Here is a 42,939-nt window from a genome sequence, read left to right on the forward strand (position 1 = left end):
AAATGCAACCGGAACGGCACCTTCGCGCCGGGCGCGACGGGCTGGCGCGGTTCCTCCAGCATCACGTGATAGCCCTTCGGCCTGAACGTCACCGAGCCGTGCGCGGGCACGTCGACCGCTTCGACGTGAACCATCTTCGCGGTGCTGCCGGCCGTCTGCGTTTCGTGCATCATCGCCATCCCGAACGCGGGCGTATCGACGCCCGTGAGCGTGACGGGCTTGTCGCCGTCGTTCTTCAGCGTGAAATAACCGGACGACGGCACCGTCGCCGGCATCGTGCGGATCCAGCATGCATCGGCCTGGACGGCCGATGCGGCGAACGTGGCGGGCACCTGCAGCGCCAGCAGTGCAAACAGCAGGCTGGTCGGAATCGAGCGTTTCATCGAGTGTGTTCCTGATCGGGTAGGGAAAGTCGCCGCGCGGGCATCGTGCGCGTTATTTCACCGTGAACGTGTAGCGGCCCTGCGTGCGGTGCCCGTCGCTCGCCACCGCAACCCATGCGACCGTGTACGTACCAGGCGTCAGGTTCGCCAGCGCCACATGCATCCGCTTCCGGTTGCCGGCGTCGATGAGGGATTTCCCGTCGGCGACCGATTGTCCGTGGCTGTCGGTGACGGCGATCGAACTGAATGCGGGTTCGAGCGTTTCGCTGAAGTCGATCGTGACCGCGTGCGGCGCGCTCGACAGCGCGGCGTCGGCGGCCGGTTCCAGGTTTTTCGGGTGTGCGTGCGCGTGAGCGGCCTGGGCGACGACGAAGCCGAGTGCGACGAGTGCGCCGCGGACGAAAGCAGTGGTTTTCATGACGGGATGATCCGGTTGGAAATGACAAGGAGAACGATGCATTCGACGAACGGCCGCGCGTTCGTGCACGCGCAACCGCCGGAGGCGGGTGAGCGCACGCACGGCGCGACGCCGCGAGCGATACGGTCGAACATGAGATCGTCCTGCGAAACGTGACACGGCATGCACGCGCAGCGCGCGTGCGGACGGCGTGATGCGCGATGGCATCACACGCGGTGACGACGAATCAGGACGCGAACGGCGGCGCGCGCGGTTGCGCGGCCGTAAGCGGCTGCGTGCGGCGCAGGCTTTCGAAGCGGGTTGCTTCGCGATGCCGGAGCGGTTGGAAGTTGGCCGCGAACGTCAGTTCGGGCGCGGGCAGGGCGGGTGTATGGGCGAGCAGGCTGCAATAGCCGCAAGCCTGCAGATGGGCCTGCAGGCTTTTCGACGACGCATCGCCGGCATGGTTGCCGCCCGCCGGCTCGGCCGTGCAGTAGCCGGCAAGCAGCGAATCGACGCGGTCTTGCGTCGTCAGCGCTTGCGAGATCGTCGGCGCGAGCGCCGTCATCAGGATGGCGAGCATCCCGATCAGACTGACGATCTTCCGGAAACGACGACTCAGCATGCGATGCGCGGGGCGGCGTATGAACGACGATGGAGCGGATTATGCCACGCACCCGCCGCGAGGGCATGCGGGCACGCGGATTCCGGGAATGATGCGCGGCACGCTTACGCGTGCTTCGCGAGATATTTCGTGATCAGCATCATCTGTGCGGCCCAGCCCTGATCGTTCATCTCGCGTGCCTTCGCGCGACGCGTTGCGATCAACTGGTCGAAACCCGTTTCGGTGATCGTCAGCAGCGTGCCGCCGTTCGCTTCGGCGAGTGCGAACGTGACGAGTGTCATCGGCTCGGACGCGTAATCGATGTTCGGATCGATCGCGAACGGGTGCCAGCGAAAGGAAAACAGTTGCTTCGGCTCGACGCGATCGACGACGATTTCGAACACGGTGCCGGCATACGGCTCCTGTGCCTTGGCGACGTCGTCGTCGACGCGCGTCGGCGTGATGCGGCCGAACAGCGGCCGGTCGGCGACGAACGGTCCGTCGAACGTCACGCCGAACCAGGTGCCGAATTCCCCGGCATTGCTGACGGCTTCCCAGACGCGCGCCAGAGGCGCGGCGAGCAAGGCTTGTTTCTCGATGCGATCGGTGGACTGGGTCATCGCGTTCTCCTGGCGGGCATGCTTGATGCGGGACGGCGCACGGCCGCGCGCCGCGTTCAGTCGATCATCACCGCGTCGGGCACGTCGAGCACGACATCCGAGGTTGCGACGGCCACGCACGGCAGCGTATAGCCGTCGGCCTTTTCCTCGCGGCTCAGACCCGGCCATTCGATCGTATAGCGTACGCTGCCGCTGACGATCCTGCACAGGCAGCTTCGGCACGTGCCGTTGCGGCACGAGCGCGGCAGCCGGACGTGCGCGAACGCGGCGGCCTCGAGGAGCGTCAGCGAATCGGGGGCGTCGAACGTCGCGCCGAGCGGCTCGATGCGTACGAGAGGCGGGTGGTCGGGATCGGTCATGGGGCGAAGCGGGCGGCGGCGCGGCGGTAACACAAGGCAAGCGCCAAGCATACCCGAAGGCGGTGCGGCCGGCGCCCGTCGGGCAGCCGGCCCGGGACGTCAGTGTCGGCGCAGGTAGCGGTACACGGTATTGCGCGCGAGTCCGAGCTCCCGTGCGGCGGCCGATACGTTGCCGCCGTGGCGCGCGAGCACAGCGTCGATCACCGCGGCCTGGTGGCTCTGCAGTGTCGTTGCTTCGCGCGTGTCGGACGGCGCGGCCTCCGCCGCGGGCGCGTCGTCGCAGTCGAGCCAGAAATCGTCGGGCAGGTGCGCGAGCGTGATTTCGGCTTCATCTTCGGCGAGCATGCCGGCCGTGCGCAGCACATTGGTCATTTGCCGCAGGTTGCCGGGCCAGCGGTGCCGCATGAACGCGTCGAGCACGTCGGTCGCGAGGCGGTTCGGCATCGGCTCGCTGCGACCGAGCCGCGCGAGGATCCGCTCGACCAGTGCCGGCAGGTCGGTACGCGCGGCGAGCGGCGGCAGCGTGACGGCAAGGCCGTTGATCCGGTAGAACAGGTCTTCGCGGAACGTGCCTTCGGCGATCATCGCACGCAGGTCGCGGTGGGTCGCGCAGACCACGCGCACGTCAACCGGCACCGCGCGTGCGCCGCCGAGCGGCATCACCGCGCGCTCCTGCAGCACGCGCATCAGCCTGACCTGCTGCGCGAGCGGCATGTCGCCGATTTCGTCGAGAAACAGCGTGCCGCCGTCGGCCTGCGCGATCTTGCCGGGGCTGCCGCGCTTGCGCGCACCGGTGAAGGCGCCGTCCTCGTAGCCGAACAGTTCGGCCTCGATCAGCGAATCCGGCAGCGCCGCGCAGTTGACCGCGACGAACGGGCCGTCCGCGCGCGGCGAGGCCTGGTGCAGCGCACGCGCGAGCCATTCCTTGCCGGTGCCGGTCTGGCCGAGGATCAGCAACGGCAGGTCGCGCCCACGAATCTTCGCGACGCGTTCGAGCACGGCGGCCATCCGCGCATCGCCGGTGTCGAGCGTCGCGAACGTGATCGCGTCGGGGTCCGGCGCCCGTGTGCGCGCGGCGGGCGCGGGTGGCGTGACGGCGACGGCCGTCTTGTGCGCTTCCGCGAATTCGCAGCGCGCGAGCACGCGCACGCCGGTCGACAGCGTGAGGCGGAACGGTGCGCCGGGTGCGCGGGCCGCCTGCTGCGCGAGCTGTCCGAAATGCATGCCGAACAGCGCATCGCAGCCTTGATGCTGCAACGCATCGAAGGTCGCGCCGAGCTGGAATTGCGCGCTGCGGTTCGCGGCGATCAGCCCGCCGTCGGGGCCGAACGCGACGAGCCCGGCGAACAGCGAGTCGACGCAATCCTCGTGGGCGTGGAAGCGCAGCCGCAATGCTTCCGCGCACTGGTTCGCGAACAGATGGTTCTCGATCAACTGCGCGGACATCCGCACGAGCGCGAGCGTATGGGGGCTGAAGCCGCGCGGGTCGCCGCTCACGTCGAGCGTGCCGAGCGTGCGGCCGAACGGGTCGATGATCGGCGCGCACGAGCAGGTGAGGATATGGTTCGCGCGCAGGAAGTGTTCGGACCCGTGCACGGCGACCGCCTGGCCCGATGCGAGCGCGGTGCCGATCGCGTTGGTGCCGCGTGCGCCTTCGGCCCACGACACGCCGGTGCACAGCGCGACGCGGTTTGCTTTTTCGATGAAGTCCGCGTCGCCGATGCTGTGCAGGATCACGCCGTCGGCGTCGGTGAGCAGCACGAGGCTTTGCGTGTCGGCGATCTGCGCGTGGAGGTTCTCCATCACCGGGCGCGCGTGCGCGAACAAGGCGTGGTTCGTGTCGAGCAGTTCGCGCAGCGCGAGCCTCGACAGCGGCGAGAAATCGGGGCGCTCGTTTGCGCGCAGGCCGACCGCGGTCGAACGGGCATGCGCCTGCGCAAGCAGGTCGTTGCGGCCCGCGGTGGCGGGCAGCACGAAAGGTTGAGGCATGTCTTGTCTCCTGTCGGCCCCAGTTAGCGCTTTAGCGCTTACTGGGGCCCCATGCTTCGCGGTCGGCCGGAGTTAGCGCTTTAGCGCTTACTGAAGCCGCATGCTTCGCGGTCGACCCCAGCTCACGCTTTGCACCGCACCATCCGCCACTCGGGCCGCCGCCATCGATATCGCCTCATCATACAAGCGCCGCGCGCGTTGTGCGACTGCGTACAAAACCCCCTTGCTTTTAAGCGTCCGCCTGCAATGATGAAAGTGGAGCACGCACGCGCCGTGTTCCGCATCGCAACATGCATGCGACGTGACATGCATCCGTTCGGGAGACCCATCATGGTTCGGACGGAACTGAGAGTCGTGTTGGCGGCCATCGCCACTTTCATCATGCTGGGCGGCATCGCCGTCGCGATCCACGGTCTGCTGTTCGACCTGAGCGATGCGGTGCAATACGGGGCCGCCGCGATCGCGGTAGGTGCCACGACCGCCGCGATCGCACTGAACATCTGGCCCACCGATCCCCACTGACGCCGCTCGGAAAAACGGTGCCGGATGTCGCGCTGGTCTGATGAAAAAGCGCGTCGGAACGACGCACATCGTAAATTTTGCCTCCTGCGCGAAACCGTCTACAGTGGAATGCAACCGGCACGCGTTGTCCGCGCCATACCCCCGTGGATCTGCCTCTGCCGGCGAGCCCGCGTAAATTTTCGTCCGGCCGGTAGCGGACGACGGACGCGGTCATTTGCTTTCTACCGGACAAGGCGGCTCCCATGCAGATCCATTTCACGAATGAGAAGCCCGAATATTCGGGGCGCGACCTGATGCTTGGTTTCACGGCGCTGGTCAATGGCGAGCGCGTCCAATGTCAGATCACCGCCGAGGCGCTGGAGGATCATTTCGGTGCGGCATCGCCGCGCTTCGAGGACATGGTCGGTGCGTACGATCAGCACCGCGAGCGTATCGAGGCGGCCGCACGGCGGTTGCTGTCCGAGACGCGCGCGCAATGCGTGACGCTGCGCAGCGGCTACGTGCGCTTCTACGAGGCGAACTGGCGCTGAACCGGACGACCGGGCAGCGACGGAGCGGGCGTCGGATACCGGCGCCCGTGTCATATCGGCGCATGCTCGTCCTGTAGTGCACCCGCGCGGGACGATGCCCGGCACGATTCGAGCGTCTTGCCGCGCGCTGGCGTGCGCGCGTTCCCACGTTCCGTTTCGCTCAATCCGCGCCGCTCAGCACGTACGCGTCGCCGGTTGCGCCGTTCGCGCGCGCGATGCGTGCGAAGCCCGTGTCGGCGAGGTGCATTCCCGCAATCAGCAAGTTATCCGAAGCGACTTCGGCGAGCGTGGCCGCGCGCGTCGACGATGCCTGCGACGGATCGTGATCGAACGCGATCGACACGTCGGGGCGAGCAACTTGAATCGGCGCGAAATGCACGAGATCGCCCCAGATCAGCAGGCGCTCGCCGAGCGATTCGACGCGATAGCCGGTGTGGCCGGGCGTGTGCCCCGGCAGCGGCACTGCGACGATGCCGGGCAGCACGTCGCCTGCCGCTTCGATGGTGCGTAGCTGCGCGCGATACACGTCGAACGTGCGCCGCGCGATCCGGAAATTGCCGCGTGCGCGCTCGCTTGCCCGCTCGTACATGCCGTCGTCCAGCCAGAACGCGCGTTCCCGTTCGTGAATGAACACCTCCGCTTGCGGAAAGGCCGGCTGTCCGTCCGTGTCGAGCAGGCCGCCGATGTGGTCCGGATGTGCGTGCGTCAGCAGGACCGTGTCGATATCGCGTGCATCGATGCCGGCTCGCGACAGCGACGGACGCAGCAAGCCGCCCCAGTTCCGGATGCCGCCGGCGCCGGTGTCGACGAGCACGGTGCGCCCGTTCCCGCGTATGACATAGCAGTTGATGTTGACGTCGGACGGCGCGTGTATGCCGGCCCTGTGCATGATGCCGATCGCGTCGTCGACGTCGATGTTCGACAGCAGGTCGAGGACGGCCGTCAGCGTGCCGTCGCTGATCGCGGTCACCGTGAAATCGCCGACCTGGCGACGCGGGAAAGAAGGGCGGGGAACGGGGGCGCTCATGGATCAATGTCGGGCGTGAAGGTGGGTGGTGTCGTAGCCGAAGCAGCGGATCCGTGCGACGAATCCGGTGTGGCGAAGAATCTCGTGATCCAGTTCCGTCATGAACCGGTCCATCAGTTCAGTGGTGCGAAATGATGTGATACGAAAGCGGATCTCCGCGCTGACCGGAAGTCCGCAGCCGTGCCGGACCGGCACGTATAAGACATGGACCGTGCCGGGTGCGGCGCTCAACACATCGGTGCAAAGCCTGTCGCAGGCCGACGACAACGCGTCGAGCGCCGCGCTGGTCGGCATGCTCGCTTCGGGGATCAAAATCGTGACGCTGGGCATGGTCGGGTTCCGGTCAGCATGCGGTTGCCGACGTCGTCGTGCTCACGAGTCGGTCACCCATCGGCGCATAGAGCCGGATCGCGGCATCGGACGCGAGCCGAGCCTGATCGTGCGCGAGGACGGCCAGCCAGCGTGCCGCCGGCCGGCGATCCAGCGCGACTGCATGCATGGCCGTGGCTGCAATACCTGCTCGCGCGAACGGGGCGAGGTCGTCGCAAACGGCCAGCCATTGATGGCCGGAGACGGCCGGCGCGGGTGCCGCGCAGTCGTATACGTTGCGGCGCCACTCGACGATGTGCGGCTGCCAGCGCGCGAAATTGCCGCCGCCCTTGTCGCGATACTCGGCCGACGTCAGCACGTCCGGGCCGTCGATCGTATGCAGCGCGAGGTAGACGGGGCCGTCGTCGCCGAGCGCGTGAAAGCGTTGCGACGTGCGAAAGCCGGATACGGAAATCAGCGCCGGCAGTTTGATCCGGCTGTAGAAGTCGTTCCATTCGGCTTCGACGGCGGGCTCGGCGATGCTGCATTCAACGGCATAGATCATGACTTCTCCACGTGGGGCGAGCGGCCTTCGGAATCGAACGGCTGGCTCGACGGGTTGAGTTTTTGTCATGATAATGAGCGGCACGACGGGAGAAAAACGATGATTCGTCACCGTTCAATGACATTTGATCAAGCCATGACCGACGGCGGTCGGACCGGGAGCAATCGTGACGCGACGCAGGATTCCGAGCAATTCGGCATTGATGGCATTCGAGGCCGCGGCGCGGCATGGAAGCTTCGCGCGCGCCGCCGACGAACTGGCGTTGACGGAAGGCGCGATCAGCCGGCAGATCGGCCGGCTGGAGACGTTCCTGGGCGTCGCGCTGTTCGAGCGGGTCGGCAACCGCGTGCGGTTGGCGCCGAACGGCGTGCGCTACGCGGCGCAGGTTCGCGAAGTGCTGGACCGGCTCGAGCGCGACAGCCAGTACATGATGGGGCAGCCCGGCGACGGCGGCAGCGTCGATATCGCCGTGACGCCGACATTCGCGACGCGCTGGCTGATTCCGCGGCTCAAGGAATTCCAGACGCAGCATCCGAACATCACGGTGCACTTCGCCGATCGCGCGGAGCCGTTCGTGCTGGCCGGCAGCGGTTTCGATGCGGCGATTCACTTCGAACATCCGGCCTGGGCCGGCATGCACACGTACCGGTTGTGCGAGGAGGTGCTGGTGCCGGTCTGCCATCCGTCGCTGCTCGCGGGCGGGCAGCCGGACATGTTGCTGGGCACGCTGCCGCGCCTGCACAAGCGCCAGACGCCCGATGCGTGGTCGGCGTACGTGCAGGAAACGGGGTTGCCGGTGAGCAATCCGGCCGCCGGCGCACGCTACGACCTTTACTCGATGCTGATCGCGGCGGCGCTGGCCGGGCTCGGCGTCGCGCTGGTGCCGCGTCTCTATGTCGACGCCGAGATCGCGCAAGGGTTGCTCGCGGCGCCGTGGCCCGACGGGCGGGGCGTGGTCAAGCGCTTCTGTCTCGTGTTGCCCGATGCGCTGGAACTGGGCGAAGGGCCGCTGCAGACCTTCGCGCGCTGGGTGCTCCGGCAGGCGGAAGCTTGACCGGCGCTCACTCGCTCCACGCGCGTAGCCAAATCGAGAACACAACAAAAACGCCACCCGAAGGTGGCGTTTTCATTTCATCTTGCAGCTCACGGGGGCGCGCGTGCGTCACTCGCTGCCGAGATAGAAGAAGCGGAACAGGAACACGGCCGCGATGATCCACACGATCGGCTTGACCGTGCGGGCCTGGCCCGTCAGCAGTTTCAGGCCGCCGTACGCGATGAAGCCGAACGCGACGCCGTTCGCGATCGAGTAAGTGAACGGCATCAGCAGCGCGGTCAGTGCGGCCGGCACGGCTTCGGTCGCGTCGTCCCACGGCACGTCGACCATCTCGCGCAGCATCAGGCACGACACGTACAGCAGTGCCGGTGCCGTGGCGTAGGCCGGCACGACGCCGGCGAGCGGCGCGATGAACAGGCACGCGAGGAACAGCACGGCGACGGTGATCGCCGTCACGCCCGTGCGGCCGCCGGCCTGCACACCCGACGCGCTTTCGATATACGCGGTGGTCGACGACGTGCCGAGCACCGAGCCCGCGACGATCGCGGTGCTGTCGGCGAGCAGCGCCTTGTTCAGGCGGTTCATCTTGCCTTCGACGAGCAGGCCCGCGCGGTTCGCGACGCCCATCAGCGTGCCGGTCGCGTCGAACAGTTCGACGAGGAAGAACACGAGGATCACGTTGATGATGCCGGTCGACAGCGCGGCACCGATGTCGAGCTTGAACAGCGTCGCGTCGATCGACGGCGGCGCGGAGAACACGCCGTGGAACTGGTTGTCGCCGAAGAAGAACGACAGGATCGTGACGCCGATGATGCCGATCAGGATTGCGCCGCGCACGCGCAGGTGGTCGAGCGTGACGATCGTGAAGAAGCCGATGATCGCGAGGATCGTGTCGTGCTTGTGCAGGTCGCCGAGCGTGACGAGCGTGGCCGGGCTGCCGACGATCACGCCCGAGGTTTTCAGCGAGATGATGCCGAGGAACAGGCCGATGCCGGCGGTGATCGAGATGCGCAGCGATTTCGGAATGCCGTTGACGATCGCCTCGCGCACGCGGAACAGCGTGACGAGCAGGAACAGGCAGCCGGAGATGAACACGGCGCCGAGCGCGGCCTGCCACGTGAAGCCCATCCCCTTGACGACCGTATACGCGAAATACGCGTTCAGGCCCATGCCGGGCGCGCAGGCGATCGGGTAGTTCGCGTACAGCCCCATGATGATCGACGCCAGCGCCGCGACGAGGCAGGTCGCGACGAACACGGATTCCTTGGGCATGCCGGCATCACCGAGGATCGCAGGGTTGACGAAGATGATGTAGGCCATCGTCAGGAACGTGGTGACGCCCGCGAGTATTTCGGTGCGGAAGTCGGTGCCGGCTTCGTCGAAGCCGAAATACCGCTTGATGGATTCCATGAAGGCGTTTCTCCGGTCGGGTTGTCGTGTTGCTTGTTGTTTATGCCGAATTGTTGTAAGGCAGCGCGAGGCCGGCCTACTGTAACCAGCCACTATTGCGACGCTATCGGCGGATTGTAATAGCGCGGATAGCTCGGACGATATAGTTGCGGGGCACGATCGGCAGCGTTCGCGCGAACGGTCGGACAGGCCGGCCGCGCGACGAAGGCGCGCATTTTACCGGTTCGGACGAGGCGGGCAGGTAGAAACGATGGAAACGATTCGATGGCGGGCGGGGACGTGTGGGCCGATGCGGGCGCAACGGCATGATCGACACGCAGCGTGCGGCCGCCACGCGACGGCATGCGATGGTACGCGACTGCAACGGCACGCCCGCAAGAGGGGCCAACACAGGACGGACGCAACGCGCGCGCGCATGACCGGCGCGGGTGCGCGGCGGCGCGCAGCGGCCATTCGTCAGTCCAGGCGGTTGCAGATATCGGGCTATCCTGCGCCGAAGCCGTCGCGTCCGCAACTGTCATTTCGCGGTGCGGGCCGGACTGTGGTTTCTGTGTAAAAGATTGCAAGACGTCATCGCGTTAACCGGCAAGTCTTTCTAGGATAGATACACCGCGCACACACGTCGGCCAGTCGTTGCCGACGCGGGGGAGTCGCAGTCCGTGCAGGCCAGGCGGTGAAGCGCGGTGACGGTCGTTGCGCATTCGGGCAGGCGCGACCGGTTGCGATTGCCCGATGCGGGTTCGTCCGTCATCACGGAGGTCAGCATGTTGAACTGGATCAGCCGTTGGGCGATGCGGCACGCCCCCACGCCGGAAAAAACCGCTGCGTCGATGCTCGTGACGGCGCGCATGGAACTGTTCGCAGCCGAACAGCGCGTCATCGATGCGAAATTACAGGCGGATTACTGGCGTACGCGGGTGTCATTTCTCGAGGAGGTGCAAAAGCAAGGCATCGACCCGTGGGTGACCTCGCAGGCGGCGCAACGCCCCGACCTCGATTCCACGCCTCGCAGCACGGGCCCGCGTCTCGCCGCCAGCACCTGATGCACGTGATGCATGTCAGGGTTGCGCACGGCGCGCGATCGCTCGCGGCACGCACGTGCGTGCCGCGTCATTCGATGCGCACCTGCGACGCCTTGCGTCGCGGGTGCGTCCGTTTCCGGATGCGCTGATTCAGTGCGTCCCGGCATTCCGTCGCGCGCGAGCGCGCATCGTCAATCCCGTCTTCGCCATCGTCCGACGAGCAAACGTTGCATTCGCGTGAGCGTGCGTCTCAGCCGTTCGCCACGCTTCACGTACGCCGTCGTGATCGATGCCTCGGCCGGCCGGTCGTCATCGGTGCCGAGCCAGATGCGATCGCCGCGCGCGATGCGCAGCACGTCGCCGGGTTGTACCCAGTAGTCGTCGACGCTCGGCGGCCGCGTGATCCACAGCGGCGCGCCGTGCGCGCGGATTTCCGCATCGCTCGGCGCGCGCCAGGTCAGCGTCGTGCGCGGCGCGACCGCGAAACGGATCACGACGGTCGGTAACGCGATCGCGCCGGCGCGGCGCGAATCGGGACGGTCGAACAACGGGCTTGCCTGGTCCATCGTCTTCTCCATTCGTTGAGCCGGACGGATGACGCGCACCAGAACAAAAAGGCCTCATCCGTTTCCGGTGAGGCCTTGTGTGACATGCGGTACTGCTCGGATGCTAACGCACAAGCGCCTCCCGTGATCCATTCTTTCGAATGTTCACCGGGCAATGATTCGCGATGGCGATGAGCTTGAACGTAGGCATGCGAACGAGTTTGTCGATGTCGTACGGCGTTGTCAACGACAATTTTCGAGATATGTGGCGATCACGCGTCGCGCTGGGCGAGGCCGTTGACGAGCAGTTCGGACAGCAGGCCCGTCATCCCGTTCGGATGCGTGGCGGCGCGTGCCTTCAGCTGTTCGACGAGGTCGGCGTTGAGCTTGCACGCGAACGGCACGAGGCCCTGCTCCTGGTCGAGCTTGCGCTGCGCGCGGCGGTCGAGCTTCGCCGCGTCCTCGGCGCCCTTGCCGAAGCGGGCGGAGCCGGACTGCTTCATCGCGTGCGTCAGCTTGAGCGCCTTGTTCTTTTCTAGATCGGTTTTCTTCATGGCCATCGCGGCACCTCCGGGAAATGAAGCCGCGATTGTACGCATTTCGGCCGGCGCCCCCATCGAAACCGCCGCGAACACCGCTTGCGGACCCGGTCACGCGCCCTTCGTCGTGCCCCAGTTGCCGCCGTGCGCGGCCGCCTGCGCGGCCGGCGAGCGCGCCAGATACGCGAGCGCTTGCTCGGTCGAGCCTTCGTGGTGCGGCGTATAGCCCGGCCGGAAATAGCGCAGCGCCGCGCCGATCACCTTCCAGAACGACGGCAGGTGCCCGCGCCGCGAACCCTTCCACCACGACAGCACGAATCCCGGATAACGGCCGGCGGCGGGATCTCGCCGGTACATGAATTTCGCGCCGCTCGTGATGAAGTAGAGCAGCAGCACGATCACGAACGCCATGTGCACGCAGCGTTCCGGATAGTTGCCGCCCATGTGGTTGTAGATGTCGAACGCGACGGTCCGGTGTTCGACTTCCTCCGCGCCGTGCCAGCGCAGCAGGTCGACCATCGTTGGGTCGGCGCGGCCTTCGTCGAGCCCGTGCGCGTTGAGCACCCAGTTGCCGAGATAGCCGAAGAAATGTTCGAGCGACGCGATCACCGCGAGCTGCTGACGCAGCCAGAAGCGCGTGTGGCCGATCTTCAGCCCGAACGGCGCTTCGCCCAGCACGCGCGTGAACAGCCAGTTCAGTTTCTGCGTGAACGGCTTCGTGTCGATCCCGTGCCGCTCGTAGTAATGCTTGAGCACGCCGCCGTGCGAGCGCGAATGCACGGCTTCCTGGCGCAGGAAGCCTTCGGCTTCGTCGCGCAGGCGCGCATCGGTGATGTTCGGCAGCGCCTTGTTGTACACGCGGCAGAACCACAGTTCGCCTTCCGGGAACAGCAGGTTCAGCGTGTTGATGATGTGCGTGCTGCCCGGGTCGTTCGGCACCCAGGTGATCGGCGTGTCGCTGAAGTCGAACTTCACGTGCCGGGCCTTGATCTTGTGATAGTCGGCGGTAGCGGTCATCTGTGTCTCCGTTCCTGTGCGGCGCGCCGCGCCGTCAATGCGATGCCATGCTGACGCGGGCGAGCATCCGGCCGAGCCACGGCATGAAGCGGCCGACGAAGCGCAGCGCGTGCGCCTCGGTGCCCACGGCCACGACCGGCCGGTTACGCAGCACGCCGTCGACCATCGCCTGCGCGACGGTTTCCGGCTTCAGGCCGCGCATCTGGTACAGCTTCGTCGCGCGTTTGCGCAGCCGCGCCTCGTCCTGTGCGTTGGCGCCCGCGTATTGCGTCGACGCCATGATTCCGGTTTCCGCGAAGCCGGGGCAGACGGCCGTCACGCCGATGCCTTTTTCCGCGAGTTCCGCGCGCATGCATTCGCTGAGCATCAGCACGGCGGCCTTCGTCGTCGCGTACGCAGGCAGGTCGCGCGACGGCCCGAACGCGGCGGCCGACGCGGTGTTGACGATGTGGCCGCCCGTGCCGCGTGCGGCCATCTGCTGCGCGAACAGCCGCGAGCCGTGGATCACGCCCCACAGGTTCACGTGCAGGATGCGCTCCCAGTGCCGTTCGCTCGTGTCGAGAATGCCGCCGGCCATGCCGATGCCCGCGTTGTTGATCACGACGTCGGCGCCGCCGAGTTCGCTGCCGACCCATGCCGCGAGCGCTTCCATCTCGTCGGCGGAGCCGACGTCCACGCGTTTCGCATGCGCCTGCGCGCCGGTCAGCCCGAGCAGCAGCGCGGTGCGCTCGGCGCTCGCGAGATCGATGTCGCACGCGACGACGGTCGCACCTTCGCGGGCGAATGCGAGCGCCGCGCAGCGGCCGATGCCGCTGCCCGCGCCGGTGACGACCGCGACCTTGCCGCTGAAGCGGCCGCTGGTCGCGCGGCGGCGTGCGTTTGCGAGCGCGGGCGGCTCGTCGCCCGATTCGACTGCGTCGATCAACTGTTCGGCGAGGCCCGCGAAGCGCGCGGGATCGGCGAGCGGCAGCCAGTGGCCGGCCGCGACTTCGCGGCGGTAATACTGCGGCACCCAGCGCGACAGGTTCTCGGACAGCGCCGGGCTCACGTACTTGTCGCCGAGCGGCACGATCGTCTGCACCGGCGCGTGCGCGTAGCGCTCGCGCGGCGCGAACAGGCAGCGGATGAAGTTCGCGCGATAGAGGCGCACGCCGCGCGCGCCGTCGTCGGCCTGCGTCGGGCGCGGCGTGGCGGGGGTCTTCTCGACCCGTCGCAACAGGCCCGGCCATGCGCGGCCGAGCCACAGCCGCCAGCCGAGCTCGGGGATAAACGGCAGATGGAACAGATACACGTACCACGAGCGCACGAGCTGCCCGCCGAGCCTGGCCAACGACGCGGGCGTCGGATGCAGCACGCGTTCGCGCAGCCAGAAGCCGACGTGGTCGAGGCACGGCCCCGAGCACGACGTATACGATGCGATGCGGCCGGCGAGCCGCGGATCCGTGACGAACTCCCAGCCCTGGATCGAGCCCCAGTCGTGCGCGATCAGGTGCACCGCGCGGCCGGGGCAGAGCGCGTCGATCACCGCGATGAAGTCGTCGGTCAGCTTCGCGAGGTGGTAATCGGCCGTGCGCTTCGGCGCGCCTGACAGGCCCGCGCCGCGCACGTCGTAGGCGATCACGTAGTGCTTGCGCGCGAGCAGCGGCGCGACGTGCTGCCAGACGCTGCTGTCGTCGGGGTAGCCGTGCACGAGCACGACCGGCGAGCGGGCCGGGTCGCCCCAGGTCCTGACCGCGAGCGTCAGGTCGCCGGAGGCGACGGCCGTCTCGCTGTGAACCGATTCGAACAGGGCCAGCGGCGCTTCATCGGAAAGAGGCTGCATCGTGAGTCCGTCGTTCAGGGATTCGGTGGAAGGCGGCGTTCGTGTCAGGCGGCCGCCGGCACGCTCGCGACGGCCTGCGCGCGTTCGGCCTGGCGGCGCTGCCAGCGGCGCACGTGCGGCAGGTCGTCGTCAAGCCAGTACGCGTCGTCGTCGGTGATCACCAGCAGTTCCTCGAATTTCGCGCCGACGCCGGCGAAGCCGAGATGCGGCTCCACGGCCCACAGGCCCGGCACCGGCGCGTGTTCGGAGCGGCGGTCGATCGACCACAGCGGCGACCAGCCCTGCTGCGTCGCCGCGCGGCCCTGGTCGAGCAGCAGGTTGCGCGTCGCGTTCAGCCCGAAGCGCGCGACGAAGCGCGGTGTCGACAGTTTGTGGATCTTCGCGACGCGATGCGCGAGCACCTTGAACGGATAGGCCTTGTGGCGCGGCTCGACGCCCTGGCGGCGGCACAGCGCGTCGACCGCCTGTGCGACCTCGGCCATCGGGCGACGCTCCTTCACCAGCCGCACGATCATGTCGCGATGGTCCATCAGGTCGTCCTGCAGCTGTTCGAGGATCGGGTTCTGGCCGAGACAGTGCGCGTAGCCGACGTCCGCGACGATCCCGTCGAGCACGGGCGCGACGTCGAGGATCACGGGCATGTCGGTCTCGAGCTGGCGGTTGCTCGGGAAGAACGCGAGGTTGAAGCCGCCCATGTGCTTCAGGCCCGAGAAGCCTTCGAACGCGGTGCGGTCGCCGAACCACGCGAACGGCTTGTGCAGCCAGTCGTGCACGCCGTTGTCCTGCAGCCATTCGGTCAGCAGGCGCGCGGCCTCCTTCTCGGTGATGCCGGGGTAGAGCATCGCGCCGACGGTCTCGACGCAGCGATAGGCAAGCTGCTGGACCGCGCGGAATTGCGGCAGCTCGTCGAGATGGACTTCCGGCAGCGGATGATCGGGCATGTTGCGTCTCCATGTATCGGCCTGCGTTCGGCGACGCGGGCGAATTATTCAGTCAGCATTTAATGTGTCATTGATCGATGTAAAGATCATAGCCGGTTCGACGTGGCGCGGAGGTGAGGGCTTCTCCTAATGAAGGCCGAAATGGAGGGGACGCTCTAGGTTTCCGGCGGTCGGGGCCGGATGGCCGTCGCCGTGCACGTGGCCGGTGCGGGAGGGCCGGCCGGAGCGCGTGCGCGGTGGCGGCGCCGGCCCGGTATGTCGCGCCGGATCAATTCCCCGTCGTGTCGTGGCGAGACGCTGTCAAATTGCCGAAATAATTTCGTCACATCATTCGCCCCCGATTCGAAGCCTTTCCGGCTTCGCGGAGCGGGTGTGCCGCGCGTTGCGCGGGGCAGCGACCCAAGCCGATTCGACAATTCCACGGAGAGAGACCATGCAACGCCGCAAGTTCATGAACACCCTTGCCGCTGCGACCGCTGCGACGCCGCTGATGCTCAAGGCCGGCATGGCCGGCGCGAAGAGCGCGACCGCGCCGGACGCGCTGGACCCGGGCCGGTGGTCGCCGTTCAACGCCGCGCGCCTGCAGGCGGTGCTCGACCGGCACGGCGTCGCGAGCGCGCGCTACGACGGAAAGCGCCGCCCGTACGCGGTGTTCGACTGGGACAACACGTGCATCATGAACGACTGCGAAGAGGCGTTGCTGATGTACCAGATCAACCATCTGCAGTACAAGCTGACGCCGGACGAGTTCGTCGGCGTGATGTGGAAGGACGTGCCGAAGGGCGCGTTCATGAAGGACTACACGACCGTCGACGGCAAGCCGGTGACGATGGAGGATCTCGCCGCCGACGTCGAGTCCGACTACCGCTGGCTCCATGCGAACTACAAGGGCCTCGGCGGCGACAAGAGCCTCGACGAGATTCGCGAGACCGACCAGTTCAAGGATTTTCGCGCGAAGCTGTACTTCATGTACGACGCGATCTGCGACACGCATCCGCTCGAAGTCGGCTACAAGTGGATCATCTATTTCTACAAGAACATGACGACCGCCGAGCTGCAGGCGATGGCGGAAGCGTCGAACAACTACGGTATCGGCGACGCGCTGCGCAAGGTCCGCTACGAAAGCCCGAAAACGCTGCCGGGCAAGGCCGGCGTGGTGGCCGACACGCATTTCCACGGCATCCGCATTCACGAGGAAATCCGCGCGGTGATGCACACGCTGCGTGCGAACGGCATCGACGTGTACGTGAGCACCGCGTCGCTCGACGATGTCGTGCGCGTATTCGCCGGCAATCCGAACTATGGCTACGGCGTGCCGCCCGAGAACGTGATCGGCCTGCGGCTCGACATGCAGGACGGCAAGTACACGAGCACTTATCCGGCCGGCTGGCATTTCAACTGGGGGCCCGGCAAGACGGTGGGCATCCGCAACGTGCTCGCGTCGAAGAAGGGCTACGGCCCGCTGCTGGTGTTCGGCGACAGCGACGGCGACGCGTGGATGTTGCGCGACTTCAAGGACACCGCGGCCGGCGTGATCGTCAACCGGATGAAGAAGGGCGAGATCGGCGCGGACAGCAAGCTCGCGGCCGAACAGATCGGCAACCCGGACGCCCGCTTCCTGCTGCAGGGCCGCGACGAGCACACGGGCCTGATGATCCCGGACGAGAAGTCGATCAAGTACGGCAAGACCGACCGCAAGCTGCTGGCCTGACGCGGGCCGGGCGCCGGGCCGCCGCGGCCCTGCGCCCGTCGGCATCGGCCGCGGCGTCGTGCGGGCCGCCACACGCGCGTCTCAACGCTCGCGCGGCGGGCCCAGCCGCTCCATCAACGCGCTCAGCAGATCCACCGGCAGCGGAAACACGATCGTCGAATTCTTGTCCGCCGCGATCGTCGTCAGCGTCTGCAGATAGCGCAGCTGCATCGCCTGCGGCTGCTGCGCAAGCCGCTGCGCCGCCTGCAGCAGCTTCTCCGACGCCTGCAATTCGCCTTCCGCGTGAATCACCTTCGCGCGCCGTTCGCGTTCGGCCTCGGCCTGCCGCGCGATCGCCCGGATCATCGTTTCGTTCAGGTCCACGTGCTTGATCTCGACCGTCGACACCTTGATTCCCCACGCATCGGTCTGCGCATCGAGCGTCTTCTGGATGTCGGCATTCAACTGCTCGCGCTCGGCGAGCAACGCGTCGAGCTCGTGCTTGCCGAGCACCGCGCGCAGCGTCGTCTGCGCGAGCTGGCTCGTCGCATCGAAGAAACGCGCGACCTGGATCACGGCCTTCTCCGGATCGACGACGCGGAAATACACGACCGCATTGACCTTCACCGACACGTTGTCGCGCGTGATCACGTCCTGCGCGGGCACGTCGAACACGACGGTGCGCAGGTCGATCCGCACGACCTGCTGGACGATCGGGATGATCAGCACGAGCCCCGGCCCCTTCACCTTCCAGAACCGGCCGAGCATGAACACGACGCCGCGTTCGTACTCGCGGAAGATGCGGATCGACGATGCGACCAGCACCACGACGAAGACGATCAGGACGCCGCTGAAGCCGAACGTGTAGCCCATCATGACGGTGCTCCCTGGTGTTGTTGTTCGTGTGCCGGCACGTCGTAGAGCGGCGCGACGGTGAGCGTCAGCCCGTGGCGGCCGGTGACGCGCACGCGGCAGCCGGCGGCCAGCGGCGTGCTGCTCGCGACGCGCCAGCGCTCGCCGTGCACGCGCGCCCAGCCCGCCGCCGACGGGGCGGGGCCGGCCGCGTCCTGCGGCTGGTCGGCGCGCAGGCCGTCGTCGAGCACTTCGCCGATGCTGCCGACTATCGCCTCGGCGCCCGTCACGACCGGCCGCCGCCGCGCGCGCAGCGCGACGCTCGATACGCCGGCGACAAGCAGCCCGCCGCCGACCGCGAGGCCCGCGATCACCTGCCACGGAATGCCGTAGCCGGGCACGTCGGTATCGATCAGCATCAATGCGCCGATCGTGAACGACACGATTCCGCCAAACCCGAGCACGCCGAAGGTCGGCAGGAACGCCTCGGCGACGAGGCAGCCGAGACCGAGCAGCACGAGCCCGAGGCCCGCATAGCTGATCGGCAGCAATTGCATCGCGAACAGCCCGATCAGCAGGCAGATGGTGCCGGCGACGCCCGGCAGCACGAAGCCGGGATTCGCGAATTCGAAGAACAGACCGTAGATGCCGATCGTCAGCAGGATCAGCGCGACGTTCGGATCGGCGATGATCGACAGGAAGCGGCTTCGCCAGTCGGGCGCGAGCACGACGAGCGGCGCATGCGCGGTCGCGACGTGCACCGTGCCGGCGGTCGTCGTCACGGTGCGGCCGTCGAGCTGGCGCGCGAGATCGGCCGGGTCCTGCGCGATCAGGTCGACGACATGCTGCGCGCGCGCCTCGGTCGCCGACAGGCTCAAGGCCTCGCGCACCGCGCGCTCGGCCCATCCGGCATTGCGTCCGCGCAACTGCGCGAGGCCGCGGATGTACGCGGCGGCGTCCTGGGTCGCCTTGCGGATCTCGGTCGACTGCGTATCGTTCGGCAACTCGGCCGGCGTCGCGGATGCGCCGGATGCACCGGTCGCACCCGATGCGCCGGACGGCGACGATCGGGGCGCGCCCGGGGTCCCTGGCGCGCCCGGCGCGCCACCGCCGATGCCGAACTGCACCGGCGACGCCGCGCCGAGATTGGTGCCGGGCGCCATCGCGGCGATGTGGCTCGCATAGACGATATAGGTGCCCGCGCTTGCGGCCCGTGCGCCGCCCGGCGCGACGAACGCGGCGACCGGCACGGGCGAGCCGAGGATTGCCTTGATGATCTGCCGCATCGACGTGTCGAGGCCGCCCGGCGTATCGAGTTGCAGGATCGCGAGCGGCGCGTGCTCGCGCGCCGCGCGCTCGAGCGAGCGGACGATGAAGTCGGCGCTGGCCGGCCCGATCGCGCCGTTGACCGGAATCACGAACACCGGCGGCGCGGCCGCGGGTGCGGCGGCGGGAGATGGGGCGGCAACGGCCGCGCACACGACGAGCAGCGCCGCGAACAGCGCGGCGCGCGCGACCCGCGCGGACAGCGGGTGACGGGGGCGGGCGCCGGGCGATGCAGGTGCCGGCGACGGCCCATGACGGTGAATGCGCATCGGGGCGTCCGGGCGGCGCGCGGCCGCACGCCGTCCGGCTCGCGGAAAGGGCGTTGGCCCGATATTTGAAGATTAGGCGGTTTCGGCGGAAAGCGCGAAGGCGACGCGGCAGGCCGCGGATTCAGCCGGCGCCGCCGCCGCGCGCGAGCGCTTCTTCCCGATATTCGGCCGGGCTGCGCCCGCTCCATTTGCGAAACGCGCGGTAGAACGCGCTCGGTTCCGCGAAACCGGTGGCCGCCGCGACGTCGGCGATGGTCCGCGACGGATCGGCCAGCGCCTCGAACGCGAGGTCGCGCCGCAGCGTGTCCTTGATCGCCTGGTACGCATGGCCTTCCTGGTGCAGCTTGCGGCGCAGCGTCGCCTCGGCGACGTGCAGTCGCGCGGCCATCCCGTCGGCGCCGGGCCACGCGGCGGGCGGCATGCCGCGCAGCACGGTGCGCACGCGTTGCGCGAGCGCGTTCGGGTTGCGGTACTTGACGATGAAGCTGGCCGGCGCGTTGCGCAGAAACGTTTTCAGCGTCCTGGCGTTCTGCACGACCGGCAGCGTCGCGAATTCGGGATCGAAATCGACATACGAATCGGGCTGGTTGAACCGCATGTCGTCGCACAGCATCGACGGATATTCGTGGTCGGCCGGCGGCGTGTCGCAGCGGAAGCTCGCGTGCAGCAGCGGGATGCGCCGCCCGATCAGCCAGCAGGTCAGCCCGTACACGATGATGAAATAGGTCGCGTACGTGAACATCGCGGGCGTCGCGGTGCTGTTGCGGTGCACGAAACGCAGCCGCACGCGCTGCGGGTTGGCGTCGAGCTCCGCGTGCAGGTCGTCGAGCACGCAGTGCATGAAATTCACCGCGCGCGCCATCGCGTGCAGCCCGTCCTGCGCGGACAGCGCCGCCTGGCTCATCGCGATGAAGCTGCCGCTGCGCATCGGATGGCGATCCTGCCCGAAAAACTCGTCGTCGAGCGCGCGCGCAATGGCGTTCCACAGCGCGCCGTATTGCTGCGCGGACACCCGCGCACGCGGCTGCGCGAGCAGCGCGGGCGCGATGCCGGCCTGCGCGAGCAGCGGCTCGGCCGCGACGCCGCGCCGGGTGGCGAGCGCGACGCTGTAGGCGACGAGGCTGATCGCAACGGTTCCCTTGTCTTCCTGCTTCATCGAAGCCGCCGGTATGGCAAAAACGCTCAGTGTAAATGAGCGCCGCGAGCATCGAACAGTCGCGCGCGCTTGCCTACACTTGTTGCATCGAAACGAAAGGTCGGTCGCGGCACGCGGCCGCGGGAGACAGCAGCGCCATGGACGAGCTTTACACCGAAGACCAGCGGATGATCCGCGACGCCGCGCGCGCTTTTGCCACCGAGGTGCTGGCACCGAACGCCGCGCAGTGGGACCACGACGCGCACCTGCCCGACGCCGTCGTCGCGCAGCTCGGCGAACTCGGCCTGCTCGGGATGATCGTGCCGCAGGAGCTGGGCGGCGCGTATACGGATTACGTCGCCTACGCGCTGGCGATGGAGGAAATCGCCGCCGGCGACGCCGCATGCGCGACGATGATGAGCGTGCACAACTCCGTCGGCTGCGGGCCGATCCTCGGCTTCGGTACGCCCGCGCAGAAGGATCGCTGGCTGGCCGAGATGGCGGCAGGCCGCATCATCGGCGCGTTCTGCCTGACCGAGCCGCAGGCCGGCTCCGAGGCCAACAACCTGCGCACGCGCGCGGAACTGCGCGACGGCAAGTGGGTGCTGAACGGCGCGAAGCAGTTCGTGACCAACGGCCAGCGTGCCGGGGTCGCGATCGTTTTTGCCATGACCGACCCGGAAGCCGGCAAGCGCGGCATTTCCGCGTTCCTGGTGCCGACCGACACGCCGGGCTTCATCGTCGGCAAGCCGGAAAAGAAGATGGGCATCCGCGCATCCGACACCTGCCCGATCACGTTCGAGAACTGCGCGATTCCGGAAGAAAACCTGCTCGGCAATCGCGGCGAAGGATTGAAGATCGCGCTGTCGAACCTGGAAGGCGGGCGCATCGGCATCGCCGCGCAGGCGCTCGGCATCGCGCGCGCCGCGTTCGACAAGGCGCGCCGCTATGCGGGCGAGCGCGTGCAGTTCGGCAAGCCGATCGCCGAGCATCAGGCGATCCAGCAGAAGCTCGCCGACATGGCCACGCAGATCAACGCGGCGCGCCTGCTCGTGCATCACGCGGCGAAGCTGCGCACAGCCGGGCTTCCGTGCCTGTCCGAAGCATCGCAGGCGAAGCTGTTCGCGTCCGAAATGGCCGAGCGCGTGTGTTCGGATGCGATCCAGATTCACGGCGGTTACGGCTATCTCGCCGATTACGAAGTCGAGCGTCACTATCGCGACGCGCGCATCACGCAGATTTACGAGGGCACCAGCGAAGTGCAGCGGATGGTGATCGCGCGACAGCTTTGAGTCCTGAATCGCGACGCGCGCCGCACCGGCAATCACACAAACAAATAAGGCAGGCAGGGCACGAAGGCAGCGCGGCAAACGCGGCACGCAACGACGTGACCGTGCGCCGCGCGACACGGAACCGTGCATGCGCCGCGGCGCGTGCACGGTTGACCGCTGGGCATGGAGACTCGAGACGGAGACGACACGATGACGGTACAGGCATTCCTGGACGCACGCGACTTTCTGCTGCGTCATCGCACCGACTACGAAACCGCGTACCGCGATTTCGAATGGCCGGTGCTCGATGCGTTCAACTGGGCGCTCGACTACTTCGACCCGATGGCGCGCGGCAACGACAAGCCCGCGCTGTGGATCGTCGACGCGGCAACCGGCACGGGCGACCCGTATTCGTTCGCGCAGATGTCCGAGCGCTCGTCGCGGATCGCGAACTGGCTGCGCGGCATCGGCGTCGTGCGCGGCGACCGGATCCTGCTGATGCTGCCGAACCGTGTCGAGCTGTGGGACGCGATGCTCGCCGCGATGAAGCTCGGCGCGATCGTGCTGCCCGCGACCACGCAGCTGTCGGCCGACGACGTGCGCGATCGCGTGCAGATCGGCGGCGCGAAATACGCGATCGTCGACGAGAGCGAAACCGCGAAATTCGAACAGGCCGATCTCGGCCTCGAGCAGAAAATCGTCGCCGGCGCGCCGCGCGCGGGCTGGCTCGCGATGAACGACGGCTACGCGGCGAGCGCCGCATTCGAGCCGGACGCCGTCACGCATGCGAACGATCCGATGCTGCTGTACTTCACGTCGGGCACGACGTCGAAGCCGAAGCTCGTCGAGCATACGCACCGCACCTATCCCGTCGGGCACCTGTCGACGATGTACTGGGTCGGCCTGCAGCCGGGCGACATCCACTGGAACATCAGCTCGCCGGGCTGGGCGAAGCATGCGTGGAGCTGCTTCTTCGCGCCGTGGAACGCGCAGGCGTGCGTGTTCGCGTTCAACTACGCGCGCTTCGAGCCGAAGGTGGTGCTCGACGCGCTCGTCAAATACCAGGTGACCACGCTATGCGCGCCGCCGACCGTGTGGCGCATGCTCGTGCAGCAGCCGCTCGCGTCGTTCGACGTGAAGCTGCGCGAGATCGTCGGCGCGGGCGAGCCGCTGAATCCCGAGATCATCGAGCGCGTGAAGAAGGCGTGGGGCATCACGATTCGCGACGGCTACGGCCAGACCGAGACGACCTGCCTGATCGGCAACACACCAGGCCAGCCGGTCGTCGCCGGTTCGATGGGCCGCCCGCTGCCCGGTTACCGGATCGCGCTGCTCGACCCGGACGGCGCGCCCGTCAGCGAAGGTGAGGTCGCGCTGCCGATCGGTGCGGGCGTGATGCGTCCGGTCGGGCTGATGACCGGCTATGCGAACAATCCCGACGCGACCGCCCACGCGATGCGCGATGGCCATTACCGCACGTCGGACATCGCGATGCGCGGCGACGACGGCTACTACGTCTACATCGGCCGCGCGGACGACGTGTTCAAGTCGTCCGACTACCGGCTGAGCCCGTTCGAACTGGAAAGCGTGCTGATCGAGCATCCGGCGATCGCGGAAGCGGCCGTCGTGCCGAGCCCGGACCCGGTGCGGCTGTCGGTGCCGAAAACCTTCATCACGCTGCGCCAGGGCTACGAGGAAAGCCCCGCGCTCGCGCTGGAGATTTTCCGCTTCTCGCGCGAGAAGCTCGCGCCGTACAAGCGCATCCGCCGCCTGCAGTTCGCGGAGCTGCCGAAGACCATCTCGGGGAAGATTCGCCGCGTCGAGCTGCGCCGCCGCGAGATCGAGCGCGGCGACGATGCGGCCACGCGGATGCCCGGCGAATACTGGGAAGAAGATTTCGCCGCGGAACTGAAATGACCTGTCGCGGGCCATGCGCGCCGCATGTCGCGGCCGTCGCCCGCAACACCGATTGAACCGGCCGCGCGTGGCATGACGCTACACGGCCCACTGCAAGGAGAGTGCATCGATGAACGCGAATCCGACGCCCCGCACGGGGCAAGACGTGCCGACGGTCAAGCTGCTGATCGACGGCGCCTTCGTCGAGTCCACCACGAGCGAGTGGCGCGACATCGTCAATCCGGCGACGCAGCAGGTCCTCGCGCGCGTGCCGTTCGCGACCGTCGCGGAAGTCGACGCGGCCGTGCAGGCCGCGCACGCCGCGTATGCGACGTGGAAGAACACGCCGGTTTCCGCGCGCATGCGCATCATGCTGAAGTTCCAGGATCTCGTGCGCGCGAACCTGCAGCGCATCGCGAAGACGCTGACGGCCGAGCAGGGCAAGACGCTGCCCGACGCCGAAGGCGACATCTTCCGCGGCCTCGAAGTGGTCGAGCACGCGTGCTCGGTCGGCACGCTGCAGCTCGGCGAATTCGCGGAGAACGTCGCGGGCGGCGTCGACACCTACACGCTGCGCCAGCCGCTCGGCGTGTGCGCCGGCATCACGCCGTTCAACTTCCCCGCGATGATTCCGCTGTGGATGTTCCCGATGGCGATCGTGTGCGGCAACACGTTCGTGCTGAAGCCATCGGAGCAGGATCCGATGTCGACGATGGAGCTCGTCGAACTCGCGATCGAGGCCGGTGTGCCGAAGGGCGTGCTGAACGTCGTGCACGGCGGCAAGGAAGTGGTCGACGCGATCTGCACGCATCCGCTCGTGAAGGCGATCTCGTTCGTCGGCTCGACGGCCGTCGGTACGCACGTGTACAACCTCGGCAGCCAGCACGGCAAGCGCGTGCAGTCGATGATGGGCGCGAAGAACCACGCGATCCTGCTGCCCGACGCGAACCGAGAGCAGGCGATCAACGCGCTGGTCGGCGCCGGCTTCGGCGCGGCCGGCCAGCGCTGCATGGCGACCTCCGTCGCCGTGCTCGTCGGCAACGCGCGCGACTGGCTGCCGGACATCGTCGCGAAGGCGAAGCTGCTGAAGGTCAATGCGGGCTCGGAAGCGGGCACCGACGTCGGCCCGGTGGTATCGCGCGGCGCGAAGGCGCGCATCCTGTCGCTGATCGACACGGGCATCAAGGAAGGCGCGAAGCTCGAACTCGACGGCCGCGACGTGAAGGTCGCCGGCTTCGAGGAAGGCAACTTCATCGGGCCGACGATCTTCTCCGGCGTGAAGACCGACATGACGGTCTACACGCATGAAATCTTCGGGCCGGTGCTGGTCGTGATGGAAGTCGACACGCTCGACGAAGCGATCGCGCTCGTCAATGCGAACCCGATGGGCAACGGCGTGGGCATCTTCACGCAGAGCGGCGCGGCCGCGCGCAAGTTCCAGAGCGAGATCGACGTCGGCCAGGTCGGCATCAACATTCCGATTCCGGTGCCCGTGCCGTTCTTCAGCTTCACCGGCTCGCGCGGCTCGAAGCTCGGCGATCTCGGCCCGTACGGCAAGCAGGTCGTGCAGTTCTATACGCAGACGAAGACGGTCACCGCGCGCTGGTTCGACGACGACACGACGGCCGGCCCCGTGAACACGACGATCCGGCTGCATTGAGCCGGGGAGGACACGAACATGAAGATCGGATTTATCGGGCTGGGTCACATGGGTGCGCCGATGGCGCTGAACCTGCTGAAGGCCGGCCATGAAGTGCACGCGTTCGACCTGAGCGCCGACGCATTGCGTGCGCTGCAGGACGCCGGCGCGCAGGTGGCCGCGTCGCCGCGCGATGCGGCATCGGGCGCGGCGTTCGTGATCACGATGCTACCGGCCGCGCCGCACGTGCGCTCGGTGCTCGCCGGCGAGAACGGCGTGCTGGCCGGCCTCGGCGCCGGCGCGACCGTGATCGATTCGAGCACGATCGACCCGGCGAGCGCGCAGGCGTTCGGCGCGCTCGTGCGCGAGCACGGCGGCGCGTTCGTCGATGCGCCCGTGTCGGGCGGCACCGGCGGCGCGGCGGCCGGCACTCTGACCTTCATGGTCGGCGGTAGCGATGCCGATTTCGAGCGCGTGAAGCCCGTGCTCGCCGGCATGGGCAAGAACATCGTCCATTGCGGCGCGACGGGCATGGGGCAGGTCGCGAAGGTCTGCAACAACCTCGTGCTCGGCATCTCGATGGCGGCCGTGTCGGAGGCGATGTCGCTCGGCGTCGCGCTCGGCATCGACCCGAAGGTGCTGGCGGGCATCGTCAACACGTCGACGGGCCGCTGCTGGAGCTCGGACACCTACAACCCGTATCCGGGCGTGATCGACACCGCGCCGTCGTCGCGCGGCTACAGCGGCGGCTTCGGCACCGACCTGATGCTGAAGGATCTCGGCCTCGCGAACGACGCCGCGAAGCAGGCGCGCCAGCCCGTCTATCTCGGCGCGCTCGCGCAGCAGCTTTACCAGACGATGAGCAGCCGCGGCGACGGGCAACTCGATTTCTCGGCGGTGATCCGCCTGTACCAACCGGCTACGAAGAAGGACGCCTCATGATCGAACTGGACTACGTCGACGACGGCGCGATCGCGTGCGCGACGCTCAAGCGTCCGCCCGCGAACGCCTTTACCGCCGACGGGCTGCGGCAACTGCAGGACACCGTCGCCGAATTGAACGCGAACCCGCGCGTGCGCGCGTTGGTGATCACCGGCGACGGCCCGAAGTTCTTCAGCGCGGGCGCCGATCTCAACACGTTCGCCGACGGCGACCGCGCGGTCGCACGCGCGATGGCCGCGCGCTTCGGCGCGGCGTTCGAGACGCTGCATGACGCGCGCGTCGTGACGATCGCGGCGATCAACGGCTACGCGATGGGCGGCGGCCTCGAATGCGCGCTCGCGTGCGACCTGCGGATCGCCGAGACACACGCGCAGATGGCGCTGCCCGAACCGTCGGTCGGCCTGCTGCCGTGCGGGCTCGGCACGCAGACGCTGCCCTGGCTCGTCGGCGAAGGTTGGGCGAAGAAGATCATCCTGGCCGGCACGCGCGTCGACGCGGCAACGGCGCTCAGGATCGGCCTCGTCGAGGACGTGGTCGAAAGCGGCGCGGCGCGCGATGCGGCGCTGGCGCTCGCGCGCAACGTCGCGCGGCAGAGCCCGCACGCGGTTGCATACAGCAAGGAACTGATCGGCCTCGCGCGTCGCGGCGTGCCGCGCGGCGCGGCGCTCGCGGTCGAGCGCGAACGCTTCGTCGACCTGTTCGACACGAACGATCCGCGCGAAGGCGTGGCCGCGTTTCTCGGCAAGCGCGCGCCGCAATGGCATACCGATGGAGAGCCGCAACGATGAGCACGCCGGTCACGACTCATGGCAGTTTCGCGCAACCCGCGCCGGAGGTACTGTTCCGCGTGGTGAACCGCGTGGCGCTCATCACGCTGAACCGGCCGGCCGCGCTCAATGCGTTGTCCTATCCGATGATCGGCGAGCTGGCCGCGCGTCTCGAACGCTGCCGCACCGACGACCAGATCGTCGCGGTCGTGCTGCGCGGCGCGGGCGAGAAGGGTTTCTGCGCGGGCGGCGACGTGCGCGCGCTGCACCGGATGGTCGCGCAGCGCGAGACCTGGCTGCCGTTCTTCGTCGACGAGTACCGGCTCGATCATGCGATCCACACGTTCCCGAAGCCGATCGTCGCGCTGATGGACGGCGTGACGATGGGCGGCGGAATGGGCCTTGCGCAAGGCGCGGCGCTGCGCGTCGCGACCGAGCGCAGCAAGATCGCGATGCCGGAGACGCGCATCGGCCTCGTGCCCGACGTCGGCGCGACGCATTTCCTGTCGCGCATGCCGGTCGAACTCGAACTGTACGTGGGGTTGACGGGCGCAATGCTGTCGGGCGCCGATGCGCTGACCGCGAAGCTCGCGGACCTGTGCGTGCCGTCGTCGTGGCTCGATACGTTCGAGACGCGCATCGAGAGCGTCAAGTGGGACGGCGACGTGCTGCCGGCGCTGCGCAAGGTGTTCGAGCCGCCGTGCAACGTCGTGCCGCATTCGGCGCTCGACAGCCAGATGGCGTGGATCGTTCGTCACTTCGACAAGCGCTCGACAGTCGAACGGATCGTCGCGACGCTGAAGCAGGATCTTGAACGCGACGAGCTGGCGCGCGAACACCGTCAATGGCTGCAGGCGACGCTCGACGCACTCACCGGCCATTCGCCGACGATGCTGTGCGTGACGCGCGAAGCGCTGCTGCGTGGCCGTCAGATGACGCTGGCCGAGTCGTTCCGGATGGAGCTCGGCATCGTGGCGCGCGCGATCGAGGAGGGCGACTTCTGCGAAGGCGTGCGCGCGCATCTCGTCGACAAGGATCGCAAGCCGCGCTGGGCGCCGGCGTCGCTCGTCGAGCTGCGTGCCGAGCGCGTGCGGCATTTCCTGACGTCGCCGTGGAAACTGTTCGCGCATCCGCTCGCCGATCTCGGCGCGGCGTGAAGTGACGCGATGTGCCGACGCGCCCGTGCGGCGCGTCGGCTTCACCCCGTTTTTCTTTCCGCGCTTTCGCGCTCAGCGCTCGATCATCGGCGGCACAGCCTGCACGAGCGCGTCGATCACGCAGCGCGTCTTGCGCGGCAGGTAGCGCGTTTTCGGCCAGATCGCGTGGATGTCGCCTTCGCACACGAAGCAGCGATCGAGCACGACAACCATCTCGCCGCGCTTCACGTAATGATCGAGCAGCCAGCTCGGCAGCCACGCGATTCCGAACCCCGAGGCGCCTGCCGCTGCGATCGCCTGCACGTCGTCGAAACTGAGCTGGTGCGGCATGTCGATGCGCACCGTCGAGCCGTCCGGCGCGCGCAGGTCCCACGGCTGCACGACGCCCGAACGTGAATACGCGATCGTCCGGTGGTGCCTGAGGTCGTCGAGCGATTGCGGTATCCCGTAGCGCGCGAGATACGACGGCGCCGCGCCGAGACTGCCGTATTGCGTGCCGAGCCGCCGCACCGCGAGGCTCGTGCTGTCCGCGAGCGTGCCGATCCGCACCGCGAGGTCGATCCCTTCCTCGATCAGATCGACGAAACGGTCCGTGATCGACACGTCGATCCGCAGATGCGGATAGGTGCGCGCGAGGTCGAGCACGATCGGCGTCACGCAGTGATGCCCGAATGCGAGCGGCACGCTCAGCCGCAGCTTGCCGCGCGCTTCGTTGCGGCCGCTATCGAGATCGGCTTCGGCCGCTTCCAGCTCCGCCAGCGCGCGCACGCAGCGGTCGTAGTACGCCTGGCCGTCGTCCGTCAGGCTCTGGCTGCGGGTCGTGCGCTGCAGCAGCCGCGCGCCGAGCCGCTTCTCGAGCCGCGCGATCGCCTTGCCGACCGCCGAGCGCGTCATGTCGAGCCGTTCCGCGGCGAGCGCGAAGCTGCCGGATTCCACGACCTGGACGAAGGTCGTGACGCCGTCGAGTCTGTCCGTCATGGCAGGATGGGTTGATTGCGTCCTGTGATTCCCCAGTCTGGAGAAACGGTCGCGTCAATGGGGAGGGAAATTCTCACTATAGTACCGATTCCCGTTCAGCGTGCGTTGCCGGCCGCACGCGGCGCATCTTTCTTATCTGGAGGCGCGCGGCCTGTCGCGGGCCGTCGCGCAATACGCATGACGCTATCCGACTCCCGCAGGAATGCGGTCGCGCTCGCGGCCGTCTGTCTCACGTCGCTGATGTTCGGCCTCGAGATCTCGAGCGTGCCGGTGATCCTGCCGACGCTCGAACACGTGCTGCACGGCGACTTCAACGGCATGCAGTGGATCATGAACGCGTACACGATCGCGTGCACGACGGTGCTGATGGCGGCCGGCACGCTCGCCGACCGGTTCGGCCGCAAGCGCGTGTACGTGATCGGCACCGTGCTGTTCGGCGCGACGTCGTTGCTGTGCGGGCTCGCGCCGAACGTGCCGGTGCTCGTCGCGGGCCGGCTGCTGCAGGGCGCGAGCGGCGGCGCGATGCTGATCTGCCAGATTGCGGTGCTGTCGCACCAGTTCCGCGAAGGGCGCGAGCGCGGTCGCGCGTTCGGAATCTGGGGGATCGTGTTCGGGATCGGTCTCGGCTTCGGGCCGATCGTCGGCGGCGCGATCGTCGCGCTGGCGAGCTGGCCGTGGGTGTTCCTCGTGCATGCGCCGCTCGCGGCCGTCGCGCTCGTGCTGATCGGCGGCGCGGTGCAGGAGTCGCGCGATCCGCATGCGGGCACGCTCGACGTCGCGGGCATCGTCACGCTGTCGCTGGCCGTGCTCGGTCTCGCGTTCTATATCACGCAGAGCGCGGAGCTGGGGCTCACGAGCGCGGCCGGGCTCGGCGTGCTCGGCGCGACCGTGCTCGCGCTGGCCGGCTTCTTCATCGCGGAGCGCATAAGCGCGCGGCCGATGTTCGACTTCTCCGTGTTCCGGATTCGCGCGTTCACCGGTGCGATCTTCGGCTCGATGGGGATGAACTTCAGTTTCTGGCCATTCATGATCTACCTGCCGATCTGGTTCCAGGTCGCGCTCGGCTACGACAGCGTGACGGCCGGCCTCGCGCTGCTCGCGTACACGCTGCCGACGCTCGTCGCGCCGCCGGTCGGTGAGCGGCTCGCGCTGCGCTACGGGCCCGGTGTCGTGATTCCGGGCGGCCTGTTCACGATCGCGGCCGGGTTCGCGCTGATGCGGATCGGCAGCGGCATCGAGCATGCCAGCTGGCTCACGATGCTGCCAGGCTGCGTGATCGCCGGCATCGGGCTCGGGCTCACCAATACGCCCGTCACGAACACGACGACGGGCGCGGTGCCGAGTTCGCGGGCCGGGATGGCGTCGGGCATCGACATGAGCGCGCGGATGATCTCGCTCGCGCTGAACATCGCGGCGATGGGCTTCGTGCTGGTCGCGGGGATCGTCGCGAGCCTGAAGGCGGGCGTCGCGGGGGCGGTCGATGCGGGAACGCTGCGCATGCTGGCGCAGCAGATCGCGTCGGGCCGCACCGACGGGCTGCAGGCGATCGCGCCGGCGCTCGCAAAGGCCGACCCGACCGGCACGGCGCTGCACGCGGCGCTCGTGCACGGGTTCGGCTGGGTGATGGTGTACGGGGCGGCCGGCGTGGCCGTGCTCGCGACCGCGAGCGCGGTGGCGTTCGCGCCGGCAAGGCGCAGGGCGGCGGTGTGCGAATGATGCGCGCAGTGTCGCGCGCGGCCGGTTCCGCGCGCTTACGCGCCGTCGCCGCGAGCGTCGATCCGGCGTTGCGTGTCCGCGTCGACGATCGCGCGGATCGCACCGAATAGCGGCGCCGCGTCGGTGTAGCGCCGGCCGTAGCCGAGGTTGAACGCGTAGTCGAAATCCGGCGGATTGCTACCTTGGTTGTGCTGGAGGATCGTTTCGAGCTTGTCGAGTGCCTTCGCGGCGCGCGCTTCCGATGAGGCCGCCGCCTCGTATTCGTCCCACAGTGCGACGATCTCGTCGCGCAGCGCGCGATCGAGCCCGGCCGTCAGCGTCAGCAGGTCGTCGCGTTCATGCGTGCTCTTGTCCGGATGCGCGGCCTGCTCGATCGCGGGGATGTCGCCGTGCAGCGCTTCGCCGAGATCGTGGACGACGCACAGCTTCAGCAGCTTTGTCGTGTCGACGTCCGGCAGCGCATCGGCGAACACGAGCGCCATCAGGCACAGCCGCCAGCTGTGTTCGGCCGTGCTTTCGGCGCGCCCGGTCGACGTATGGCCGCTGCGCAGCACGTCTTTCAGGCGTTCGGCTTCGCGCAGGAAATCGAGCCGCGCGTGGATCGTGTCGAGGTTCATGGCAGTGAAGTGCTTGAATCGAGCCTTCAAGCGTACGTCGCGCGGACGCGATGCGTCCACGCATGAAATATGCGTGCCGCGCTTGCTACAGCGTTTCGACGAGCCGCGCGGCGGAGCCGTCCGACAGCGTCATCCGCGTCCATCGGCAGGTGCTGCCGCGGATCGGCACGATGCGCGACGCATTGGCGCCGGTCGCGAACTCGACGCTCGGCGGCCCCGCGCGATCGTGCCAGCCGAACGGGTCGAGCGCGGCTTCCATGCGGACGATTTCCGGCGTCGCGTAGCGCCACAGCGATGTGCCGAGCAGCATCGGCAGCGGCCGCGAAAACTCGGCCGCGCGCGACGGCGAGCACGCGAGTAGACGATGCGTAAGGTCGCACACTAGATGCATACGGACCGTGCTGCTCGCGATAAGCCGGGCGAGCGCGTGGTCGCCGGCCGAATCGAGACGCGCGGCAAGCAGCCGCTCGGCCATCGCGCGCTCGTCGGGCGACATCTGCTGGATGCCGGCTTCCCAGCGCGAAATCGTCGATTGCGCGACGCCGAACAACTCGGCCGCGTGGCTCTGCTTCATGCGATGCAGCGTGCGCCAACGCTTGAGTTGCGGGCCGAGCGGCGGGGTGTGAAGCGGTGAGGCGGGCATGTTCGTGTTCCGTTCGGGATGCGGGCCGTGCTGGCGCCGCGTTGCGAAATGGATGAATCGGCCGTTATTCCAAGGGTGCCTGGATCACGAAGAGCGTGACGTCGGGCGCTCTGACTCGCCGGAATTGTTTTCGCCAGGCTTTCAACCAGCTCCTCCATATCTTATTATTCGGCGAAAGCGGAGCGCGCCGGCTGCCATTGTGCATGTCGAGGCATGATGCGGCGGTCGGCATGACAGGAGATGCGTGCCAGCGCGTATCCCGAAAATACATACGAGGGCGCCATGGTACGACTGGTCTTGCTGCTGCTGGGCATCGAATATCTGCGAACGCGCTGGCGCGGGCTGACCGTGCTGGGCTGGCTGTGGGTCGTCGCGGGCGTCGGCATCTTCGTCGACGCGCTCGATGGTGCGCTGCATTTTCCGATCGAACTGTTCGCGTGGCTGTTCCTGATCGAGGGGCTCGCGACGCTCGCGGTGGCCGGCAGCGGCGTCGGCGGGCAGCGCATCCTGCGCTACGTGAAGGGCATCGCGGTCGTGGTGGCTGCCGGGCTCGTGTTCGCGGGCCATCATCACGGCCACTTCCTGTTGTCGATGATCTTCGGCACGCTGTTCCTCGTCGACGGGCTGCTGCAGTGCACGTCCGCGTGGATGGTGCGTTATCGGCGCTGGAACGTCGCATTCGCGTGGGGCGTCGTCGAGATCCTGCTCGCGGTCTTCTTCTATCAGCCGTATCCGACCCATTATGTGGGCACCGTGCCGTACTGCCTCGGCCTGCTGCTGATGTTCGGCGGGATGCACATGCTGAGCCTTGCCGCGCGCGTGCGGCGGCTGACGCGCAACCCCGCGTTCGTGACGTCGCCGGCGCCGTCGATCGTGCCGGACATCGACGCGGCGCCCGACATCCCGCGCTTCACGCAAGCCGAATGGGACGGCCCGCCGGCCGACCACGAGCACGCGCTGACCGTGCACGTGTGGACGCCGACCGGCACGTCGAAGGCCGAAGCCCAGCGCTATCCGGTGATCGACCGCTACATCGCGGCGGTGGACGTCAACGGCGTGATCTCCACGGGTCATGCGGCGCTGGAGTCGCCCGAGGGCATCTACATCAGCCTCTATCCGGCCGTCGAGATCGATCGTTCTCCGGATGAATTCACGCGGATCCTGCGTGCGACGCGCGAGAACGACGTGCCGGGCCTGTTTCAGCCCGACTATGCGACCGAGTCGAAAGCGTGGTGTCCGTCGACCGTGCGCGTGCGGATCCGCAATTACGATCCGGCGAAGCTGGCCGCATTCTGGTCGTCGTATCGGCAGACCGTCACGTACAACCTCACGCACCGCAACTGCTCGAGCACCGTGTCGAACGCGCTCGAAGCGGCGCTCGACGGCGCGGTGTGGCGGCTCAGGGGCACGCGGGCCGGGTGGGGCGCATTCATCCGGCTGCTGCTCACGCCCGAGCTGTGGGTCGCCGCGCAGATCCGCAAGCGTGCGGTGACGATGGCCTGGACGCCCGGCCTCACGCTCGACTATGCACGCGCGCTCAGCATGCTCGCCGATCCGCGGCCGTTCGCGTGGTGGAAGGTCGCGCGCTCGGCCGTGAAGGCGATCATGGCGTCGCGCCGCGCGTGGCGCGAGCAGGACAGTGCGGCACTGTCGCCGGGTGGATCGGAAGCCGCGTCGGTGAAATAATCGCGTGGCGCCTGTCTCGCGCGTGCGTGCACGCCGCTCGGCAGCGGGTCGTGAGCGCGGGGGTGTCGTCGGTGAGCACATGGCTTCGCCCGTTTCCGATCTCGACGCGGTATGGCTTGCCCGGCCGCGTGGCCGTCATCGTGGGGAGGATCCGTTGCAGGAAACAAGAGGTTCGGCGTTGCGCTACGAATTCCTTCGTCCACCTTCATATTGATGCAACGTTGCGCAGGCAACAATCGCGGGCAGACATTCGACAATCTTGCGGCGCATCCCGCGACCGCAAGCCTTTTCCGAGGAAACGCGATGCTCAAGACGCTCGCCCGCGCCGCGGCCGCACTCGCCGTCGCATCCGCCTCGCTGCACGCTGTCGCGCAGACCAGCTACGACTACCTGTTGCTCGCGGCTTCGTGGGAGCCCGGCTTCTGCGCGTCGCACGACACGCCGGAATGTACGAACCTTGCCGGCACGTATGCGGCGACGAGCCTGTCGCTGCATGGCCTGTGGCCGAACAGATATGACGGCAATCAGCCGTTCTACTGCGGCGTGCCGCAGAGCGACGTCGATCTCGACAACGCGCACCAGTGGTGCAGCATGGATGCGTATCCGGTCAGCACCGCGACCCGCAACACGCTGTCGACCTACATGCCGGGCGTGGCGTCGTGCCTCGACAAGCACGAATGGTTCAAGCACGGCACCTGCTCGAATTCGGCGTCGCCGGACGCATACTGGAACGAGGCGGCCGGCATGATCAGCCGGCTCGGCAACACGTCGTTCAACGCGTTCCTGCAGGCGAACGCGGGTAAGACCGTGACACGCAATCAGCTGTTGTCCGCGTTCGAAGGCGCGTTCGGCAGCAATACGCGCAGCGCGGTGTCGCTGAAGTGTACGAAGACGAACGGCGTCAGCTATTTCACGGAAGCGTGGATCGCGGTCAAGACGAATGCGACTACCCAGTTTCCGAGCGCCGCGTCGCTCGTGACTGACGGGAATACGCAGGGGACTTGCCCGACGTCGGGCGTGTATATCGCGAAGTAACGCGCGAAGTTGCGTCGGGTGCGCCGGTCGGATGCGTTCCGGCCGGCGTGGTGCGCGTCTATGCGAGCAGTCGGAGTGCATCCGCGAGCGACAACACCGTCGTGCGCGTCTCGAACGCTGTCGCGAACAGGTGCTCGTGCACGACTTCATCCGGGTCGTAGCAGCAGTCCTTCACCGTATACAGCCGGAAATCCGCATCGCTTGCGTGCGCAACCGACGACAGCACGACGCCGGTCGACGCGATCCCGACGAGGATCAGCGTGTCGATGCCCTGCGCGACGAGCCGTGCCTGCAAGTCGGTGCGAAAGAACACGCTCGCGCGATGTGCGATGGTCAGCGGCTCGTTGTCCAGCCGTCCGAGTTCCGGGCACAGGCCGTCGTCGATGAACAGGCCGAGTTGCTTGATTCCTTGGCCGTTCTTGTTGCGTGGACTGACCTCCGGATAGCCGGGGCTGAAGTGGAGATTCGCGAAACAGACATGGACGCCGCCCGCCCGGGCTGCATCGCACAGCTTGCGCGTGTTGGCGAGCAGGGTGGGGGCGACCGATGGAAAGAGACCGAGGATGTCGGTCTGGTAGTGCATGACGATCAGTGCGGTTTGCGCGGGCACGATCGGGGGAATCTGCGCGTGGGTGCCTGCTTGACGAGTCGCTGCGAGATCTGAAGCGTGTTCCGGTTGCATGACTGATGCTCTCCCATGAGTCATTTCGGTGTCTCAGAAAATCGATCGCTCGTTATACGTCGTCAACCATTTCAGTGCAAGCGTGTCGGAACTCGGTCAATATGGCCGGACATGCAATCTCGTCGGGCGAGTGGAGAGGGCGTTGACGACTGTTTTCGGCTGAGGCCGGTCAGTCGCCAGCAACACCAGATGATGATGCGAGTATCCGATCAAAGCAAAGGAACGGCCCCATTTTTTTCTTAAAATTTGTCTTCATCATGCCCTGCGCGAGGCACCTCGGAAACTGCGGCTCGGCATCGATTCCCCAAGCGCCTGCCACATGACCGAGATGTGGCGTGGCAGGTAAAAGGGACGATGCCTGATTTGCGATGCCTCGTCGGCTACGGTGCCGACCCGTTGCTCGGTTGTATGGGATGCAGATATTGGGCTATGCCATACGCCGCTTCCCGCGCGCCACGCATTACACCGATGAGCGTAGCCGAGGCGGCCCCGCACCACTCGCCGTAGCCGACCAGCCACAAGCGTTTTTCGTCTCTGGCGTGCGTCCCATCTGTCCCCGGCAAGCCCTCGACGTCACGGATCCGTAGCGGGTCAAGATGTTTGAGTGCGGGGCGGAACCCGGTGCACCAGATCACGACATCGATGCGGGAATGCCTGCCGTCGCTCCAGACGACGCCATCCGTGTCGAATCGGCTGAACGGACGTATTGCATGCAGCACGCCTCGCACACGCGCCTCCCGTACAGGAGGCACCATGACGATGTCGCCCAAACCACCTACTGGTGCCGTGATCGTGTGCCCATCGCGTAGAGCCTGCCATTTGGCGGTCGCGCGTTCGAACAAGACCCGGCCATCCACGTCGTCCGGAAGAAAATCAGGTTCCTGCAGCGTCACCCACGTAGCGTTGCAGACCGTTGACACCTCCGCCAGGATCTGTGCGCCCGAGTTGCCGCCACCCACTACCAGCACGGATCGTCCGCGCAGGTCGTCCGGATTGCGATACTGCGCCGAATGCATCTGACGACCACGAAAGATCTCGCGTCCAGGATAGTCGGGTACATACGGTGCGCTCCAGGTACCGGTTGCACTCACGACCGCCCTGGCGAGCCATTCCCCGTGATCGGTACCGACCAGCAAGCCACCCTGAACCCGTGAAACGGATTCGACATGAACTGTGCGCCGGACAGGTATGTGATAACGCTCCTCATATCGCGCCAGATAGTCGATGACCTCGTTGCGCGACGGGTACGTGTCGCGCGATACGGGCATCTGCCAGCCTGGCAGCGAACTCCATTGCGCCGGCGAAAACAGATGTAGCGAGTCCCAGGTATGTCGCCATGCGCCTCCTGGGGCGCTCTGGTTATCCAGCACGAGATAGTCGAGCCCCGCACGACGCAGGAAGTAGGCGGTGGCAAGCCCGGCCTGGCCACCGCCGATGACTACAACATCAAGGTCTGCAGGCATGCGCTTTCGTCCCATCTCCTGATACGAATTCCGGCGGTCACGCGGCCCATTGAGCTTAAAGGCGGTGGACGGTGCACTGCACTACTTGGTGGCCCGCGACGTAATCACGTGCTCGAGGCCGGCTGGCCCGACCGGTGCCTCGGCGAGCCACGGAATGAGCGCGGTGCGCTGCGCCAGATCGTCCGCCACGCGGCGCACGAACGGCACCTCGTAAGTGCCCCGCTGGCACAGCATCGGGTCGGTCGTACCGCTCGCCAGCAACGACTGGTTGATGACCCACGCGTACGGCGTAATTCCCGCGCGCGCGAGGTCGGCGCTCAGCCGTTCCGCTTCGTGAACGGGCGTCGCTTCCGGCAACGTGACGATGAGAATCCGGCTGTAGTTCGGGTCGCGCAAGCGCGGCAGCAGCTGGCGGACCGACTCCGGCATGTCGCCCTGGGTGCGCATCACTTCGCGGTGATAGGCCTCTGCTGCGTCCAGCAGCAGAATGGTGTGCCCGGTCGGCGCGGTGTCCAGCACCACAAAGCCTGACTTGCCTTGATCGACCGTGCGCGCGAAAGCCCTGAAGACGGCGATTTCCTCCGTGCAGGGCGAGCGCAGATCTTCTTCGAGCATCGCCCGGCCGCCCGCATCGAGATGGGATGCCGCTTTGCCCAGCACTTCTTCGGTGTACTGCTGCACTTCGCGCACCGGGTCGATGCGCGTGACGCTTAGCCGAGGCACGACGCCATCGACGGTCGCGGCCACATGCGAGGCCGGGTCGGTGGTCGAGAGGATCACGTCGTGTCCGCGGCCCGCCAGCGCGACTGCGATTGCCGCCGCTACCGTGGTCTTGCCCACGCCGCCTTTGCCCATCGTCATGATCACGCCGTGGCCCGCCGCTGACAGCTCATCGACGAGGCCGCCCAGGCCCGGCGGCAAGATGGTTTCGGGCATCCGGCGTTCGGTCGGCATGCGCACGCGCTCGGGATGCGCCATGTCGCACAGCGCGTCCAGCCCGACCGTGCCGCGCGGCAGAAACGGAATGCGCGTCTGCGGTAAGCCAGCCAACTCGCACGGCATGTCGGCCAGTGCCTGTTGCGCGCGTTGCGCCATGGCGGTCGCAATCGCGTCGTCGGTGCGGTCTGTGGCGAAGAGGCCGTTGATCGCCAGCACCAGGTTGCGAATGCCGAGTTCGGCCAGCTCGTGCCGCGTGCGATTCGCTTCGCGCAGTGCGGCGACTTCGGGCCGGCTCACCAGGACGACGGTCGTTTGCGCTGCGCTCGACAGGCGTTCGACGGTCGCCGCGTACAGCGCCTTCTGCTTTTCCAGTCCGGCTAACGGCCCGAGGCAGGAGGCACCGCCCGTCGACGACGAGATGAACTCGTTCCACGCTGAAGGCAAGGTCAGGAGGCGCAGCGTGTGCCCCGTCGGCGCCGTATCGAAAATTACGTGATCGAAATCGGCCGTCGCGGCCGGGTCGCCGAGCAGTTTGGAGAATTCATCAAAGGCCGCAATCTCGACCGTGCAGGCGCCGGAAAACTGCTCTTCCATATTGCGGATCGCCGTCGTGGGCAAGACGCCGCGATAGGGTCCGACCATTCTTTCACGGTAGGCATGCGCGGCCGCTTCGGGGTCGATATTCAACGCGAACAGGCCCGGCGCGCCAGGCACCGGCGTCGGCAACTGACTCAAGCTGACGCCGAGTACCTCGTCGAGATTGGAGGCCGGGTCCGTGCTGACGATGAGCACCCGCTTGCCGGCATGTGCCATGGCGAGACCGGTGGCACAGGAAAGCGAAGTCTTGCCGACGCCGCCTTTTCCGGTGAAAAAGAGATATCGGGTTTGCGTTTCAGGCAGGGACATGGTCGCTCTCTAGCAACAGCCTGAGCCCGGCGCGCGGCAGCTGCCGGCCTTGATGTGCGGTTTTTCCGCCGTGGTCAGCGCGATGCCGAGTTTCCGCACAAGCTGCTGGCGCGACGGATACATGCCCGTCGATACGATGTGACCATCGATCACGAGGATCGGCAGTCGTTCCATGCCGGCTTCCATTTCCTTGACCACCGCGGAGTTGGCGGCGAACGCCTGCGGTTCCTGGCCCAGGTTGTAGCGGGACACGGTGACGCCGTGTGCCTCGACCCATTTCAGGTCCGCGGCGAATTGCGCCAGCACGGGGTCCACATCGACACCGCAAACACCCGTCGAGCAACACATCGCGGGATCGAACACTTCGAGTTTCTTCATGGCAGGGCCTCGGAACAATCGGGATTCAGCGGTTTCCACAAGCACGGATGCGTCTGCGGGCAAAGGTGCGTGAATTCGGGCAGACCGCGAATCAGCTCGGGAACTTGGGTTCGCTCGATCTGCGTGAAGGCGCGCCGCGCAAAGAAGGTGCGGGCGGCCTCATCATTCGGAATAAGGTAAAGCGCGCGCAGCGATCGCGTTTGCGCTAGCGCAACGGAAGCGTCGATAAGACGGGTACCCAGACCGGATGCGCGCAGGCGCGGGTGAACGGCGATCGAACGCAACAGGGCCGCGTCGCCGGCTTGTTCCAGTCCCGCCACCCCGACGATCCCGGCGTCGCGCACGGCGACGTGGAAGCCGTCGAGGCTCCGTGCCGTGAGGTCGCTCGCCGGTAGCCCGCAGGTATCCAGCAACGCGCGGATATGGTCGAAGTCCGTGGCGGTTGCCCGGCGAATGTCCTCAATCGGCGTACTCATTTCAATCCTCCGCTGCGTTCATGGCGTCGAAGCGTTTGCCGGATGGTGATGCATCGCGCCCGGATCGTGCCCGGCCATCGCGTCGTGTCCGTGGTCGGACAGTTGGGCATCGAACCAGTCGTGCAGCGCGGCGACAAGACGAGGCTGCTCGCTTCGATACACGATTTCGCCGCCGCGGCGCACGTCGTGATAGTCGATAGTCAGCTCACCGCGTCGGGCCGCACGCAATACAGCGAGGCCCGGCATGTCGTTGCCGTGGATCTGCTCGGGCGCGCCAAAGTCTCCCGCCGAGAAGCGACGGGCGATCGCGGCGAGATGTCTGCGGATCAGCGCGGTCTGCCGCGCGTCGGGGCGCTTCGTGACGACCCGCTGGATGCCGCCGTCGGCCGTCTTCGTGAAGATGTGGGTGGTGGCCGCGAGCGAGAACAGCATGACGTCCGCGCCGTGTTGGGCGACCTCCTTCTGGCGTGCGGTGGCATCGGCAAGGGCGAACGGCGAAACAACCGCCATGCCGAGCAGGACCAGAATCGATGCAGCGACGACTGTTGCTGAACGGCGTTTCATGGAATATCCCAACTGGAATCGTGCCGGAGCCTGGCGCCGGCATCCTGTTCGACGGTTGAGTGAAATCATACGGCGGGCACGCGCTTCTTCGCTCTACCGGGTGGATACCGGCATGACGCGATCGCGACTACGTGAATTCATGGCAATCGCAGCGACTGCGACCGCAGACACGATGGAGAGGAGCCGCACCGTCCACGCGACGGCCCCGTAATACCGATCGATGTTTTTCAAGGCAGCCTCCCTGATCTGTCGCTGATGGTGGCTCGTTCATCACCGTGATTCAGGTTGCCGGGCGATGATGGTGGGCGCGTTGATACACGTCAAGATGGCTAGGACCGCCCCTGGACATCATGAAAGGCACATTTCGTCCGCGAACAGACCTGTCCCGATGACCACGCCTCCGTACAGGATTGCGGCATCCAAACTTGAAGAAATACGGCACCGTCTTTGACAGCATCCCCCCGCAACCGCATTGCGGGCACGATCTGCCGTACCACCCTGAGTTCGTACGATTCCTTTGAGGAGTAATGCCATGAGCAACGTTGACGTCGTCTTGTGCAGCCCGGTACGCACCGCGATAGGAACTTATGGTGGGACGCTCAAGGACGTAGCGGCACCAACGCTTGGCGCTGCCGTTATCCGCGAAAGCCTCAAGCGCGCCGGATTGCCGCCTGCCAAGATTCAATCGCTGGTCATGGGCAACGTCATTCAGGCGGGTGTGAAAATGAACCCGGCACGGCAGGCTGGCATCGCTGGAGGCTTGCCGGTCGAAGTTCCCGCGCTCACGGTTAACCGCGTGTGTGGGTCAGGCGCGCAGGCAATTGCCAGCGCGGCCAACGAAATCTGGGCCGGCATGATCGACTGCGCGGTCGCAGGGGGTATGGAAAACATGGACCGCGCCCCTTACCTGCTGCCGCAGGGACGCTGGGGCGCGCGGATGGGCGATGTGACACTGTTCGACAGCATGCTGCTCGATGGACTCAACGATGCTTTCAGCGGTCAGCATTCCGGTTGGCACACCGAGGATCTCGTCATGAAGTGCGGCATCTCGCGAGAAGACCAGGATCGATGGGCGCTTCGCTCCCAGCAGCGTTTCGCGAAGGCCCAGGCCGCAGGTCTCTTCGATGCCGAGATCGCGCCGCTGGAGATTTCAGGTCGCAAGGGAGCGACGGTCTTTGATCGCGATGAGCACAACCGGCCAGACACCAGCGCCGAATCGCTTGCCAAGCTCAAGCCGGCTTTTCGCAAGGACGGGATGATTACCGCGGGCAATGCGCCCGGCTTGAACAGTGGGGCGGCTGCGATGCTTGTCGCCGGGCGCGCCTGGGCCGAAAGCAATGGCCTGACACCGATGGCACGGCTGGTCAGTTACGGCGTGGGAGCGGTGGAGCCGAGTTTGTTCGGACTCGGGCCCATTCCGGCAGTGCGACAGGCCATCGCACGCGCTGGCTGGTCTGTCGCCGACGTGGATTGCGTGGAAATCAACGAGGCGTTCGCGGCGATCGCCTTGGCTTGCTCGCGTGAACTCGGCTTCGCGGAAGACATCGTAAATGTGGAGGGCGGAGCAATTGCGCACGGACATCCAATCGGTGCGAGCGGGGCCGTACTGACCACCCGGCTATTGCACCAGATGCAGCGTGGTGGGGGCCGGCACGGTATCGTGACGCTATGCATTGGCGGGGGACAGGGAATCGCGCTGGCGCTCGAGCTTCTGTGAAAACCGCATAACGGTCGTGCCCGAAAGCCCCGATTCGTTGAATAGGAGAACCGCCCAACGACATGTGCGCAAGAGCACTACACCGGACTACATCACTCCTCGTAGAAGTGAGGTGACGGTCATCAGCGATGTGACGGTGCGGACGTCCCCTTATAGGCACAAAGCTGTCATCGGCCTCAGTGCTTGCAGAAGGACGGATATAGGTCGGTAACGGCCCGTCCATAAAAGTGCGGGCGTGGGTTTCAGCGTAGCTTTGTGAGCCGGGCCTTGTCAGATAAGGCGCAGGTACTGCTGCATCATTGGAGTGACGGTTGCAGGTGCTGCGGTGGGTTGCGTGCTCATGTGACCGGGAAAAGCTGCTTTGGCCGCCCGAGTTTAACAGTGGGCCGGACGGGGCCGCACGAAGTTCGCCATCCGGCCACAATCGGACGTTCGACGCCGCTGCAGGAATCGTCGACAATCCTACCCCACTAGGACGGACGACAATTTCAAGTGCAAGAAATCGATACGCAATTTGGCATACTTAGCGTTGTGAACGAG

The 42,939-nt window shown here is 66.9% G+C and carries 43 protein-coding genes (1 of these 43 running past the window's edge); 15 read left to right on the top strand and 28 right to left on the bottom strand.

The window, feature by feature from the left end; translation table 11 throughout:
* The 7 genes from HWX25_RS13695 to HWX25_RS13725 form a co-directional block, all read right to left on the bottom strand.
* Nucleotides 1-383 carry the 5' portion of a copper chaperone PCu(A)C gene (locus tag HWX25_RS13695; protein ID WP_175908826.1) on the bottom strand. It extends 64 nt beyond the left edge of the window, so only the first 383 of its 447 coding nucleotides appear in the window; its start codon is at nucleotides 381-383; its stop codon lies off the left edge, out of view.
* A 52-nt stretch (nucleotides 384-435) separates the two neighbouring features.
* A complete protein-coding gene (gene copC, locus HWX25_RS13700) occupies nucleotides 436-801 on the bottom strand; it encodes a copper homeostasis periplasmic binding protein CopC (RefSeq protein WP_175908827.1) in 366 nt (121 codons plus the stop codon).
* Nucleotides 798-935, bottom strand: a complete 138-nt coding sequence (locus HWX25_RS13705; RefSeq protein WP_159085707.1) for a hypothetical protein — start codon at nucleotides 933-935, stop codon at nucleotides 798-800. Before HWX25_RS13705 ends, copC begins: the two co-directional genes overlap by 4 nt.
* A gap of 92 nt (nucleotides 936-1,027) precedes the next feature.
* Nucleotides 1,028-1,405: a DUF2946 domain-containing protein gene (locus HWX25_RS13710; protein ID WP_175908828.1), complete on the bottom strand. Its 378-nt coding sequence runs from the start codon at nucleotides 1,403-1,405 to the stop codon at nucleotides 1,028-1,030.
* 104 nt (nucleotides 1,406-1,509) lie between these two features.
* Nucleotides 1,510-2,004: an SRPBCC family protein gene (locus HWX25_RS13715; protein WP_175908829.1), complete on the bottom strand. Its 495-nt coding sequence runs from the start codon at nucleotides 2,002-2,004 to the stop codon at nucleotides 1,510-1,512.
* A gap of 56 nt (nucleotides 2,005-2,060) precedes the next feature.
* Nucleotides 2,061-2,363 carry a 2Fe-2S iron-sulfur cluster-binding protein gene (locus HWX25_RS13720; RefSeq protein WP_059527056.1) on the bottom strand — a complete coding sequence of 101 codons (303 nt, stop codon included), beginning with the start codon at nucleotides 2,361-2,363 and terminating at the stop codon, nucleotides 2,061-2,063.
* Nucleotides 2,364-2,462: 99 nt separating this feature from the next.
* Nucleotides 2,463-4,352 (bottom strand): sigma-54-dependent Fis family transcriptional regulator, encoded by a 1,890-nt coding sequence (locus HWX25_RS13725; protein ID WP_175908830.1) that lies wholly within the window; start codon nucleotides 4,350-4,352, stop codon nucleotides 2,463-2,465.
* 330 nt (nucleotides 4,353-4,682) lie between these two features.
* Between HWX25_RS13725 and HWX25_RS13730 the strand changes: the two genes are divergently transcribed.
* Both HWX25_RS13730 and HWX25_RS13735 read left to right on the top strand, forming a co-directional pair.
* On the top strand, nucleotides 4,683-4,874 hold the full coding sequence (locus tag HWX25_RS13730) for a DUF2964 family protein (protein ID WP_059527249.1): 192 nt from the start codon (nucleotides 4,683-4,685) through the stop codon (nucleotides 4,872-4,874).
* Between the two features lie 242 nt (nucleotides 4,875-5,116).
* A complete protein-coding gene (locus HWX25_RS13735) occupies nucleotides 5,117-5,404 on the top strand; it encodes a DUF1488 domain-containing protein (RefSeq protein WP_014898618.1) in 288 nt (95 codons plus the stop codon).
* A 160-nt stretch (nucleotides 5,405-5,564) separates the two neighbouring features.
* Here the strand turns inward: HWX25_RS13735 and HWX25_RS13740 are convergent, their stop codons facing one another.
* Genes HWX25_RS13740 through HWX25_RS13750 form a run of 3 tightly spaced genes read right to left on the bottom strand, consistent with a single transcriptional unit; the run spans nucleotide 5,565 to nucleotide 7,305 of the window.
* Nucleotides 5,565-6,431, bottom strand: a complete 867-nt coding sequence (locus HWX25_RS13740) for an MBL fold metallo-hydrolase (protein ID WP_175908831.1) — start codon at nucleotides 6,429-6,431, stop codon at nucleotides 5,565-5,567.
* 3 nt (nucleotides 6,432-6,434) lie between these two features.
* Complete coding sequence (locus HWX25_RS13745) at nucleotides 6,435-6,761, bottom strand: hypothetical protein (RefSeq protein ID WP_175908832.1); 327 nt, start codon at nucleotides 6,759-6,761, stop codon at nucleotides 6,435-6,437.
* A 13-nt stretch (nucleotides 6,762-6,774) separates the two neighbouring features.
* Nucleotides 6,775-7,305 carry a sugar ABC transporter gene (locus HWX25_RS13750; protein WP_175908833.1) on the bottom strand — a complete coding sequence of 177 codons (531 nt, stop codon included), beginning with the start codon at nucleotides 7,303-7,305 and terminating at the stop codon, nucleotides 6,775-6,777.
* Between the two features lie 202 nt (nucleotides 7,306-7,507).
* Between HWX25_RS13750 and HWX25_RS13755 the strand changes: the two genes are divergently transcribed.
* Entirely contained in the window at nucleotides 7,508-8,359 is an 852-nt protein-coding gene (locus tag HWX25_RS13755) for a LysR substrate-binding domain-containing protein (protein WP_059819487.1), read from the top strand.
* Between the two features lie 108 nt (nucleotides 8,360-8,467).
* Here the strand turns inward: HWX25_RS13755 and HWX25_RS13760 are convergent, their stop codons facing one another.
* Nucleotides 8,468-9,769, bottom strand: a complete 1,302-nt coding sequence (locus HWX25_RS13760; protein ID WP_059527038.1) for an NCS2 family permease — start codon at nucleotides 9,767-9,769, stop codon at nucleotides 8,468-8,470.
* Nucleotides 9,770-10,533: 764 nt separating this feature from the next.
* Between HWX25_RS13760 and HWX25_RS13765 the strand changes: the two genes are divergently transcribed.
* Nucleotides 10,534-10,812 carry a hypothetical protein gene (locus HWX25_RS13765; protein WP_006480752.1) on the top strand — a complete coding sequence of 93 codons (279 nt, stop codon included), beginning with the start codon at nucleotides 10,534-10,536 and terminating at the stop codon, nucleotides 10,810-10,812.
* A gap of 170 nt (nucleotides 10,813-10,982) precedes the next feature.
* On the opposite strand, the gene HWX25_RS13770 is transcribed toward HWX25_RS13765, so the two are convergent.
* The 5 genes from HWX25_RS13770 to HWX25_RS13790 form a co-directional block, all read right to left on the bottom strand.
* Nucleotides 10,983-11,357, bottom strand: coding sequence for a DUF2917 domain-containing protein (locus HWX25_RS13770; RefSeq protein WP_059819703.1), 375 nt, complete (start codon nucleotides 11,355-11,357; stop codon nucleotides 10,983-10,985).
* A gap of 251 nt (nucleotides 11,358-11,608) precedes the next feature.
* A complete protein-coding gene (locus tag HWX25_RS13775) occupies nucleotides 11,609-11,896 on the bottom strand; it encodes a hypothetical protein (protein ID WP_059819486.1) in 288 nt (95 codons plus the stop codon).
* A 90-nt stretch (nucleotides 11,897-11,986) separates the two neighbouring features.
* Nucleotides 11,987-12,892: a metal-dependent hydrolase gene (locus HWX25_RS13780; protein ID WP_175908834.1), complete on the bottom strand. Its 906-nt coding sequence runs from the start codon at nucleotides 12,890-12,892 to the stop codon at nucleotides 11,987-11,989.
* A gap of 34 nt (nucleotides 12,893-12,926) precedes the next feature.
* On the bottom strand, nucleotides 12,927-14,714 hold the full coding sequence (locus tag HWX25_RS13785) for an SDR family oxidoreductase (RefSeq protein ID WP_175908835.1): 1,788 nt from the start codon (nucleotides 14,712-14,714) through the stop codon (nucleotides 12,927-12,929).
* Nucleotides 14,715-14,758: 44 nt separating this feature from the next.
* Nucleotides 14,759-15,655 carry a M24 family metallopeptidase gene (locus HWX25_RS13790; protein ID WP_175908836.1) on the bottom strand — a complete coding sequence of 299 codons (897 nt, stop codon included), beginning with the start codon at nucleotides 15,653-15,655 and terminating at the stop codon, nucleotides 14,759-14,761.
* A 433-nt stretch (nucleotides 15,656-16,088) separates the two neighbouring features.
* Here HWX25_RS13790 and HWX25_RS13795 point away from each other — a divergent pair, with 433 nt between their 5' ends.
* Nucleotides 16,089-17,366, top strand: a complete 1,278-nt coding sequence (locus HWX25_RS13795) for a haloacid dehalogenase-like hydrolase (protein WP_059527026.1) — start codon at nucleotides 16,089-16,091, stop codon at nucleotides 17,364-17,366.
* An 81-nt stretch (nucleotides 17,367-17,447) separates the two neighbouring features.
* On the opposite strand, the gene HWX25_RS13800 is transcribed toward HWX25_RS13795, so the two are convergent.
* The 3 genes from HWX25_RS13800 to HWX25_RS13810 all read right to left on the bottom strand — a co-directional run bounded on the left by HWX25_RS13800 (nucleotide 17,448) and on the right by HWX25_RS13810 (nucleotide 20,948).
* Nucleotides 17,448-18,221 (bottom strand): slipin family protein, encoded by a 774-nt coding sequence (locus HWX25_RS13800; RefSeq protein ID WP_175908837.1) that lies wholly within the window; start codon nucleotides 18,219-18,221, stop codon nucleotides 17,448-17,450.
* Nucleotides 18,218-19,792 (bottom strand): nodulation protein NfeD, encoded by a 1,575-nt coding sequence (locus tag HWX25_RS13805; protein WP_175908838.1) that lies wholly within the window; start codon nucleotides 19,790-19,792, stop codon nucleotides 18,218-18,220. Before HWX25_RS13805 ends, HWX25_RS13800 begins: the two co-directional genes overlap by 4 nt.
* A gap of 121 nt (nucleotides 19,793-19,913) precedes the next feature.
* Complete coding sequence (locus HWX25_RS13810; protein WP_059692086.1) at nucleotides 19,914-20,948, bottom strand: AraC family transcriptional regulator; 1,035 nt, start codon at nucleotides 20,946-20,948, stop codon at nucleotides 19,914-19,916.
* A 137-nt stretch (nucleotides 20,949-21,085) separates the two neighbouring features.
* Between HWX25_RS13810 and HWX25_RS13815 the strand changes: the two genes are divergently transcribed.
* From HWX25_RS13815 to HWX25_RS13840, 6 genes are all read left to right on the top strand, one after another.
* A complete protein-coding gene (locus HWX25_RS13815; protein ID WP_175908839.1) occupies nucleotides 21,086-22,219 on the top strand; it encodes an acyl-CoA dehydrogenase family protein in 1,134 nt (377 codons plus the stop codon).
* A gap of 189 nt (nucleotides 22,220-22,408) precedes the next feature.
* Entirely contained in the window at nucleotides 22,409-24,115 is a 1,707-nt protein-coding gene (locus tag HWX25_RS13820) for an AMP-binding protein (RefSeq protein ID WP_175908840.1), read from the top strand.
* A 109-nt stretch (nucleotides 24,116-24,224) separates the two neighbouring features.
* Complete coding sequence (locus HWX25_RS13825) at nucleotides 24,225-25,754, top strand: CoA-acylating methylmalonate-semialdehyde dehydrogenase (RefSeq protein WP_175908841.1); 1,530 nt, start codon at nucleotides 24,225-24,227, stop codon at nucleotides 25,752-25,754.
* Nucleotides 25,755-25,772: 18 nt separating this feature from the next.
* On the top strand, nucleotides 25,773-26,675 hold the full coding sequence (mmsB, locus tag HWX25_RS13830) for a 3-hydroxyisobutyrate dehydrogenase (protein WP_059527008.1): 903 nt from the start codon (nucleotides 25,773-25,775) through the stop codon (nucleotides 26,673-26,675).
* Complete coding sequence (locus HWX25_RS13835; protein ID WP_175908842.1) at nucleotides 26,672-27,463, top strand: enoyl-CoA hydratase; 792 nt, start codon at nucleotides 26,672-26,674, stop codon at nucleotides 27,461-27,463. The genes mmsB and HWX25_RS13835 overlap by 4 nt, the downstream gene beginning before the upstream one ends.
* The gene (locus tag HWX25_RS13840) at nucleotides 27,460-28,599 is read left to right on the top strand and encodes an enoyl-CoA hydratase/isomerase family protein (RefSeq protein ID WP_175908843.1); all 1,140 of its coding nucleotides are present in this window, start codon (nucleotides 27,460-27,462) and stop codon (nucleotides 28,597-28,599) included. Before HWX25_RS13835 ends, HWX25_RS13840 begins: the two co-directional genes overlap by 4 nt.
* Before the next feature lie 72 nt (nucleotides 28,600-28,671).
* Here HWX25_RS13840 and HWX25_RS13845 read toward each other — a convergent pair whose 3' ends face one another.
* Nucleotides 28,672-29,577 carry a LysR family transcriptional regulator gene (locus HWX25_RS13845; protein ID WP_059526999.1) on the bottom strand — a complete coding sequence of 302 codons (906 nt, stop codon included), beginning with the start codon at nucleotides 29,575-29,577 and terminating at the stop codon, nucleotides 28,672-28,674.
* 177 nt (nucleotides 29,578-29,754) lie between these two features.
* Between HWX25_RS13845 and HWX25_RS13850 the strand changes: the two genes are divergently transcribed.
* Nucleotides 29,755-31,293, top strand: coding sequence for an MFS transporter (locus HWX25_RS13850; protein WP_175908844.1), 1,539 nt, complete (start codon nucleotides 29,755-29,757; stop codon nucleotides 31,291-31,293).
* A gap of 35 nt (nucleotides 31,294-31,328) precedes the next feature.
* On the opposite strand, the gene HWX25_RS13855 is transcribed toward HWX25_RS13850, so the two are convergent.
* Both HWX25_RS13855 and HWX25_RS13860 read right to left on the bottom strand, forming a co-directional pair.
* Nucleotides 31,329-31,910 carry an HD domain-containing protein gene (locus tag HWX25_RS13855; RefSeq protein WP_175908845.1) on the bottom strand — a complete coding sequence of 194 codons (582 nt, stop codon included), beginning with the start codon at nucleotides 31,908-31,910 and terminating at the stop codon, nucleotides 31,329-31,331.
* A gap of 85 nt (nucleotides 31,911-31,995) precedes the next feature.
* Nucleotides 31,996-32,553 (bottom strand): helix-turn-helix transcriptional regulator, encoded by a 558-nt coding sequence (locus HWX25_RS13860; protein WP_175908846.1) that lies wholly within the window; start codon nucleotides 32,551-32,553, stop codon nucleotides 31,996-31,998.
* Between the two features lie 282 nt (nucleotides 32,554-32,835).
* Here HWX25_RS13860 and HWX25_RS13865 point away from each other — a divergent pair, with 282 nt between their 5' ends.
* Both HWX25_RS13865 and HWX25_RS13870 read left to right on the top strand, forming a co-directional pair.
* Complete coding sequence (locus HWX25_RS13865; protein ID WP_175908847.1) at nucleotides 32,836-34,239, top strand: DUF308 domain-containing protein; 1,404 nt, start codon at nucleotides 32,836-32,838, stop codon at nucleotides 34,237-34,239.
* Between the two features lie 303 nt (nucleotides 34,240-34,542).
* Complete coding sequence (locus HWX25_RS13870; RefSeq protein ID WP_059692096.1) at nucleotides 34,543-35,274, top strand: ribonuclease T2; 732 nt, start codon at nucleotides 34,543-34,545, stop codon at nucleotides 35,272-35,274.
* 58 nt (nucleotides 35,275-35,332) lie between these two features.
* On the opposite strand, the gene HWX25_RS13875 is transcribed toward HWX25_RS13870, so the two are convergent.
* From HWX25_RS13875 to HWX25_RS13900, 6 genes are all read right to left on the bottom strand, one after another.
* A complete protein-coding gene (locus HWX25_RS13875) occupies nucleotides 35,333-35,956 on the bottom strand; it encodes an isochorismatase family cysteine hydrolase (RefSeq protein ID WP_175908848.1) in 624 nt (207 codons plus the stop codon).
* Between the two features lie 380 nt (nucleotides 35,957-36,336).
* On the bottom strand, nucleotides 36,337-37,419 hold the full coding sequence (locus HWX25_RS13880) for an ArsO family NAD(P)H-dependent flavin-containing monooxygenase (protein WP_175908849.1): 1,083 nt from the start codon (nucleotides 37,417-37,419) through the stop codon (nucleotides 36,337-36,339).
* An 81-nt stretch (nucleotides 37,420-37,500) separates the two neighbouring features.
* Nucleotides 37,501-39,264 carry an arsenical pump-driving ATPase gene (gene arsA, locus HWX25_RS13885; RefSeq protein ID WP_175908850.1) on the bottom strand — a complete coding sequence of 588 codons (1,764 nt, stop codon included), beginning with the start codon at nucleotides 39,262-39,264 and terminating at the stop codon, nucleotides 37,501-37,503.
* A gap of 9 nt (nucleotides 39,265-39,273) precedes the next feature.
* Nucleotides 39,274-39,642 (bottom strand): arsenite efflux transporter metallochaperone ArsD, encoded by a 369-nt coding sequence (gene arsD / locus HWX25_RS13890; protein ID WP_175908851.1) that lies wholly within the window; start codon nucleotides 39,640-39,642, stop codon nucleotides 39,274-39,276.
* Nucleotides 39,639-40,118 carry a GNAT family N-acetyltransferase gene (locus HWX25_RS13895; protein WP_175908852.1) on the bottom strand — a complete coding sequence of 160 codons (480 nt, stop codon included), beginning with the start codon at nucleotides 40,116-40,118 and terminating at the stop codon, nucleotides 39,639-39,641. Before HWX25_RS13895 ends, arsD begins: the two co-directional genes overlap by 4 nt.
* A gap of 18 nt (nucleotides 40,119-40,136) precedes the next feature.
* Entirely contained in the window at nucleotides 40,137-40,682 is a 546-nt protein-coding gene (locus HWX25_RS13900) for an aspartate carbamoyltransferase (RefSeq protein WP_175908853.1), read from the bottom strand.
* A 532-nt stretch (nucleotides 40,683-41,214) separates the two neighbouring features.
* Here HWX25_RS13900 and HWX25_RS13905 point away from each other — a divergent pair.
* Nucleotides 41,215-42,399, top strand: coding sequence for an acetyl-CoA C-acetyltransferase (locus HWX25_RS13905; RefSeq protein WP_175908854.1), 1,185 nt, complete (start codon nucleotides 41,215-41,217; stop codon nucleotides 42,397-42,399).
* The last annotated feature ends 540 nt before the right edge of the window (nucleotides 42,400-42,939 follow it).

The sequence above is a fragment of the Burkholderia sp. BCC1640 genome, assembly GCF_902833125.1.
Taxonomy (GTDB): Bacteria; Pseudomonadota; Gammaproteobacteria; order Burkholderiales; family Burkholderiaceae; genus Burkholderia; species Burkholderia diffusa.

Excerpts from the sequence above, each read along its gene's own strand:
- HWX25_RS13875 (WP_175908848.1), bottom strand. The coding sequence starts at position 35,956 with ATGCAACCGGAACACGCTTCAGATCTCGCAGCGACTCGTCAAGCAGGC.
- HWX25_RS13880 (WP_175908849.1), bottom strand. The coding sequence starts at position 37,419 with ATGCCTGCAGACCTTGATGTTGTAGTCATCGGCGGTGGCCAGGCCGGG.
- mmsB (WP_059527008.1), top strand. The coding sequence starts at position 25,773 with ATGAAGATCGGATTTATCGGGCTGGGTCACATGGGTGCGCCGATGGCG.
- HWX25_RS13790 (WP_175908836.1), bottom strand. The coding sequence starts at position 15,655 with ATGCCCGATCATCCGCTGCCGGAAGTCCATCTCGACGAGCTGCCGCAA.
- HWX25_RS13780 (WP_175908834.1), bottom strand. The coding sequence starts at position 12,892 with ATGACCGCTACCGCCGACTATCACAAGATCAAGGCCCGGCACGTGAAG.
- HWX25_RS13740 (WP_175908831.1), bottom strand. The coding sequence starts at position 6,431 with ATGAGCGCCCCCGTTCCCCGCCCTTCTTTCCCGCGTCGCCAGGTCGGC.
- HWX25_RS13720 (WP_059527056.1), bottom strand. The coding sequence starts at position 2,363 with ATGACCGATCCCGACCACCCGCCTCTCGTACGCATCGAGCCGCTCGGC.
- HWX25_RS13760 (WP_059527038.1), bottom strand. The coding sequence starts at position 9,769 with ATGGAATCCATCAAGCGGTATTTCGGCTTCGACGAAGCCGGCACCGAC.
- HWX25_RS13765 (WP_006480752.1), top strand. The coding sequence starts at position 10,534 with ATGTTGAACTGGATCAGCCGTTGGGCGATGCGGCACGCCCCCACGCCG.
- HWX25_RS13820 (WP_175908840.1), top strand. The coding sequence starts at position 22,409 with ATGACGGTACAGGCATTCCTGGACGCACGCGACTTTCTGCTGCGTCAT.
- HWX25_RS13725 (WP_175908830.1), bottom strand. The coding sequence starts at position 4,352 with ATGCCTCAACCTTTCGTGCTGCCCGCCACCGCGGGCCGCAACGACCTG.
- HWX25_RS13770 (WP_059819703.1), bottom strand. The coding sequence starts at position 11,357 with ATGGACCAGGCAAGCCCGTTGTTCGACCGTCCCGATTCGCGCCGCGCC.
- HWX25_RS13895 (WP_175908852.1), bottom strand. The coding sequence starts at position 40,118 with ATGAGTACGCCGATTGAGGACATTCGCCGGGCAACCGCCACGGACTTC.
- HWX25_RS13870 (WP_059692096.1), top strand. The coding sequence starts at position 34,543 with ATGCTCAAGACGCTCGCCCGCGCCGCGGCCGCACTCGCCGTCGCATCC.
- HWX25_RS13850 (WP_175908844.1), top strand. The coding sequence starts at position 29,755 with ATGACGCTATCCGACTCCCGCAGGAATGCGGTCGCGCTCGCGGCCGTC.
- HWX25_RS13845 (WP_059526999.1), bottom strand. The coding sequence starts at position 29,577 with ATGACGGACAGACTCGACGGCGTCACGACCTTCGTCCAGGTCGTGGAA.
- HWX25_RS13805 (WP_175908838.1), bottom strand. The coding sequence starts at position 19,792 with ATGCGCATTCACCGTCATGGGCCGTCGCCGGCACCTGCATCGCCCGGC.
- HWX25_RS13755 (WP_059819487.1), top strand. The coding sequence starts at position 7,508 with ATGGCATTCGAGGCCGCGGCGCGGCATGGAAGCTTCGCGCGCGCCGCC.
- HWX25_RS13800 (WP_175908837.1), bottom strand. The coding sequence starts at position 18,221 with ATGATGGGCTACACGTTCGGCTTCAGCGGCGTCCTGATCGTCTTCGTC.
- HWX25_RS13735 (WP_014898618.1), top strand. The coding sequence starts at position 5,117 with ATGCAGATCCATTTCACGAATGAGAAGCCCGAATATTCGGGGCGCGAC.
- arsD (WP_175908851.1), bottom strand. The coding sequence starts at position 39,642 with ATGAAGAAACTCGAAGTGTTCGATCCCGCGATGTGTTGCTCGACGGGT.
- HWX25_RS13795 (WP_059527026.1), top strand. The coding sequence starts at position 16,089 with ATGCAACGCCGCAAGTTCATGAACACCCTTGCCGCTGCGACCGCTGCG.
- HWX25_RS13785 (WP_175908835.1), bottom strand. The coding sequence starts at position 14,714 with ATGCAGCCTCTTTCCGATGAAGCGCCGCTGGCCCTGTTCGAATCGGTT.
- copC (WP_175908827.1), bottom strand. The coding sequence starts at position 801 with ATGAAAACCACTGCTTTCGTCCGCGGCGCACTCGTCGCACTCGGCTTC.
- HWX25_RS13865 (WP_175908847.1), top strand. The coding sequence starts at position 32,836 with ATGGTACGACTGGTCTTGCTGCTGCTGGGCATCGAATATCTGCGAACG.
- HWX25_RS13715 (WP_175908829.1), bottom strand. The coding sequence starts at position 2,004 with ATGACCCAGTCCACCGATCGCATCGAGAAACAAGCCTTGCTCGCCGCG.
- HWX25_RS13705 (WP_159085707.1), bottom strand. The coding sequence starts at position 935 with ATGTTCGACCGTATCGCTCGCGGCGTCGCGCCGTGCGTGCGCTCACCC.
- HWX25_RS13730 (WP_059527249.1), top strand. The coding sequence starts at position 4,683 with ATGGTTCGGACGGAACTGAGAGTCGTGTTGGCGGCCATCGCCACTTTC.
- HWX25_RS13745 (WP_175908832.1), bottom strand. The coding sequence starts at position 6,761 with ATGCCCAGCGTCACGATTTTGATCCCCGAAGCGAGCATGCCGACCAGC.
- HWX25_RS13825 (WP_175908841.1), top strand. The coding sequence starts at position 24,225 with ATGAACGCGAATCCGACGCCCCGCACGGGGCAAGACGTGCCGACGGTC.
- arsA (WP_175908850.1), bottom strand. The coding sequence starts at position 39,264 with ATGTCCCTGCCTGAAACGCAAACCCGATATCTCTTTTTCACCGGAAAA.
- HWX25_RS13710 (WP_175908828.1), bottom strand. The coding sequence starts at position 1,405 with ATGCTGAGTCGTCGTTTCCGGAAGATCGTCAGTCTGATCGGGATGCTC.
- HWX25_RS13750 (WP_175908833.1), bottom strand. The coding sequence starts at position 7,305 with ATGATCTATGCCGTTGAATGCAGCATCGCCGAGCCCGCCGTCGAAGCC.
- HWX25_RS13905 (WP_175908854.1), top strand. The coding sequence starts at position 41,215 with ATGAGCAACGTTGACGTCGTCTTGTGCAGCCCGGTACGCACCGCGATA.
- HWX25_RS13835 (WP_175908842.1), top strand. The coding sequence starts at position 26,672 with ATGATCGAACTGGACTACGTCGACGACGGCGCGATCGCGTGCGCGACG.
- HWX25_RS13840 (WP_175908843.1), top strand. The coding sequence starts at position 27,460 with ATGAGCACGCCGGTCACGACTCATGGCAGTTTCGCGCAACCCGCGCCG.
- HWX25_RS13810 (WP_059692086.1), bottom strand. The coding sequence starts at position 20,948 with ATGAAGCAGGAAGACAAGGGAACCGTTGCGATCAGCCTCGTCGCCTAC.
- HWX25_RS13775 (WP_059819486.1), bottom strand. The coding sequence starts at position 11,896 with ATGGCCATGAAGAAAACCGATCTAGAAAAGAACAAGGCGCTCAAGCTG.
- HWX25_RS13815 (WP_175908839.1), top strand. The coding sequence starts at position 21,086 with ATGGACGAGCTTTACACCGAAGACCAGCGGATGATCCGCGACGCCGCG.
- HWX25_RS13855 (WP_175908845.1), bottom strand. The coding sequence starts at position 31,910 with ATGAACCTCGACACGATCCACGCGCGGCTCGATTTCCTGCGCGAAGCC.
- HWX25_RS13900 (WP_175908853.1), bottom strand. The coding sequence starts at position 40,682 with ATGAAACGCCGTTCAGCAACAGTCGTCGCTGCATCGATTCTGGTCCTG.
- HWX25_RS13860 (WP_175908846.1), bottom strand. The coding sequence starts at position 32,553 with ATGCCCGCCTCACCGCTTCACACCCCGCCGCTCGGCCCGCAACTCAAG.